General features: G+C 67.4%; 55 protein-coding genes (2 of these 55 running past the window's edge). 11 read left to right on the plus strand and 44 right to left on the minus strand.

Features of this window, described 5'->3' with window-relative positions; all coding sequences use genetic code 11:
- From DTS01S_RS09685 to DTS01S_RS09750, 14 genes are all read right to left on the minus strand, one after another.
- A protein-coding gene (locus DTS01S_RS09685) for an aminotransferase class I/II-fold pyridoxal phosphate-dependent enzyme (protein WP_061287655.1) crosses the window boundary here: on the minus strand, positions 1 to 309 show its 5' portion. 735 nt of this gene lie to the left of the window's left edge; only the first 309 of its 1044 coding nucleotides appear in the window; it begins with the start codon at positions 307 to 309; its stop codon lies beyond the left edge, outside the window.
- Positions 306 to 1400, minus strand: a complete 1095-nt coding sequence (cbiB, locus tag DTS01S_RS09690; RefSeq protein ID WP_061287656.1) for an adenosylcobinamide-phosphate synthase CbiB — start codon at positions 1398 to 1400, stop codon at positions 306 to 308. Before cbiB ends, DTS01S_RS09685 begins: the two co-directional genes overlap by 4 nt.
- Complete coding sequence (bluB, locus tag DTS01S_RS09695; protein WP_061287657.1) at positions 1397 to 2104, minus strand: 5,6-dimethylbenzimidazole synthase; 708 nt, start codon at positions 2102 to 2104, stop codon at positions 1397 to 1399. Before bluB ends, cbiB begins: the two co-directional genes overlap by 4 nt.
- A 39-nt stretch (positions 2105 to 2143) precedes the next feature.
- Positions 2144 to 2713: a cob(I)yrinic acid a,c-diamide adenosyltransferase gene (cobO, locus tag DTS01S_RS09700; RefSeq protein ID WP_013803210.1), complete on the minus strand. Its 570-nt coding sequence runs from the start codon at positions 2711 to 2713 to the stop codon at positions 2144 to 2146.
- 63 nt (positions 2714 to 2776) lie between these two features.
- Positions 2777 to 3442: an aspartate/glutamate racemase family protein gene (locus DTS01S_RS09705; protein ID WP_061287658.1), complete on the minus strand. Its 666-nt coding sequence runs from the start codon at positions 3440 to 3442 to the stop codon at positions 2777 to 2779.
- 29 nt (positions 3443 to 3471) lie between these two features.
- A complete protein-coding gene (locus DTS01S_RS09710; RefSeq protein WP_016453067.1) occupies positions 3472 to 3909 on the minus strand; it encodes a TA system VapC family ribonuclease toxin in 438 nt (145 codons plus the stop codon).
- Entirely contained in the window at positions 3906 to 4151 is a 246-nt protein-coding gene (locus tag DTS01S_RS09715; protein ID WP_016453068.1) for a DUF6364 family protein, read from the minus strand. Before DTS01S_RS09715 ends, DTS01S_RS09710 begins: the two co-directional genes overlap by 4 nt.
- 225 nt (positions 4152 to 4376) lie before the next feature.
- Positions 4377 to 5168: a phytanoyl-CoA dioxygenase family protein gene (locus tag DTS01S_RS09720; RefSeq protein ID WP_017406301.1), complete on the minus strand. Its 792-nt coding sequence runs from the start codon at positions 5166 to 5168 to the stop codon at positions 4377 to 4379.
- An 84-nt stretch (positions 5169 to 5252) separates the two neighbouring features.
- The gene (locus DTS01S_RS09725) at positions 5253 to 5702 is read right to left on the minus strand and encodes an aminoglycoside phosphotransferase family protein (protein WP_370671611.1); all 450 of its coding nucleotides are present in this window, start codon (positions 5700 to 5702) and stop codon (positions 5253 to 5255) included.
- Entirely contained in the window at positions 5703 to 6500 is a 798-nt protein-coding gene (locus tag DTS01S_RS09730; protein ID WP_061287659.1) for an ABC transporter ATP-binding protein, read from the minus strand.
- Complete coding sequence (locus tag DTS01S_RS09735) at positions 6497 to 7480, minus strand: FecCD family ABC transporter permease (protein ID WP_017407400.1); 984 nt, start codon at positions 7478 to 7480, stop codon at positions 6497 to 6499. Before DTS01S_RS09735 ends, DTS01S_RS09730 begins: the two co-directional genes overlap by 4 nt.
- 41 nt (positions 7481 to 7521) lie before the next feature.
- A complete protein-coding gene (locus tag DTS01S_RS09740) occupies positions 7522 to 8400 on the minus strand; it encodes an ABC transporter substrate-binding protein (protein WP_026062894.1) in 879 nt (292 codons plus the stop codon).
- On the minus strand, positions 8397 to 8990 hold the full coding sequence (locus tag DTS01S_RS09745) for a bifunctional adenosylcobinamide kinase/adenosylcobinamide-phosphate guanylyltransferase (protein ID WP_017407402.1): 594 nt from the start codon (positions 8988 to 8990) through the stop codon (positions 8397 to 8399). Before DTS01S_RS09745 ends, DTS01S_RS09740 begins: the two co-directional genes overlap by 4 nt.
- On the minus strand, positions 8990 to 10387 hold the full coding sequence (locus DTS01S_RS09750; RefSeq protein WP_017407403.1) for a cobyrinate a,c-diamide synthase: 1398 nt from the start codon (positions 10385 to 10387) through the stop codon (positions 8990 to 8992). Before DTS01S_RS09750 ends, DTS01S_RS09745 begins: the two co-directional genes overlap by 1 nt.
- Before the next feature lie 255 nt (positions 10388 to 10642).
- Between DTS01S_RS09750 and DTS01S_RS09755 the strand changes: the two genes are divergently transcribed.
- The 3 genes from DTS01S_RS09755 (at position 10643) to DTS01S_RS09765 (ending at position 12496) form a co-directional block, all read left to right on the plus strand.
- On the plus strand, positions 10643 to 10852 hold the full coding sequence (locus DTS01S_RS09755) for a hypothetical protein (RefSeq protein ID WP_012204637.1): 210 nt from the start codon (positions 10643 to 10645) through the stop codon (positions 10850 to 10852).
- A 32-nt stretch (positions 10853 to 10884) separates the two neighbouring features.
- Positions 10885 to 11286, plus strand: coding sequence for a cell division protein ZapA (locus tag DTS01S_RS09760; protein ID WP_016445211.1), 402 nt, complete (start codon positions 10885 to 10887; stop codon positions 11284 to 11286).
- 391 nt (positions 11287 to 11677) lie between these two features.
- Positions 11678 to 12496: a sulfite exporter TauE/SafE family protein gene (locus DTS01S_RS09765; RefSeq protein ID WP_016445210.1), complete on the plus strand. Its 819-nt coding sequence runs from the start codon at positions 11678 to 11680 to the stop codon at positions 12494 to 12496.
- Here DTS01S_RS09765 and DTS01S_RS09770 read toward each other — a convergent pair.
- The 4 genes from DTS01S_RS09770 to hemN all read right to left on the minus strand — a co-directional run bounded on the left by DTS01S_RS09770 (position 12460) and on the right by hemN (position 18480).
- Positions 12460 to 14946 carry a bifunctional diguanylate cyclase/phosphodiesterase gene (locus tag DTS01S_RS09770; protein ID WP_016445209.1) on the minus strand — a complete coding sequence of 829 codons (2487 nt, stop codon included), beginning with the start codon at positions 14944 to 14946 and terminating at the stop codon, positions 12460 to 12462. The two genes, DTS01S_RS09765 and DTS01S_RS09770, sit on opposite strands and share 37 nt — an antisense overlap.
- Positions 14943 to 16193, minus strand: coding sequence for an HD-GYP domain-containing protein (locus DTS01S_RS09775; protein WP_061287660.1), 1251 nt, complete (start codon positions 16191 to 16193; stop codon positions 14943 to 14945). The genes DTS01S_RS09770 and DTS01S_RS09775 overlap by 4 nt, the downstream gene beginning before the upstream one ends.
- A 173-nt stretch (positions 16194 to 16366) precedes the next feature.
- Positions 16367 to 17092, minus strand: a complete 726-nt coding sequence (locus DTS01S_RS09780; RefSeq protein ID WP_017406349.1) for a sulfite exporter TauE/SafE family protein — start codon at positions 17090 to 17092, stop codon at positions 16367 to 16369.
- Positions 17093 to 17097: 5 nt separating this feature from the next.
- A complete protein-coding gene (gene hemN, locus DTS01S_RS09785) occupies positions 17098 to 18480 on the minus strand; it encodes an oxygen-independent coproporphyrinogen III oxidase (protein WP_016445206.1) in 1383 nt (460 codons plus the stop codon).
- Between the two features lie 161 nt (positions 18481 to 18641).
- On the opposite strand from hemN, the gene fnr reads away from it, so the two are divergent.
- On the plus strand, positions 18642 to 19361 hold the full coding sequence (gene fnr / locus DTS01S_RS09790; protein WP_016445205.1) for a fumarate/nitrate reduction transcriptional regulator Fnr: 720 nt from the start codon (positions 18642 to 18644) through the stop codon (positions 19359 to 19361).
- Positions 19362 to 19442: 81 nt separating this feature from the next.
- Here the strand turns inward: fnr and DTS01S_RS09795 are convergent, their stop codons facing one another.
- The 9 genes from DTS01S_RS09795 to DTS01S_RS09835 form a co-directional block, all read right to left on the minus strand.
- Complete coding sequence (locus tag DTS01S_RS09795; RefSeq protein ID WP_017405745.1) at positions 19443 to 19730, minus strand: hypothetical protein; 288 nt, start codon at positions 19728 to 19730, stop codon at positions 19443 to 19445.
- Between the two features lie 182 nt (positions 19731 to 19912).
- Positions 19913 to 20227 (minus strand): FixH family protein, encoded by a 315-nt coding sequence (locus DTS01S_RS09800; RefSeq protein WP_046987267.1) that lies wholly within the window; start codon positions 20225 to 20227, stop codon positions 19913 to 19915.
- Positions 20228 to 20284: 57 nt separating this feature from the next.
- Entirely contained in the window at positions 20285 to 21739 is a 1455-nt protein-coding gene (gene ccoG / locus DTS01S_RS09805; RefSeq protein WP_016445202.1) for a cytochrome c oxidase accessory protein CcoG, read from the minus strand.
- Between the two features lie 77 nt (positions 21740 to 21816).
- On the minus strand, positions 21817 to 22734 hold the full coding sequence (gene ccoP, locus DTS01S_RS09810; protein ID WP_016445201.1) for a cytochrome-c oxidase, cbb3-type subunit III: 918 nt from the start codon (positions 22732 to 22734) through the stop codon (positions 21817 to 21819).
- A gap of 27 nt (positions 22735 to 22761) precedes the next feature.
- On the minus strand, positions 22762 to 22899 hold the full coding sequence (locus tag DTS01S_RS09815) for a cbb3-type cytochrome oxidase subunit 3 (protein WP_016445200.1): 138 nt from the start codon (positions 22897 to 22899) through the stop codon (positions 22762 to 22764).
- A gap of 11 nt (positions 22900 to 22910) precedes the next feature.
- Positions 22911 to 23543 (minus strand): cytochrome-c oxidase, cbb3-type subunit II, encoded by a 633-nt coding sequence (gene ccoO, locus DTS01S_RS09820; RefSeq protein ID WP_016445199.1) that lies wholly within the window; start codon positions 23541 to 23543, stop codon positions 22911 to 22913.
- A 19-nt stretch (positions 23544 to 23562) separates the two neighbouring features.
- The gene (ccoN, locus tag DTS01S_RS09825) at positions 23563 to 24999 is read right to left on the minus strand and encodes a cytochrome-c oxidase, cbb3-type subunit I (protein WP_061287661.1); all 1437 of its coding nucleotides are present in this window, start codon (positions 24997 to 24999) and stop codon (positions 23563 to 23565) included.
- 63 nt (positions 25000 to 25062) lie between these two features.
- Positions 25063 to 25200: a cbb3-type cytochrome oxidase assembly protein CcoS gene (gene ccoS / locus DTS01S_RS09830; RefSeq protein WP_013803228.1), complete on the minus strand. Its 138-nt coding sequence runs from the start codon at positions 25198 to 25200 to the stop codon at positions 25063 to 25065.
- Between the two features lie 2 nt (positions 25201 to 25202).
- Positions 25203 to 27638, minus strand: coding sequence for a heavy metal translocating P-type ATPase (locus DTS01S_RS09835; RefSeq protein WP_061287662.1), 2436 nt, complete (start codon positions 27636 to 27638; stop codon positions 25203 to 25205).
- 116 nt (positions 27639 to 27754) lie between these two features.
- Here DTS01S_RS09835 and DTS01S_RS09840 point away from each other — a divergent pair, with 116 nt between their 5' ends.
- A complete protein-coding gene (locus DTS01S_RS09840; RefSeq protein ID WP_016445196.1) occupies positions 27755 to 28198 on the plus strand; it encodes a universal stress protein in 444 nt (147 codons plus the stop codon).
- A 108-nt stretch (positions 28199 to 28306) separates the two neighbouring features.
- Here DTS01S_RS09840 and DTS01S_RS09845 read toward each other — a convergent pair whose 3' ends face one another.
- The 4 genes from DTS01S_RS09845 to DTS01S_RS09860 all read right to left on the minus strand — a co-directional run bounded on the left by DTS01S_RS09845 (position 28307) and on the right by DTS01S_RS09860 (position 33009).
- Positions 28307 to 29860, minus strand: coding sequence for a malonate--CoA ligase (locus DTS01S_RS09845; RefSeq protein ID WP_061287663.1), 1554 nt, complete (start codon positions 29858 to 29860; stop codon positions 28307 to 28309).
- A 43-nt stretch (positions 29861 to 29903) separates the two neighbouring features.
- Positions 29904 to 31091 (minus strand): CaiB/BaiF CoA transferase family protein, encoded by a 1188-nt coding sequence (locus DTS01S_RS09850; RefSeq protein ID WP_061287683.1) that lies wholly within the window; start codon positions 31089 to 31091, stop codon positions 29904 to 29906.
- Positions 31092 to 31108: 17 nt separating this feature from the next.
- Positions 31109 to 32077 carry a Bug family tripartite tricarboxylate transporter substrate binding protein gene (locus DTS01S_RS09855; RefSeq protein WP_016453082.1) on the minus strand — a complete coding sequence of 323 codons (969 nt, stop codon included), beginning with the start codon at positions 32075 to 32077 and terminating at the stop codon, positions 31109 to 31111.
- Between the two features lie 182 nt (positions 32078 to 32259).
- Positions 32260 to 33009: an enoyl-CoA hydratase/isomerase family protein gene (locus DTS01S_RS09860; RefSeq protein ID WP_017405751.1), complete on the minus strand. Its 750-nt coding sequence runs from the start codon at positions 33007 to 33009 to the stop codon at positions 32260 to 32262.
- Positions 33010 to 33048: 39 nt separating this feature from the next.
- Between DTS01S_RS09860 and DTS01S_RS09865 the strand changes: the two genes are divergently transcribed.
- Positions 33049 to 33765, plus strand: a complete 717-nt coding sequence (locus DTS01S_RS09865) for a GntR family transcriptional regulator (RefSeq protein WP_026062479.1) — start codon at positions 33049 to 33051, stop codon at positions 33763 to 33765.
- Positions 33766 to 33777: 12 nt separating this feature from the next.
- Here DTS01S_RS09865 and DTS01S_RS09870 read toward each other — a convergent pair whose 3' ends face one another.
- The 9 genes from DTS01S_RS09870 to DTS01S_RS09910 all read right to left on the minus strand — a co-directional run bounded on the left by DTS01S_RS09870 (position 33778) and on the right by DTS01S_RS09910 (position 45731).
- A complete protein-coding gene (locus tag DTS01S_RS09870; protein ID WP_017405753.1) occupies positions 33778 to 34932 on the minus strand; it encodes an esterase-like activity of phytase family protein in 1155 nt (384 codons plus the stop codon).
- Between the two features lie 116 nt (positions 34933 to 35048).
- Positions 35049 to 36047 (minus strand): Bug family tripartite tricarboxylate transporter substrate binding protein, encoded by a 999-nt coding sequence (locus DTS01S_RS09875; protein WP_026062480.1) that lies wholly within the window; start codon positions 36045 to 36047, stop codon positions 35049 to 35051.
- Between the two features lie 96 nt (positions 36048 to 36143).
- On the minus strand, positions 36144 to 37589 hold the full coding sequence (locus tag DTS01S_RS09880) for a malonyl-CoA decarboxylase (protein WP_061287664.1): 1446 nt from the start codon (positions 37587 to 37589) through the stop codon (positions 36144 to 36146).
- A 209-nt stretch (positions 37590 to 37798) separates the two neighbouring features.
- On the minus strand, positions 37799 to 38644 hold the full coding sequence (gene lgt, locus DTS01S_RS09885; protein ID WP_223275185.1) for a prolipoprotein diacylglyceryl transferase: 846 nt from the start codon (positions 38642 to 38644) through the stop codon (positions 37799 to 37801).
- Positions 38645 to 38705: 61 nt separating this feature from the next.
- Positions 38706 to 39170, minus strand: coding sequence for a MarR family winged helix-turn-helix transcriptional regulator (locus tag DTS01S_RS09890; RefSeq protein WP_017405757.1), 465 nt, complete (start codon positions 39168 to 39170; stop codon positions 38706 to 38708).
- 109 nt (positions 39171 to 39279) lie between these two features.
- Positions 39280 to 41070, minus strand: a complete 1791-nt coding sequence (locus DTS01S_RS09895; protein WP_017405758.1) for an acyl-CoA dehydrogenase — start codon at positions 41068 to 41070, stop codon at positions 39280 to 39282.
- On the minus strand, positions 41067 to 42437 hold the full coding sequence (locus DTS01S_RS09900) for an MFS transporter (protein ID WP_017405759.1): 1371 nt from the start codon (positions 42435 to 42437) through the stop codon (positions 41067 to 41069). Before DTS01S_RS09900 ends, DTS01S_RS09895 begins: the two co-directional genes overlap by 4 nt.
- A 106-nt stretch (positions 42438 to 42543) precedes the next feature.
- Positions 42544 to 44724, minus strand: coding sequence for an acetate--CoA ligase family protein (locus DTS01S_RS09905; protein ID WP_061287665.1), 2181 nt, complete (start codon positions 44722 to 44724; stop codon positions 42544 to 42546).
- 164 nt (positions 44725 to 44888) lie between these two features.
- Positions 44889 to 45731 carry a p-hydroxycinnamoyl CoA hydratase/lyase gene (locus DTS01S_RS09910; protein ID WP_061287666.1) on the minus strand — a complete coding sequence of 281 codons (843 nt, stop codon included), beginning with the start codon at positions 45729 to 45731 and terminating at the stop codon, positions 44889 to 44891.
- Between the two features lie 265 nt (positions 45732 to 45996).
- Between DTS01S_RS09910 and bfr the strand changes: the two genes are divergently transcribed.
- Positions 45997 to 46473, plus strand: a complete 477-nt coding sequence (gene bfr, locus DTS01S_RS09915) for a bacterioferritin (protein ID WP_016445182.1) — start codon at positions 45997 to 45999, stop codon at positions 46471 to 46473.
- Between the two features lie 338 nt (positions 46474 to 46811).
- On the opposite strand, the gene ilvD is transcribed toward bfr, so the two are convergent.
- Both ilvD and DTS01S_RS09925 read right to left on the minus strand, forming a co-directional pair.
- On the minus strand, positions 46812 to 48671 hold the full coding sequence (ilvD, locus tag DTS01S_RS09920) for a dihydroxy-acid dehydratase (RefSeq protein ID WP_016445181.1): 1860 nt from the start codon (positions 48669 to 48671) through the stop codon (positions 46812 to 46814).
- A 189-nt stretch (positions 48672 to 48860) separates the two neighbouring features.
- Complete coding sequence (locus DTS01S_RS09925) at positions 48861 to 49103, minus strand: TIGR04438 family Trp-rich protein (RefSeq protein ID WP_016445180.1); 243 nt, start codon at positions 49101 to 49103, stop codon at positions 48861 to 48863.
- A gap of 107 nt (positions 49104 to 49210) precedes the next feature.
- Here DTS01S_RS09925 and DTS01S_RS09930 point away from each other — a divergent pair, with 107 nt between their 5' ends.
- On the plus strand, positions 49211 to 49516 hold the full coding sequence (locus DTS01S_RS09930; protein ID WP_016445179.1) for a c-type cytochrome: 306 nt from the start codon (positions 49211 to 49213) through the stop codon (positions 49514 to 49516).
- A 108-nt stretch (positions 49517 to 49624) separates the two neighbouring features.
- Here the strand turns inward: DTS01S_RS09930 and DTS01S_RS09935 are convergent, their stop codons facing one another.
- Both DTS01S_RS09935 and acs read right to left on the minus strand, forming a co-directional pair.
- Positions 49625 to 50107 carry a hypothetical protein gene (locus DTS01S_RS09935; RefSeq protein ID WP_016445178.1) on the minus strand — a complete coding sequence of 161 codons (483 nt, stop codon included), beginning with the start codon at positions 50105 to 50107 and terminating at the stop codon, positions 49625 to 49627.
- A gap of 175 nt (positions 50108 to 50282) precedes the next feature.
- Entirely contained in the window at positions 50283 to 52283 is a 2001-nt protein-coding gene (gene acs, locus DTS01S_RS09940; RefSeq protein WP_016445177.1) for an acetate--CoA ligase, read from the minus strand.
- A gap of 231 nt (positions 52284 to 52514) precedes the next feature.
- Here acs and DTS01S_RS09945 point away from each other — a divergent pair, with 231 nt between their 5' ends.
- From DTS01S_RS09945 to DTS01S_RS09955, 3 genes are all read left to right on the plus strand, one after another.
- Positions 52515 to 53123, plus strand: coding sequence for a TIGR00645 family protein (locus DTS01S_RS09945; protein ID WP_016445176.1), 609 nt, complete (start codon positions 52515 to 52517; stop codon positions 53121 to 53123).
- 234 nt (positions 53124 to 53357) lie between these two features.
- Positions 53358 to 54557 (plus strand): tyrosine-type recombinase/integrase, encoded by a 1200-nt coding sequence (locus DTS01S_RS09950; protein WP_035884635.1) that lies wholly within the window; start codon positions 53358 to 53360, stop codon positions 54555 to 54557.
- Positions 54554 to 55277, plus strand: the 5' portion of a protein-coding gene (locus tag DTS01S_RS09955; protein ID WP_026062901.1) for a PDDEXK nuclease domain-containing protein. 413 nt of this gene lie beyond the right edge of the window; only the first 724 of its 1137 coding nucleotides appear in the window; it begins with the start codon at positions 54554 to 54556; the stop codon falls past the right edge of the window. Before DTS01S_RS09950 ends, DTS01S_RS09955 begins: the two co-directional genes overlap by 4 nt.

A 55277-nucleotide genomic window follows, 5' to 3' on the forward strand; every position in this document is an offset into this window, starting at 1 on the left:
GTCGCCATAGTGGTGTGCCGGCAGGCTGGCGACGGCCGCGCCCTCTCGCACCGCATGCATGGTGATTCGGTGGATGAAGTCGCTGGCACTGGCCGCGATGACGATGCGCTCGGCCTGCACGCCATGAAGGTCCGCCAGCCGTGCGCGCAACGCCGTGTAGTGCGGGTCCGGGTACTGGGCTGCATGTGCCTGGGACAGCGCATCCAGCGCCTGCGGGCAAGGTCCGCAGGCATTGCGGTTGGTGGAGAAATCGTGCGCGGGCACGCCCAGCGCATCCGTGCCGCCGTGGGTGACTGGGATCGGTTTCATGGTGTCTTTCCTGCCATCGCCCATGCAATGACCAGGGCGGCGGCCAGCCCTGCAGCCACCAGCATGGCGACCACGCGGCCCGCATGCGCCACGGCCTGCTGCAGCTCGGCCGCCTGCGGCACGCAGCCTGCGGGGTTGAGCACGTAGACGCCGGGCTTGCCCAGGCGCACACCCAGCAGCCTTGCCATGGCGCCCATGGGCCAGCCGCCGTTGGGCGACGGGGTGATGCGCGCGTCCTGGCGCAGCGCACCCCAGCCCGGACGTCGGCCAGCGGCCAGGCCGGACAAGGCCAGCAGCGAGGCGGTCAGGCGCGCCGGTATCCAGTTGAGCAGGTCATCGGCACGCGCCGTCCATTTGCCGGCCCATTGCCAGTGGCGCCGGTCATCGCCCTGACCGCGCCAGCCCGGATAGCCCCACATGGCATCGGCCGTGTTGGCAAAGCGGTAGAGGGCCGCGCCCGGCAGACCGGCCACGGAAAACCAGAACAGCGGCGCCAGCACGGAGTCGCTGAGGTTCTCGGCCAGGGTTTCGATGGCGCTTTCGCGCACCTGGCCTGCGTCGAGCTGCGCCGTGTCCCGGCTGACCAGCCAGGTCAGGCGCTCGCGGCCTGCAGGCAGGGATTGCTGCAGTGCGGCTTCCACGGCCAGCACCTCGTCGCGCAGCATGCGCCAGGACAGCAAGGGCTTGAGCAGCACCCCCAGCACCAGCGCCCCCAGCCACCAGGGCATGGGCGGCAGCAGCCACTGGATGAACGCGTAGATGGCGAAGAACAGCAGCGCCAGCAGGCACCAGGCGACTGCGCCCAGCGCAAAGCGTGGCCAGTCGCGCACATGTTCTTCGCGTGGGGCAATTCTTCGCCCAACCGCAGCCAGCAGCCGGCCCATGGCGACCACGGGGTGCATCCACACGGGCGGCTCGCCCCAGAGCCGGTCGATCAGCAGGGCCACGGGAACGGCCAGCGCGGCGGCCAGGGCGTGGCGCGCCCAGGGTTCGGCTTGGACCTGGGCCTGCGGCTGCGACAGCGCCTGCCAGCACCACCACAGCGGGCTGAGCGCGGCGCCCAGAAGTTGCCAGGAAGGGCTGTCGCTCATGCCTGCGGTTGTGGGCCGGCGGCGCGCTGGCCCCACAGGTCGTCGTAGAGCATGTCCTGCAGCGGTGCGCGGCTGGCCCACTTTTGCTGCTGCAGCATGGGCTCGGCATAGTAGGCCGACACGGGGCCCAGGCACAGCACGGCCAGCGGCCGGCTGCCCACGGGCATTTGCAGCAGTGCGGCCAGCACCTCGGGATCGAACAGCGAGACCCAGCCCAGCCCCAGCCCCTCGGCACGCGCGGCCAACCACATGTTCTGGATGGCGCAGGCGGCCGAGGCCACATCCATCTCGGGCAGGGTGCGGCGGCCGAAGACATGGGCATCGCGCCCGGGCGGCATGGCCACGACCAGCACCTCGGCCGCATCCAGCACGCCCTGGACCTTGAGCCGCATGAAGTCTTCCTCGCGCTCGCCCAGGGCGCGGGCGGTCTGCAGGCGCTCCTGCTCGATCACGGCATGGATCTCCTGGCGCAACTGCGCATCGCGCACGCGGATGAAACGCCAGGGCTGCATGAAGCCGACGCTGGGCGCATGGTGGGCCGCGCGCAGCAGGCGCAGCAGAACATCGGGCGCGACCTCGCCTCCGCAGAAATGGCGCATGTCGCGCCGCTCATGGATCGCGCGGTAGACGGCTGCCCGATCGGCCTCGGCAAAGGGTTGGGCGGGAATGGTCTCTGGCGCCCGGGAATGCGTTTCGCTGCTCATGCCGCCATTGTCCGCCGCAGGCCGGGCCTGCGGGCGGCATCAGTCCTCAATACCACGCTGGGCGGGAATGCCGGCCTGGAAGGCGTGCTTGACCAGTTCCATGCGCGTGACGGTATCGGCCACGGCAATGATTTCCTCGGGGCAGCGGCGGCCCGTGAGCATGACGTGCACATGGCGCGGGCGGTCGGCCAGGGCCTGCAGCACGGGCTCCAGCGGCAGCCAGCCGTAGATCAGCGGATAGGTGATTTCGTCGAGCACGACCAGGAAGTGATCGCCCGAGAGAATGGCCGTGCGGGCGCGCTCCCAGCCTTCGCGTGCGATCTGGGCAGAGCGTTCATGGTCCTGGCTCTTCCAGCTGAAGCCGTCGCCCAGTCCCTCGATGGGCATGCCCAGCTGCTCGAACATGCGGTGCTCGCCAAAGCGCGCGGTGGGCACCTTCATGAACTGGAAGATCTTGACGGACTTGCCCCGGCCATGCGCGCGCAGGGCCAGGCCGAAGGCCGCCGTGCTCTTGCCCTTGCCGTCGCCGGTGTTCACCAGCACCAGGCCACGGCGTTCGCCTTCGGGCTTTTCATAGGGCTTTTCCGTCGGGGCCTGTTCGATCTGCATGGGTCTGTCATCCTCAAAAGTTGCACGCGCTGCGGCGGGCATGCGCCGCAGCGGAGCGCCACTTTAACCGAGGCGGGCGCCCAGCCGGCGCTGCAGGGCACGCACGGCGCTGTCCACCGTGGTGAGCACGGGCAGGCCCGTGGCGGCCTCGCAGGCGGCGCGGGCACGCGCCATGCTGAACTGGGCCAGCGCAATGCGCGTGCAGCCACGCGCAGCCAGGGCCCTGGCCTGCTCGACCACCAGGCGGTCATGCGTGGCGGTGTCGCCGCGGTTGAGCGCGTCCATGGCGCCATCGGCCAGGGCAGGCACCAATTCGATGCTGGCCGGGAACTCCGGCGGCATGGACTGCAGCGTGGGCGCGAAGCTGGAGATCAAACCCAAAGCACCCTGCTGGCCCTGCACGGCCTGCACCGCCTCTTCGATCATGGCCTCGTTGGGCTTGAGCACAGGCAGCGGCGCATGGCGCGCGGCCACGGCCTCGATGCAGGGGCCGAAGGCCGAGCAGGTGAACAAGATCCCCTGCGCGCCCGTGTCCACGGCGTACTGCGCCAGGCGCTGGAAGCGCTCGTGCATGGCGGCGTCCAGCCCGCGCCCGTTGCGCGCCAGGTCGGCCGAGAGGCTGTCGTCCAGCAGGTTCATGCGTACCGCCTCGGGCCAGTCGCGCGCAAAGGCTTCGTTGATGGGAGCGACGGAATGGCTGAGGGCGTGGATGAGGGCGATGCGGGTCATGGATTGGGGGAATCTGAAAAGGAAAGGAATTATTGGGGCGCCAGCCGGGTGAACTGGGAGCGCGGCAGCAGGCGCTTGAAATCGGCATCGAAGCTGACCACATGCTCGCCCTGGTGGATGGCGGCAGCGGCCAGCCAAGCGTCCGGTACGTCATTGGCGGAAAGCGCCTTGTCGGCGCACAGTTGCCTTAACGCCGGCCATTCGGCACCCAGCACGGCCTGCTCGACGCCGGGCGATGCCAGCAATGCGTCAACGAAGCGCAAAGCCTCGACCATAGGAGTCGGGTTGACGAAGATCTTCGGATGCGTGACCAGGCGCAGAAAGTTCGCCACCACCATGGGCTGCAATTTCAGCAGCACGCCCTGGCTGGCATCGGCCATGGCCTGCTCCAGCCAGTCGCGGGCCACCGAATGATGGGGGTGGTCGCTGCGCGATGCCGCAACCAGCAGGTTGACATCGGGCGTCATGGTTGATCCTGCTGACCGGCGGCATCCAGCAGCGCGCGGTTGCTCAGTGCGTCCAGCCCCGGTGCCAGTCCGCCCTTGCCGTGGTAGACGGGAAGGCGCACGCGCCGGGCAGGCGCCTGGGCCTTGCGCAAGCGCAATTGCAGGCCCTCCTCGATCAGGCGCGTCAGGCTGGTGTGCTGCTGTGCCGCATAGGTCTTTGCTTCGGTCAGCAATGCATCGTTGAGGTCAAGCGTGGTCTTCATGACGGCCCCCAGAGCAGGAATTTCGTACAGATTTCTCGCACAGATCCTTTGCAAAGATCTTTCGTACAGATTTCTGTATGTTAGAAAAATTCCGCTGGCAGGACAACCAGGCCGGCCTGCGCCCTTCAGATGCCCTTGGACGAGGGATGAGCGAAGGATGGGCGAAGGCATCATGCCCCTCACCACGCGGTCCACGATGGCCTTGGCCTCGTCCCCGATACGCCTTCAGCGATTCAGGTGTTCCCTGCAGCCTTTCGCGCCGATGACGATGCCGGTCAGAGATTCTTCGGCGTGTGTCATGGGCTCTGCACCCAGAGTGCCAATCTGCAGGATGACGTTGCGCCGCATTCCAGAGCCGGTATTCATGCCTCCGCCATGAAGCACCTTCGGGTGGATCGCCACGATCTGGCCCGGGTCACACTGCACGGTGACGGTGTCGGCCGGATCGGGAGTGGGCCAGGTGCCACTCACCTTCTGCTGCTGCGCCTCCTTGTCGGAGATGCGATGAGTGCCCGCATCAAAGCAGGTGGCACCGCTCTCCACCGACATGCCATCCAGGCAGATCATCAGACGAACAAAGCTGGAATCCCTGGTGCAGAAATACCCATTGGGATAATCGCGGTGCCAGGAGATTGACCGTCCGAATCCGGGATTCTTGATGGTCACGTTCATGAAATGGACCACTGCCTCGTCCACGCCAAGAAGCGTCGTTGCCGCCGAGACAAGCGCGGCATCGTGAAGTGTCTCTGCGAAGACTTCATCAAAGCGGGCGGGATCTCCAACAATGAAGATCGAGTTTCCGGTAAGGGCACCATCCAAGCCGGCGCGCTTGCTGGCCGACAGATCTTTCTCGTACACCAACAGCTCGTCCAGCGCCGGATCCAGTGTCCTGGCCTGCGCATGGCGCTGGATGGCTTCAACAGATGCCACCAAGCTGTCGAGAAGGCCCTTCTCCATGGGTCTTGGCCAGATGACAAATCCCTGCTGTTCAAACATCCCCAGTGCATCGGCAAGCATCGAAAAATTCCTCCACCCTCTTTTTCTGTGAAGCGCCATTTCACCCTGTTGGGGCAGAAAAAGAGATGTATCGCAGTCTGAAAATCAGCATGCCAAGGCCGAAGCCGCCATTTGCGCCACAGCCATTGCAGCGCCAGGATCATCACCGTCTTCCATGCTCCAGACGGCAGACAGCCCCGACCAGGCCTGCACCCATTGCAACAGGCGCCTGTGCTCAATGCCCGAGACTTCGGCAATGGTGGCCATGCGGTGCGCAAAGCGCCCCGGCGCCAGTGCGCTGGCGGGGTCGGGACTGCTCAGGATGTTGGCGTAGTCGAAGCCGCGCTCGCCGTGCAGGCCCTTGGGGTCGATGGCCAGCCAGCCCAGGGGGCCGAAGTCCAGCACATTGCCGTGGTGAAGGTCGCCATGCAGCACGGCCACGTCGCGCGCACGGGCAGCAGCACGCCGCGCGGCGTGGACAGGGGCTGGCCATCGATGGTCAGAGCCCAGCGGCTCAGATACGGCGCATGGAGAGACATTTTTTCCGACAGGCAATCAGGGAGCTGCGGCTTGCCCCCGCAGCCGTGGCAGGGCCAGCCACTGCCCGTCGATGGCGCGGATGCGCAGCCGGTGCTCGAACACGGCCTCCAGCGCCGCATGCGTGGCCGCGTCGGCGCAGGCCCCCTGGTGCACCACTTGCCCCTTGTCGAGAATGACCAGGTCCTGGGCCTGCAAGGCCATCGATATCTCATGCAGCACGCTGACCACGGTGCGGCCCTGGGCGACCAGGGCTTGCACGCATTCGAGCCAGTCGGCCTGGTGCGGCGGGTCGAGGTTGGCCAGGGGTTCGTCCATCAGCAGCACACGGGCCTGCACGGCCAGGGCGCGCGCCAGCAGCACGCGCTGGCGCTCCCCGCCCGAGAGACTGCCCACGCTGCGCATGCGCCAGTCCCAGCCCTGGGTCTGGCGCAGCGCCTGCTCCACGGCGGCATGGTCTGCCTGGCTGGGCGCCGCCAGCCAGCCCTGGTGCGGCAGGCGGCCCAGCATGACCACGTCCTGGACCCGCATGTCGCCGGCCACGGGCTGGTTCTGCCCCAGCCAGGCCAGCGAGCAGGCCCGTTCGCGCGCACTCCATTGCCGCAGCGGGCGACCCAGGAGCTCCACCTCGCCTTGCACGCCAGCGCCGGATTCCATGCCTGCCAGGGCGCGCAGCAGCGTGGATTTGCCTGCGCCATTGGGGCCGACGATGGCGCTCCAGCGGCCGGCAGGCAGGGCCAGGCTCAGGCCGCCCAGGACCTGTCGATCGCCCAGGCGAACCTTCAGGGCGCGCGCTTGCAGGGCGGGGGCCGTCATGCGCCCTCCCCGCCGCGCAGGGCGTGGCGGCGGTGCATGAGCCACAGCAGGTAGCTGCCGCCCAGCAAGGCCGTGAGCGCGCCCACGGGCAGCTCCTGCGGGGCGATGAGCCAGCGCGCCAGCAGGTCGGCGGCCAGCAGCAGCACGGCGCCCATGCCGGCGCTGAGCACCAGCAGCCAGCGGTGCATGGACCGCACCATGGAGCGCACCAGATGCGGCGCGGCCAGGCCGACGAAGGCGATGAGCCCGGTCTGCGCCACGGCCGTACCCGTGGCCAGCGCCAGCAGCAAGATGAGCACCATGCGCAGCGGCGCCAGCGGCAGGCCCAGGCTGTGGGCCGTGGCCTCGCCCAGGGACAGGCCGTCGAGCACGCGGCCCAGGCACCAGGCGCCCAGGGCGGTGGCCAGCAGCACGGCCAGCATCAGCGTGCAGGCGCCCCAGCCGATGAAGGAGGTGCTGCCCAGCATGAAGGCCTGCATGGCCTGCATGATGTCCGGGTTCATCAGCAGCACCAGCGATGCGGCCGCGCCCAGCACCACCCCCACCACCACACCGGCCAGCAGCAGGCGCATGGTGTTGTGCACGCCCTGGGCCAGCACCAGGGTCAGCAGCACGGCCAGGGCCGCGCCCGCAAAGGCCGCGCCCGTGACGCCCAGGCGCGCCAGGCCCGCGAGTGCAAAGGGCGAGGCGCCCAGCGCCGCCATGCTCAATGCAACGCCCAGCGAGGCGCCCGAGGCGCTGCCCAGCAGATAGGGATCGGCCAGCGGGTTGCGGAACACGCCCTGGGCAATGGCCCCGGCCAGCCCCAGCAGGCCGCCGGCCAGCCAGGCGCCCGCCGTGCGCGGCAGCCGGATCTCGGTGACGATCTGCCAGGACAGCGGATCGCTGCGCGCCGCCCACACGCTTTCCCAGCCCGTGCTGCCCACGCCCGCACCCAGCAGCATGAGCAGGGCACTCACGGCCAGCAGGGCCAGCGCCATCCAAGGCGCCGCCAGGCCGCTGTGGTGCCTGCGGGCCTGCCTCACCGTGCGGCCCCGTTCAGGCAGCGCGCCATCAGCGCGGCGCCCTCGGCCATGCGCGGGCCGGCGCGCACCAGCACGTCCAGCTCGGCCGGCGCAAAGCGGCAGACGCGCCCGGCCTGCATGGCGCGCATGCGGCCCCAGCCCGGATAGGGCTCGCCCGATGTGCCCAGGCTGCGGTCGCCGCCCAGGATGAAGTCCGGGTCGGCGCGCACCACGAATTCAGGGTTGATGCGCGGGAACGGCCCCAGCTGCGCACCCACGATGTTGCGCATGCCCAGGCGTGCCAGGGTCTCGCCGATGAACGAGGACTCGCCTGCGGCAAAGGGGCCACGGTTGACCTCGAAATACACGGTCTGCCCGCGCAGCGCGGGGGCCATGCTGCGCTCCACCTCCTGCATGCGCGCCTCGATGGCGGCCCAGACCCGGTCGGCACCCTGCTCGGGCGGCAGGTCCAGCAACTGGCCCACGGTGCGCAGCACGGCCTGCGCATCGGCATGGGTGCGCGGCTCCAGCGCCACGACCTTGAGGCCCAATGCCTGCAGCCGCGCCACCGAGCGCGAGGCCATGGACACCAGCACCAGATCGGGCTTGAGCGCGACGATGGCCTCGATGTTGGGATCGATTCCGCCGCCCATCACGGGCAGGGTCTTCACATGGGCCGGCCAGTTCGAATAGCGGTCCACGCCGACCAGACGCTGGCAGCCGCCCAGCGCGCACACGCTTTCGGTCAGCGAGGGCAGCAGGCTGACGATGCGCTGCGGCGGCTGTGGCAGCTCCACCGGAACGCCCCGCCCGTCCGTGACCCGGATGGCAGCCTGCGCCGCAGACAGCGCCAGTGCCAACGCCAGGCCCCACAGGGCGGGACGCCATGGCCTCACGGCTGCGGGCCCTTGAGCGCCAGCGGCAGGCCGGCGCACATCAGCGTGACGGTTTCGCAGCTTTGCGCCGCGCGCTGGTTGAGCACGCCCAGCGCATCGACGAAGGCCCTCACCTGCGACCCCAGCGGGATCACGCCCAGGCCGATCTCGTTGCCGACCAGGATCACCGGGCCGGGCGCGCCCTCCAAGGCGTCAAGAAAGGCCGCGCATTGGCCCGACCATCCACGCGCCAGTTCCTCGGAAGGCTGGGCCGGCATCATCCAGTTGGTCAGCCACAGCGTCAGGCAGTCCACCACCAGCAGGCGCTGCGGCGTGCTGTGCCGCGCAAGCATGGCGGCCAGGTCCAGCGGCTCCTCAAGCGTGGCCATGCCGGGCACGCGCTCGGCGCGGTCGCGCCGGTGGCGGGCGATGCGCTCGCGCATTTCGTCGTCCCAGGGCTGGCCGGTGGCGATCAGCGCGGCCTCGCGGTCCGGTGCGCCATCGAGCCAGGCGCGCGCCAGCAATTCGGCGCGGCGCGACTTGCCGCTTTTCTGGCCGCCCACAATGAGCTGGCTGCGGGGAAGCGAAACGGTGGAGATGGGCTCGGTCATCACGCGGTCCCCGGATGAATGTCGGCGCCCAGCAGCGCGGCCACGGCACGCGGCTGCGAGGCAAACCAGGCATGGAAATAGCTGGCATGCACGCTGCCGTGGCGGTACAGCGCCTCGCCCCGGTCGGGATGGGCGTCCTGTCCCGGACGGCTGCTGCGCCCGGCCTCGGTCATGGAAGTCTCCAGCCGGCTGTAGTGAAAGGTGTGGCCGCGCAGCAGGCCCCAGGGCGTGGGCAGCTGCAGCATGCCCAGTCCGGCCAGGCGCGGCTGCATGCAGGCATGGCCGGGCAACAGGCCCCAGAGGTCCGTGGTCCGGCCCGCGGTGTCGGTCAGTCGCTCGCACAGCGCCAGCATACCGCCGCACTCGGCCCAGACCGGGCGGCCGGCAGCCACGTGGCCGGCGATGTCGCCGCGCAGCGCGGCATTGGCGGCCAGAGCATCCAGGTGCAGCTCGGGATAGCCCCCGGGCAGCCACAGCGCATCGCAATCCGGCAGGCGCTCGCCGGCCAGCGGCGAGAAAAACGCCAGCCGCGCACCCATGGCACGCAGGCAGTCGAGGTTGGCCGCATAGATGAAGCTGAAGGCCGCGTCGCGCGCCACGGCCACGGTGCGGCCCGCCAGCCAGGGCTGCACCTGCTCGGTGCGTTCGGCAGGCAGCTCAAAATCCACGGACCAGTCCTGCCAGCTGGCGCCCTGCCCCGGCCCGGCCTGCCAGGGCAACTGGCCCAGCGGCGTAGCCTGCAGCGCGTCGGCGGCCACGTCCAGGCGCACCAGCGCATCGTCCAGTTCATGTGCGGCGACCAGGCCCAGGTGTCTTTCGGGCAGCAGCGAGGCGGCGCCCTTGCCCTGCACGCGCGCCAGCGCGCCCAGCCACAGCGAGGGATCGCGCAGGCCGGCACGCAGCAGATCGGCATGGTGGGCGCTGCCCACCCGGTTGGCCAGCAGGCCGGCCCAGCGCAGGCCCGGCCGATAGTGCTGCAGGCCATGGGCCAGCGCGCCAAAGGTGCCGGCCATGCCCGAGGCGTCGATGACGGCCAGTACCGCCAGGCCCAGCCGCTCGGCCACATCGGCCGCGCAGGGCGTGCCGTCGAACAGCCCCATGACGCCTTCCACCAGGATGAGATCGGCCTCGCAGGCGGCTGCGTGCAGGCGTGCACGCATGTCGGACTCGCCCGTCATCCACAGGTCTACGCTGTGCACGGGCGCGCCGCTGGCCAGTTCATGCCAGTGCGGATCCAGGAAGTCGGGGCCGCACTTGAACACGCGCACGCGCCGGCCCTGGCGCGCATGCAGCCGCGCCAGCGCAGCCGTCAGCGTGGTCTTGCCCTGGCCCGAAGCCGTGGAAGTGATCAGCAGCGCCGGGCAGCGTGCCCCGCCCTGGCCAAGGTCAATGTTCATGTGTTCGCTCCGCGCGGCGCATTGTAGTGCGCGCCCGCACCGCGGCCGCAACCAATGCTTACGCAATACATCCCGCCGAAGCAGACGAGTCCTACAGATGGCGCTACGATTTTGTGAGACAGTCTGGCGCTCGCTCTCCAATACCCGAGCAAGGCGCTGACGTCAAGCCGTGTACGCCTGCCTGTTACCAGGTTTCCTCGGATACTTCCACGGAATGTGCTCACTTCGTTCGCACGTCCTACAATCTCAGCGTCTATGACCTCCCAGACTTCCCTCGACCACATTGCAGAGCGCGTGGAGCGCCTGCTGGTTCGCCACGAGGAACTGCAACGCACCAATGCGCTGCTCGCCGAGCAGGTGGCGGCCCTGACCCAGGAGCGTGATTCGCTGCGCTCGCGGCTCAACGCCGCCCGGGCCCGCGTCGATGCCCTGATCGAGCGCCTGCCCTCCAACCAGGGGGCCTGACCCCTTCGCAACCGCCGACGCCCCGAACGCCCATGAAGCAGATCGAAGTGCAAATCCTGCAGCAAAGCTATGTGCTGACCTGCCCCGATGGCCAGGAAGAGCGTCTGCTCGAAGCCGTGCGCCGTGTGGACACGGCCATGACCCGCATCCGCGACAGCGGCAAGGTCCGCTCCCGCGAGCGCGTGGCCGTGCTGTCCGCGCTGAACATGGCCTTCGACGTGCTGGACCGCGAAGCCCAGGAAAGCGCCATGGCCACGGCCCAGGCCGAGATGCAGTCCCTGCATGACGAGGCCGCTTCCCAGCACAACGCCCCATCCCAGCCGCCCGAGCCCAGCCCCGAGGAACTGGCCGAGCGTGCGCGCCAGCAGGCCCTTGCCGAGCAACTGGTGCTGCGCCTGGACCAGGCCCTGGAGGGCGATGCGCGGCTGATCTGAGCCTGGGCCGCCGCTGCCTTTCCTTGCCCCGCACGACAGCCTCTTCGGAGGCTGTTTTCATTGCATCGCCCATGTCAATGAAAAGCCCATGCCGTTCAAAGAACTTGATCGCGGGCCTGATCAACGGCCTTAGAATGGAGGCGTCTGCAAACCCGCCGGGCTTTATAGTTCCTTGGACCAATGCTCTATGAGCCCGGGCTTGGTACATTGCCATTCGAGCGTGATCGTCTCGCGTCAGATGAACCCAACGTCTGGCTGCCCTTGCCCCCCTGAACCCCGGTTCAGGATGACGGCCCGGTGGTCTTTGCAGACACCTGATTCCAACCCGGCGCACCTCCACGGTGCGCCGGGTTTTTTGTTGCCCGCCCCTCCACTACCGATCTGCCGCCGCATGCCTGATCTGCTGTTTCTCGAACTGGCCCTGCTGGGCCTGTGCTCCGGTTTCCTGGCCGGCCTGCTGGGAGTGGGCGGCGGCATGGTGCTTGTGCCGTTTCTGACCTACTTTCTCGACAAGCGCGGGGTCGGCCCGGACCTGTCCGTGAAGATGGCGATCGCCACGGCCATGGCCACCATCGTGTTCACCTCGATCTCCAGCCTGCGCGCCCACCACGGTCGCGGCGCCGTGCGCTGGGACATCGTGCGCAGCCTGGCGCCGGGCATCATCACGGGCGGGCTGCTGGCCAGCCTGGGAGTCTTCGCACTGCTGCGTGGCAAGTACCTGGCGCTGTTCTTTGGCGTGTTCATCGGCTACATGGCGCTGCGCATGCTGCGCAGCAACAGCCAGCCCACGGCCACGCGCGCCCTGCCGGGGCCGCTGGGGCTGTACGGTGCCGGCACGGGCCTGGGCTTCATCTCGGGGCTGGTGGGTGCGGGCGGGGCCTTCATCAGCGTGCCCTTCATGATGCGCTGCTCGGTGCCCATGCACATGGCCGTGGGCACCAGCGCGGCGCTGGGCTTTCCGATTGCCGTGGTGAATGCGGCAGGCCTGATCTTCACAGGCGCCGGTGATGCGGGACGCCCCGAATATTCGCTGGGCTACCTGTGGCTGCCGGCCCTGCTGGCACTGGCCTGCTGCAGCGTGCTGACCGCGCCGCTAGGCGCGCGGGCCGCGCACCGGCTGCCCGTGGCCCAGCTCAAGCGGATCTTCGCCACGCTGCTGTTCGGCCTGGCGGCCTACATGCTCTGGAAGGGCTTGAGCGCAGGCAGCTGAGCGCTTGCCACCTGGGCCATTCTCTGCCGGTAGGCGATGGCGCCGATGCCGGCGCGCTGGGCTTGCAGGCATTCGCCGAATTGCTCGCGCGGCAGGCCCGGCGCGCACAGAAAGCCCTGGAAGTAGTGGCCCTGCATGCGGTGGATGGCCGTCAGCTGCTCGTGCGTTTCCACGCCCTCGGCCACGATCTCCACGCCCAGCGCCAGACCCAGGCTGATGATGGCGCCGACGATGGCCTGGTCGCCCTCGTCGCTGGGCAGGCCGCGCACGAAGCTCTGGTCGATCTTGATCTTGGAGATGGGCAGCTTCTTCAGATAGGCCAGGTTGGAGTAGCCGGTGCCGAAGTCGTCGATGACCATGCCCACGCCCAGATCGGCGATCTGGCATACGCGCAGCGCCATGTCCTGTGCATCCTGCAGCAGGATGCTTTCGGTCAGCTCCAGCTCCAGCAGATGGGGTTCCAGGCCGTAGCGGCGCAGCAGCTCGGTCACGCGCTCGACAAAGCCCGACTGGCGAAATTCCAGCGCCGAGACATTGACCGACACCTTGATCGGCATGCCCTGCTTCTGCCAGCGCGCAGCCTCCTGCACCGCCTGCTCCATGACCCAGGCGCCCAGCGTGACGATGTAGCCCGACTCCTCGGCCAGCGGAATGAAGACACCGGGCGAGACCACGCCGAATTCGGGGTCGGTCCAGCGCAGCAGCGCCTCGGCCGCGACGATGCGGTCGCTGTCGATGTGCACCTGGGGCTGGAAGTACACGGCCATGCGGCCATGCTCCAGCGCCTGGCGCATGGCATGCTCCAGCTTCATGCGCGACAGCAGGCCCGCGCTCATTTGCGGCTGGTAGAAGCTGAAATGGCCCCGGCCCCGCTCCTTGACGCGGTACATGGCCGTGTCGGCCTGGCGGATCAGCTCGTCCAGCGTGAGGCCGTCGGCCGGGTACTGGGCCACGCCGATGCTGCACTGCACGGAAAAACCCAGGCCGTCGAGCAGGAAGGGCCGCTCCATCTCCTGCAGGATGCGCCTGGCCACCGCGGCAGCCAGCTCGGCGTTGCAGCCGTGCAGGTAGAGCACGAACTCGTCGCCGCCCAGGCGGCACAGGATGTCTACCGGCCGCATGCAGTCGCTCAGGCGCTGTGCGACCAGCTTGAGCACTCGGTCGCCGAACTGGTGGCCCAGCGAGTCGTTGATGATCTTGAAGCGGTCCAGGTCGATGAACAGGATGCTGAACACCGTGCCGCCTGCGCGTGCGGCCTCGATGGCCGCATCCACGCGCTCCGTGAGATTGAGCCGGTTGGGCAGGCCGGTGAGCGCGTCGCTGTAGGCCAGCTGTTCGATGCGCTGCTGTGCCACGCGCTGCTGGGTGAGGTCGCGCATGAAGCCGATGCTCTGCACCACGTCGCCCTGCGCATTGCGCAGCGGCACCCAGGACAGGCGCACGGCGCAGCGCGCACCGCCGGCCTGGCGCAGCCAAAGGTCGCCCTCCCAGAAGCCGCCTTGATGCCACTGTATGCGGGCCAGGTCGCCCAGCGTGTCGGATGGGTCTTCGGTGGCTTCGAACAGCGATTCCACCGTGCGGCCCTGCACGGGCATGCCGCCCAGCAAGCGTTCGCAGGCCGGGTTGGTGCGTGCCACGTCCATGTGGTCATCGGCGATGAAGATGCCGTCCAGGCTGGACTCGAAGACCCGCGCAGCCAGTTCCAGGCCCGCCTGGGTCTGGGCCTCGGCCGTGATGTCGCGGAAGGAGAAAATGCGCCCCATGGGCAGGCCCCGGCGCAGCTGGGGCACGGCGCGGCGCTCCAGAATGCGGCCGTCGCGCAGGTCCAGTACGTCGGACGCTTCCATCAGGGGCTGGGCCGACAGCAGCTTCAACTGCTGCGCGTAGGACTCGGCATCGCGCACCTGGCCGGCCAGGTGATCGAGGATGGCCGCGTCGTTGCGGCGCACCAGCAACGCCTCGGGAATGCCCCAGAGCGTGGCGAATCGGTGGTTGAAGGCGCGGATACGGCCATCGGGATCGCACACCAGGATGGCGTCGGCCGCCGACTCCAGCGTGGCGCGCAACTCGCCCAGCAGGCTTTCGAATTCGGCCTCGTGCAGCGCCTGCTCGCGCCGGTCCAGCATGCTGACCAGGAGCACCTCGCCGTCGAGCGCGCGCACGCGCATCTCCACGGGCGCCAGCTGGCCGTCGGCACGGCGCACCTCGGAAATGAACTGGGCGCCGGCCTGCCAGTTGAAGGGGTCGCTCCAGAACGCCTGCTGCTGCGGCGTGGCGGCCAGCACCTGCACGGGCAGTCCCACGGCGGCATCGGTCTCATAGCCGGTGACGGATTCGCTGGCGGCGTTGGCGCGCAGCACCTTCAGGCTGCGGGCATCGATCAGCCACAGCGCCTCCTGCAGTGCATCGAGCAGGCGGGGCCAGGCGCGGTTGAGCGCTTGCTTGTTCAAGACGCCACCTTCGGCGGATCCAATTCCACCGCCCGTTCAAAGTAATAGCAGACACGCCGGCGCGGCGACAGATAGTCCAGCGCGTCGCGCGGCAACTGCGCAGGAGCCACGCCCCGGCGTATGCCCAGCGCGGGAAACAGCTCCAGCGCCAGCACGGGCGCCTGGGCGGCCGGCACGCTGGCGTCATGGACCATCACCGAAGGCTTGAGCGGCCGTGATGCATTGACGGACATGACCATGGCATGGCGCCCATCGGTCAGCTCCACCACCGAGCCCGGCGGGAACACGCCCATCATGCGGATGAAGCCATTGAGCACGGGCGCGGCGAACTTGTCGCGCAGCCGGCTGAACAGCATGGACAGCGCCTCGTGCGGCGTGTGCGGCGTCTGCGCATCGCCGGGATTGCACAGGCGGTCATAGGTGTTGACCAGGGCCAGGATCTGGCCCGTGAGCTCCATGTCCTCGGCCACCAGGCTCAGCGGGAATCCCGTGCCGTCGGCCCATTCATGGTGCTGTGCGATGGCGGTGGTGACCTGGGCCGACAGGCCCATGCGCATGGCGATGGCCACCGATTCACCCACATGGCGCTCGTAGCGGTCGCGCAGCGCGTCGGGCACGGAAGACTCCAGGGCCAGGCCGTGCATGCCTTCGGCGCCGGCCACCGGCTTGCCGGCATCGTGCAGCAGCGCCGCCAGGCCCAGGTCGCGCAGCAGCGCAGCCTCCAGGCCCAGGGCCCGGCCCAGCAGCAGGCCGAGCACGGTCACGTTGACGGCATGCACGCTCTGGTTGCTGCCAACGCCATCGGACAGGAGGTGAATCGCCACGTCCTGCGGGCCGGCCAGTTCGGCCAGGCAGCCGTCGACCAGGGCTTCGGTGGGCATTCGCGCCTGCTCGGGCGCGCTGGCAAGGGTGGTTTCGATGGCCACATAGCCACGCTCCACCTTCTGAAAGCGCGCATTGCAGTCCTCCAGCCGGCCGCGCCAGTTGGGCACAGACAGCAGCAGCGGCGCTGCCGGTGCAGGTTCCTCGGCGGGTTCGGCTGCGGCGGCCGCCACAGCGGGCAGCGGCTGCGGCTGCGGCGGCGGAGTGCGCACCTCGGCCGGCCAGGCGTCGCTTTTGTGCGGAACGCAGCGCACCGCCTCCAGGCCCAGGGATTTCAGGGTCTGGATCTGTGCGCTGGAGGTGATCTTGAAGCTGCTGACCGGAAAGGGATGGTTCAGCCATCCAACATCGAGCTGGACAAACATGCCCGGACGGAGGTCTCGGATATCGATGAGGACGGAATGGTTCACGCGCGGCAACGGCCCCGAGGCTGAAGGAATCGGCAAATGTAAGCCGATGATTCGGGCATTATCTCCAGTTCTGAGGGCCTTGCAGGCAATCCGCGACCCTCAGGACCAAGTCTGTCCCCCGCTGTTGTTCATCGGCACCAGAGACTGGGCTTGTAGATCAGGTCCATCCACAGCGCCCACACGGCCACGCCCACCAGCATCAGGCCGGCCAGCCGCGTGCCCCATTCGGCACGCAGGCCGTTCAGGCGCTGGCGGCCCAGCCGCCACAGCCAGGGGCCGGCCACCAGCCACAGCCCGCTGCCCACGCCAAAGGCCGCCATGGCCGATGCGCCCTGCAAGGGGCCACCGCTGAGCGCGGCGACCAGCACGGCCGAATACAGCAGTCCGCAGGGCATGAGCGCCCAGGCATAGCCCGCCGCCAGCGTGCCGCCAGGGGCGGACACCCAGGGCTGCACGCGCCGCCAGGCGGCGCGGCCCGCAGACTCCAGCCAGGCGGGCTGGCGGGCCTGCACCATCATGGCCAGGCCCCAGGCCATCACGGCGACATGGGTCAGCGTCCAGAACGGCTGCAGCGCCGTGGTCTGGCTGGTGAGCCAGGACAGGCTTTCCATGGCCAGCGCCGAGGCGGCGCCCAGGCTGGCATAGCCGGCCAGCCGCCCGCCATGGAACAGCGCCGTGCGCAGCCACAGCCGGCTTTGCAGTCCATGGACGGCGACCACCTGCCCACCACCCTGTACCGTGCCCTGCCCCGCCCCGCCCGTGACCACGCCGCAGGGCGCGGCGCACATGGCAAGGCAATGGGGCCCGCCGACGAGCCCCATGATCAAAGCGGTCCAGAGCAGCGACAACAGCATGGGGCCTAGATGATCCTCGAAAACCGCGCCCGGTTCTTGTCGGCCTGCAGATATCGGTCAAACAGCATGGCCACGCCACGCACGAAGTACCAGCCCATGGGCGTGACCTGGAATCCCTCGTCGCTGATCTGCACCAGCCCCTTGGCCTGCAGGTCCTGAAGCGCCGCCAGCTCGGGGGCGAAGTACTCGCGAAAGCCCAGCAGCCAGGCCTGCTCCATGGGCTCGAACAGCACGGCGCCCTGGCACATGATGGCCATGATGACGGCGCGCCGCACCAGATCATCGCGCGACAGTGCCAGGCCGCGCACCACGGGCAGGTGGCCGGCGTCGATGGCGTCGTAGTACTCCTCCAGCGTCTTGGCGTTCTGGCTGTAGCTGGCCCCCACCTTGCCGATGGCCGACACGCCCAGCGCAATCAGGTCGCAGTCGGGCTGGGTGCTGTAGCCCTGGAAGTTGCGATGCAGCCGGCCCTGGCGCTTGGCCACGGCCAGCGCGTCCTCGGGCAAGGCGAAGTGGTCCATGCCGACGTAGACATAGCCGCCGTCCATGAAGGCCGCGATGGAGCGCGAGAGCATGGCCAGCTTGTCGGCGCCCTGGGGCAGGTCCTCGGCCGCGATGCGCCGCTGCGGCTTGAAGCGCTCGGGCAGGTGGGCATAGGCATAGAGCGCGATGCGGTCGGGCCGCAGCGCATTGACCTGGGCCAGCGTGCGCTCGAAGGACTCGGGCGTCTGCTTGGGCAGGCCGTAGATCAGGTCCACGTTGATGGAGGCAAAGCCCAGCTGCCGTGCCGCTGCCACCAGCGCGAACACCTGCTCGGCCGGCTGCACGCGGTGCACGGCGATCTGCACCTGTTCGTCGAAATCCTGCACGCCGAAGCTCAGGCGGTTGAAGCCCAGCTCCTTGAGCACGGCCAGGCGTTCGACGCTGACGGTGCGCGGATCGACCTCGATGGAGTATTCGCCGCCCGGCTCCAGCTTGAAATGCTCGCGCAGCAGGGCCATCAGCGTGCGCAGCTCATCGTCCGAGAAGAAGGTGGGCGTGCCGCCGCCCAGGTGCAGCTGGCTGACGGCCTGGCCCTTGCCGCAATGGGCCGTGTGCAAGGCCATCTCGCGCGCCAGGTAGTCCAGGTAGACGGCCGCGCGATCGTGGTGGCGCGTCACGATCTTGTTGCAGGCGCAGTAGTAGCACAGCGACTCGCAGAACGGCACATGCACATACAGCGACAAAGGCATGGCCCGCGCTGCGGTACTCGATTTGCGGTGCTCAAGTGCCAGGATATAGTCTTCAGCACCGAAAGCCTCCACGAAACGATCGGCCGTGGGGAACGAGGTGTATCGGGGCCCCGGTACGTCGAAGCGACGCAGCAGCTCTGGGGTGACAGCGGTCATGGGTTTTTTCCTCTAATGTCGTCCACTGTGCCGCAGCCCATTGGCCGCGTCCTTGACTCATATCAAGAGTTGTTCGCGGCAGTGCTGCGACAATTTGATCCAACTCATCGCCATCCACGAGGTCACCGCCGGCGCACTGCTGCGCCGCTGATGTTTACTCCATGAACCTTCAGACCATCAAAGCATCCTGTTCCAATTGCAACCTGCGCGAGCTGTGCATGCCCATGGGCCTGGATGCCGAGCAGATGCAGCGCATCGACGACATCGTGGCCACGCGCCGCAAGGTCAAGCGCGGCGGCCTGCTGTTTCGCAACGGTGAGTCCTTCACCTCGCTGTACGCCATCCGCACGGGCTTCTTCAAGACCTGCGTGGCCACCGAGGACGGGCGCGACCAGGTCACGGGCTTTCAGATGGCCGGCGAGATCATCGGCCTGGATGGCATCGTCAACGACCACCACACCTGCGATGCGGTCGCGCTGGAAGACGCCGAGGTCTGCGTCATGCCCTTCGACAAGCTGGAGGACCTGTCGCGCGAGGTCACGGCCCTGCAAAACCATGTGCACAAGGTCATGAGCCGCGAGATCGTGCGCGAGCATGGCGTGATGCTGCTGCTGGGCAGCATGCGTGCCGAGGAGCGCCTGGCCGCCTTCGTGCTCAACCTGGTGCAGCGCCTGCACGCCCGGGGCTTTTCCAAGTCGGAACTGGTGCTGCGCATGACGCGCGAGGAAATCGGCAGCTACCTGGGCCTGAAGCTGGAGACGGTGAGCCGCACCTTCTCGAAGTTTGCCGAAGAAAACATCATCGAGGTGCGCCAGCGCCATCTGCGCATCCTGGACACGGACGCGCTCAAGCGCATCGTCAACAGCCAGCAGTGCCAGTGAGGCCGCAAGGCCCCGCCCCCCGGCAATGAACAGGGCCCGCTGTCGCGGGCCTTGTTCATTGCCATTGCAGTGCACGCAGGTTCAATCGCGCCCCAGGCCCTGCACGGCCAGATTTGGGTCCGGCTCGGAGACCACGCCGTCGTTGAGATCGTGCGTGGAGCGTCCCAGCATGGTGGTCATGAGGCTGGACAGCATGGTCACGCCCCAGAAGGCGAAGAAGGCCAGCGTGTAGATTCCCTGCCGCGACCAGCCCAGGTCTCCGAGCCAGTGCAGCTCCAGCGGGTCCACGAAGGCGAATACCAGCATCTCCATCACGGCGGCGGCCAGAAAGGCCGGCCAGGCAATCCACATCCAGCGTTGGGCCAACATCAGCGATCTCCTTGAGCTGTCGAGGGGTGGCTTTCATTGTGCGCGCCGCCCTCGCACCGTGCCAAGCCCTGCGCACCCTGCACTGCCTGTAGGAAACCCTTGGCCCTCGCGCATGCTGGAGATGCCATCCACCATGCAAAAAAGGCCGCGACTGCGGCCTTGTGCACGGCATTTTCCTGCGTTCAGCGGTCCGTGGGATGGTCCTGCGCGGGCGTGGCCGCGTGGTTGCGGCCGGTGACCGCGGGCGCCAGGCTCTTGGGCACTTCGCGCACGCCATCGGCACGCTCGTTGATGGTGATGCCATTGCGGTAATAGTCAGGATCGATCACGGGATCGGCGCCATTGATCGCAATGATGGCCGTGACCACGCCGGCCACCACGACGGCGGCCGGGCCGGCCACCACGAGCCAGACATGGGCGAACTTCCACCAGGGCTTGCCGGCGTCCGGATGCGAAGGGGCCGTGGCGGGCGCGGAGACTGCGGGACTGGAAGACATGGATAACCTCTTTCTTTCAAACAGCCGGCGCAGCCTGGGCGGCGCCGGCCAGACATATCACCGGGGCACCAGGAAGACGGCCTTTTCGGACGCGCGTCCCGCGCCTGAATGCACGGCATCGATATCGAAGAATACGGTGTGCGAGCCCGGCTCGGCGGAACCGTAGGGAATCTGCAGCCGCGCCGCAATGCCGCGCGTCTCGGCCGGGCCGACCTCGACCTCCTGCTCGGACGCCAGCTCCAGCCCGTCGAGGCCATGGGCGCTGATGCGGTAGCGCTGGGCCTGCTCGGTGGCATTCATGATCTGCAGGCGGTAGACATTTTCCAGCTTGCCGCCCGCGACGATGCGCGACAGCGACGCCCGGTCGCGTATCACGTCGACCTTGACCGACTGGCGCAACGCCAGGCTCACGATCATGGCCATGCTCAGGCCGATCAGCACGGCCGAGTAGACCAGCACGCGCGGACGGAAGATGCGGCGCAGCACCTGGGCCCGCCGCCACAGGCCGGCCATGGCGTTCTGCGTGGTCAGCCGGATGAGGCCGCGCGGATACTCCATCTTGTCCATGATGGAATTGCAGGCGTCTATGCACAGACCGCAGCCTATGCATTCGTACTGCAGGCCGTTGCGGATGTCGATGCCCACGGGGCAGACCTGCACGCACATCTTGCAGTCGATGCAGTCGCCCAGGCCCTGGGCCTTGTAGTCCACCTTCTTGGTGCGCGGCGCGCGCGGCTCGCCCCGGCCCGTGTCGTAGCTGACGATCATGGTGTCGCGGTCGAACATGGCGCTCTGAAAGCGCGCATAGGGGCACATGTACTTGCAGACCTGCTCGCGCATGTAGCCGGCGTTGCCATAGGTGGCGAAGCCGTAGAACAGCACCCAGAAGACCTGCCAGCTGCCCTGCAGCGCCAGCAGCTCGCCGCCCAGCTCGCGGATGGGCACGAAGTAGCCCACGAAGGTGAAGCCGGTCCACAGGGCAATGGCAATCCACAGCAACTGCTTGAGCGACTTCTTCCAGAGCTTTTCAAAGGTCCAGCCGTTCTTGTCCAGGCGCATGCGCGCGCTGCGGTCGCCCTCGACCTTGCGCTCCACCCACATGAAGATTTCGGTGTAGACCGTCTGCGGGCAGGAAAAGCCGCACCACAGGCGACCGGCCACGGCCGTGAACAGGAACAGCGCCAGCGCCGAGATGATCAGCAGGCCCGCCAGGTAGATGAAATCCTGCGGGTACAGCACCAGCCCGAACAGGTAAAAGCGCCGCGCACCCAGGTCGAACAGCACCATCTGGCGCTGCCCCCATTCCAGCCAGGGCAGGCCATAGAAAACCAGTTGGGTGAGAAACACCAGAGCCCATCGCCAGCGTGCGAAGACACCGCTGATGGAGCGCGGGTAGACCTTCTTCTCGGACTCGAACATCGACACCAGCTGGCCCGGGTCCGGGTCGGCAGGCGTGATCGGAATGACTTTGCGGGGAGGCTTCCCGGCATCATCCCCGTTCTCGGGCTTCATGGTGGGTTCCTTGGTTTTTTGGAATATCTGAAAACTCAAAAGGCAAAAAGGCGGCGCCGCAGCGCCGCCCCCTGTCCTTATTGACGGACTGCGCCGTCTTTGTGCGACATGCCCCAGACATAGGAGGCAAGCACCGCGATCTGCGCCTCGGTCAGCTTGTCCTTCTGGGCAGGCATCTCGTTGTGCTTGCCGTTGTTGATCATGGCCGTGATGGCGGCCTCGCCCCAGCCGTGCAGCCAGATGTCATCGGTCAGGTTGGGCGCGCCCAGGGCCTGGTTGCCCTTGCCGTCCATGCCATGGCAGGCGGCGCAGGCCGTGAACTTGGACTTGCCCAGCGAAGCCTTGAGCGAGTCGTGCGGGCTGCCCGACAGGCTCAGCACATAGTGCGAGAGGTTGCGCACATCGTCGGGCGTGCCGACGGCAGCGGCCATGGGCGGCATGATGCCGATGCGGCCCGCCGTGATGGTTTCCCTGATCTTGTCGGGCGTGCCGCCATGCAGCCAGTCGCCATCGGTCAGGTTGGGGAAGCTCTTGCCGCCGCGTGCATCCGAGCCGTGGCACTGCGCGCAGTTGTTCATGAACAGGCGCTCGCCGATGGCCATTGCCTGGGGGTCCTTGGCCATGTCTTCGGTGCTCATGCTCGTGAACTTGGCGTACAGCGGCTCCAGGTCCGCGCGGGCCTTGGCCATCTCGTTTTCATAGGCGCCCAGCTGCGTCCAGCCCAGCTTGCCCGCGAACGAGCCCAGGCCCGGATAGGCCGCCAGGTAGGCGAAGCCGAACACCGAGGTGATGATGAACAGCCACATCCACCACTTGGGCATGGGGTTGTTCAGCTCGCGCAGGTCCTCGTCCCAGACGTGGCCCGTGGTGTTGTCGGCCGAGGGGACCACCTTCTTGCGTGCGGTGAGATACAGCAGCAGCAGGCAGCCGATGATGCCGCCCAGCGTGATAGCCGTGACATAGATCGACCAGAAGTTGTTTACGAAATCGCTCATGGGAAGTTCTCGTTCTGGTGGAGGGACTCAGTCTTGCTCGAACGGCAGCTGGGCGGCCTCTTCGAAACGGGCCTGGTTGCGGCGGGCGAACGCCCACCACCAGATACCGATGAAGCAGGCCAGAGAGGCCAGCGTGGCCACGATGCGCATGGTGGTGATGTCCATGTCGCTCTCCTTTACTTGACCGAACGGCCCAGCACCTGCAGGTAGGCGATGACGGCGTCCATTTCCGTCTTGCCCTTGACCTGCTCGGCGGCGCCGCTGATTTCCTCGTCGCTGTAGGGCACGCCCACCTTGCGCAGCGCGCTCATGTGCTGGGCGACCACGGTGTCATCCACCTTGTTCTTCTCCAGCCAGGAGTAGGCAGGCATGTTGGACTCGGGCACCACGTCGCGCGGGTTGTTCAGGTGGATGCGGTGCCATTCGTCGCTGTACTTGCCGCCCACGCGGTGCAGGTCGGGACCCGTGCGCTTGGAACCCCACTGGAAGGGGTGGTCGTAGACGAACTCGCCAGCCACCGAGTAGTGGCCGTAGCGCATGGTCTCGGCGCGGAAGGGGCGGATCATCTGCGAGTGGCAGTTGTAGCAGCCCTCGCGCAGATAGACGTCGCGGCCCATCAGCTGCAGCGGCGTGTAGGGCTTGAGGCCCGCTACCGCTTCCGTGGTCGACTTCTGGAAGAACAGCGGAACGATTTCCACCAGGCCGCCGACGGCGACCACCAGCAGGGTCAGCACGATCAGCAGGAAATTGTTGGTTTCCACCTTCTCGTGGGAAAAGCTCTTGGGAGCGCTATGGTTGTGATCGGACATGAGTAATGCTCCTAGACGCTCAGGCGTGGGCCACGACGGCAGGCACGGCCACCTTCACGGAACGGCCGGAGATCGCGGTCTTCCAGGTGTTCCACAGCATGACCAGCATGCCGCCCAGGTACAGCAGGCCACCGGCCACGCGGATCACGTAGAACGGATAGCTGGCCTTGACGCTTTCGACAAAGGTATAGGTCAGCGTGCCATCGGGATTGACGGCGCGCCACATCAGGCCCTGCATCACACCGGCGATCCACATCGCGGCGATGTACAGCACGATGCCGATGGTGGCCATCCAGAAGTGCAGCTCGATGGCGCCCACCGAGTACATCTTGGTCTTGCCGAACAGGCGCGGGATCAGGTAGTACAGCGAGCCCATGGTGATCAGGCCCACCCATCCGAGGGCGCCCGAGTGAACGTGGCCCACGGTCCAGTCCGTGTAGTGCGACAGCGCGTTGACGGTCTTGATGGACATCATCGGACCCTCGAACGTGGACATGCCGTAGAACGACAGCGACACGATCAGGAAGCGCAGGATGGGATCGTCGCGCAGCTTGTGCCATGCGCCCGACAGCGTCATCACGCCGTTGATCATGCCGCCCCAGCTGGGAGCCAGCAGGATCAGCGAGAACACCATGCCCACGGACTGCGTCCAGTCGGGCAGCGCGGTGTAGTGCAGGTGGTGAGGACCCGCCCACATGTAGGTGAAGATCAGCGCCCAGAAGTGGACGATGGACAGGCGGTAGCTGTAGACCGGACGGCCAGCCTGCTTGGGAATGAAGTAATACATCATGCCCAGGAAGCCTGCGGTCAGGAAGAAGCCCACGGCGTTATGGCCGTACCACCACTGCACCATGGCGTCCTGCACGCCGGCGTAGGCCGAGTAGCTCTTCATCCAGCCGGCCGGAATGGCCGCGCTGTTGACGATGTGCAGCAGCGCCACGGCGATGATGAAGGCGCCGAAGAACCAGTTGGCCACATAGATGTGACGGACCTTGCGGATGCCGATGGTTCCGAAGAACACGATGGCATACGAGACCCAGGTCACGGCGATCAGCAGGTCGATCGGCCACTCCAGCTCGGCGTACTCCTTGCCCTGGGTGTAGCCCAGCGGCAGGCTGATCGCGGCGGCGAGAATGACGATCTGCCAGCCCCAGAAGGTCAGGCTGGCCAGCTTGGGCATGAACAGCCGCGTCTGGCAGGTGCGCTGCACCACGTAGTAGCTGGTTGCGAACAGCGCCGATCCGCCAAAGGCAAAGATCACGGCGTTCGTGTGCAGCGGACGCAGGCGTCCGTAGCTCAGCCATGGAATGCCGAAGTTGAGTTCCGGCCAGGCCAGCTGCGAGGCGATCAACACCCCGACAGCCATGCCCACCACTCCCCAGACGACGGCCATGATAGAGAACTGCCTTACGACGGTATCGTCGTAATAGACAGCGTTGTTATTTGAACTATCCATCGTGCACCCCTTAGATTGCTATCAAAGTGTTACTTTCTTCGCTGTCGGGCGTGTTGACCCACGTCAATCGTCCCGAAGAATGCGTTCGCCCTCTTGTTCCACGCTCTCGAATTGCCCTCGATAGACGGCCCACCACAGGGCCGCGAGGATGGCGAGCACAAGCACCACCGACAGCGGGATCAGTAAATAGAGAATGTCCATAGTCAGAACCTCCCCACCGTTGCGGTGGAGCCCGTCGGCATGGTGACGGACGCTGCGGGCGCAGCAGGCGTGCCCGTGTGATTCGTCAAGGCCAGTGGAAGGCTGCGCGCAAGGCGCGCGGCGTTGAGCACCACCAGCAGCGAACTCAGTGCCATTCCCAGGCCGGCCACCCAGGCAGGCATGAAGCCCGCCAGGGCCAGTGGAATCGACACCGCGTTGTAAGCGGCAGCCCAGGCCATGTTCTGGCGCACCACCTGCAGTGTGCGGCGCGACAACAGACATGCCTGGAGCACCAGTTCCAGGCTGTCGCCCAGAACAACGAAATCTGCGCGCGATTGTGCCAGCGGCACTGCTCTACCAAAAGCAAAAGAGACATGCGCTCCAGCTAAAACTGGGCCGTCGTTGAGGCCGTCGCCCACCATGGCCACATGGTGGCCGGCTGCCTGCGCCTGCTGCAGCCGCTCCAGCTTGTCCTGCGGGCTGCAGCCGCCGTGGGCCTGGGTGATGCCCACGCGCGCCGCCATGGCGCGTGCGGCGTCCTCGCGGTCGCCGGACAGCAGCATCACGGCGATGCCCTGCTTCCCGAGCGCCTGCACGACGGCGGCGGCCTCGGGCCGCACGTCCTCGCTGAGTACAAAGCGCGCCAGCGTATGCCAGCCCTGTTCGGTCTGCTCGGCCAGCAACACGCCCTGCACGGGCTGCTCGCCCGCCACGCCCGCATGCAGGGCCGATCCCAGGCGCAGATGGCGGCGTCCTCCCGGGCCCTGCACCCAGGCGTCCAGGCCCAGGCCTGCCACTTCCTGCATGGTGTCCAGCTTCCAGTGCGTCGCGGCATGGGCGCCAGCCTGCGCGATGGCGCGCGAGGCCGGGTGCATGGACTGGCGCGCCAGCAGCGCCGCCAGCGCCAGCACCTCGTCGGCATCCTCGCCGCGCGCAGACTCGAACGAGGACAGCGCCAGGCCGTCGCGTGTGAGCGTGCCGGTCTTGTCGAACACCAGGGTGTCCACGGCGGCCAGCGCTTCCAGGCCCTGCAGGTTGCGCACCAGCACGCCGCTGCGCGCCAGCGTGCCGGCGGCCGTGAGCATGGCCACGGGCGTGGCCAGCGACAGCGCGCAGGGGCAGGTGACGATGAGCACGGCCACGGCCACCATCATGGCCTTGCCGGGATCGGTGGGCCACCACCAGATGGCAGCGCCCAGCGCGGCCAGCAGCACCACGACCAGGAAGGGCCGCGCCACCTTGTCGGCCAGCTGGGCCAGGCGCGGCTTTTGCAGCGAGGCGCTTTCCATGAGACCCACGATCTGGGCAAAGCGCGTGTCGGCCCCCACGCCGTCCACGCGCACATCGACCACGGCGTCCAGGTTGTAGCTGCCGGCCGTGACGCTGTCGCCCTCGGCACGCAGCACGGGCGTGGACTCGCCCGTGAGCAGGGCCTCGTCGGCATGGGTGCGGCCGCGCACGATGGTGCCGTCGGCCGGGAAGGCCTCGCCGCTGAGCACGCGCACCAGGTCGCCGGCACGCAGGCGGCGCGTGGCCACGCGCTCGAAATGGCCGGCCGCGTTCTCGCGCAGCACGGCATCGGGCAGGCGATTCATCACGGCTTCCAGCGCGCCGGCCGTGCGGTCGCGCAGCCGCAGCTCCAGCCAGCGGCCGGACAGCAGGAAGAAGACGAACATGGTCAGCGAGTCGTAGAAGACTTCCTCGCCGAAGGGCCCCGAAGGATCGAAGGTGCCCAGCGAGCTGATCACGAAGGTGATCAGCATGCCCAGCGCCACGGGCAGATCCATGCTCACGCGGCGCTGGCGTATGTCGCGCAGCGCGCTGGAGAAAAAGGGTCCGCAGCAAAACAGCACCACGGGCAGCGAGATGACCCAGGAGGCCCAGCGCAGCAGCGTCTCCATCTCCTGCGACAGGTCGCCGGGGCGGGCCACGTAGGCGGGCCACGCATACATCATCACCTGCATCATGCAAAAGCCGGCCACCAGCCAGCGCCACAGTGCACGGCGGCTTTCGGCCTGGCGGCGCTCGCGCGCAAAGGCATCGCGCGCAGGAAGCGCCTGGTAGCCGGCGCGCCGCACGGCCTCCATCCACTGGGACGGAAGCACCTGCTCGTGGCGCCAGGTGACTCGCGCGCGGCGCGTGGCTGCGCTGACTTCGGCCTTCTCCACCCCGGGCACGGCCCGCAGCGCATCCTCGATGGTCAGCGCGCATGCGGCACAGTGCATGCCCTCCAGAACGACGTGCGAATCCCAAGCAGGGAAATCGGTGGGTTCTTTGGAAGGGTCGGCGGGAGTTGCGGGGCCTGCGGGCCGTCCGAACGAACTCCACTCCTGCGGATCATCCAGCAGTCGGGCCGTGGCCTGCTGCGAGGGCGAGAGACCTGAATCAGGCGCCGCCACCGCCGCCTCGCTGGATGGGGCTGCAATGGTGTGGGGCATGGTTCTTAGCGTAATCGGGGGGCATGATAAGCGTATTGACATTAATCAACCGTTAACTCATGGTTGGGTCTATGCTGACTTCGTCCCACCCATCAGCACACACGAAAGGAGCACGCATGTACAACCGCATCCTGATCGCCACCGACGGTTCCGAGCTTTCCGACAAGGCCGTGGACAGCGGCCTGGGCCTTGCCGCCTTGTGCGGCGCCAGCGTGATCGTCGTCAAGGTGGTCCAGCACTACCCGCGCAGCTACTTCGAAGGCGGCGAAACCGTGGATCTCAAGCAGATCGAACGCATCGAAGGCCAGTGGACGGCCAACGCGCAGACCGTGCTGGATGCCATCCACGCCAAGGGCCAGGCGCTCAAGGTCCACGTGACCACGGAGATCGTCAAGTCCGACCTGGTGGCCGAAAGCGTGATCGACGTGGCCAAGCGCCGCGACTGCGACCTCATCGTCATGGCCTCGCACGGCCGCAAGGGCCTGCAGCGCCTGCTGCTGGGCAGCGAGACGCAGCACGTGCTCACGCACACCCACATTCCCGTGCTGGTACTGCGCTGAAGGGTAGCGGCAGCTTCGGCTTTCGCTGCACAAAAAAAGGCATCGGCGGCGCCGATGCCTTTTGCTTTTTCAATCAGGCCAGGGCGCGACCCGCGCCTTGGCGACCACTCAGGCGAACAACTGCTTGTGCTGGTCGCGCAGGAGATTCTTCTGCACCTTGCCCATGGTGTTGCGCGGCAGCTCCTGCACCACGAAGCAGCGCTTGGGAATCTTGAAATTGGCCAGCTGGCCCTTGAGCGCATCGACCACCGCCTGGGGCTCGAGCGAAGCGCCAGGACGCGGCACCACCACCACCACGCCCACCTCGCCGAAGTCGGGGTGCGGCACGCCGACCAGGGCGCTTTCGGCCACGCCGGGCAGCTCATTGATGAAGCCTTCGATCTCGGCCGGATAGACGTTGTAGCCGCCCGAGATGATCAGGTCCTTGCTGCGGCCCACGATGCTCACATAGCCCCGCTCGTCGAGCTTGCCCACGTCGCCCGTGCGGAACCAGCCATCGGCCGTGAACTCCTCGGCCGTCTTCTCGGGCATGCGCCAGTAGCCCTTGAACACGTTGGGGCCGCGCACCTGGATGTTGCCGATCTCGCCCACGGCCACCGGCTGGCCTGCGTCGTCCACGATGCGCACGCCCACGCCGGGCAGCGCAAAGCCCACGGTGCCGGCGCGGCGCTCGGACTGGCCGCCGTTGCGGTCATCGGCACGGTAGGGGTTGGAGGTCAGCATGATGGTCTCGCTCATGCCGTAGCGCTCCAGGATGACGTGGCCGGTGCGCTCCTGCCAGTCGCGGTGCGTCTCCACCAGCATGGGTGCCGAGCCCGAGATGAACAGCCGCATGTGGGCCGCCGCCTCGCGCGTGAGCCGCGCATCGGCCAGCATGCGCACGTAGAGCGTGGGCACGCCCATGAAGACGGTGGCATCACGCATGCGCGAGATCACCGTGCCGGGTTCGAACCTGGCCAGCCAGATCATGGGACTGCCGTTGAGCAGCGCGCCATGGATGGCCACGAACAGGCCGTGCACATGGAAGATGGGCAGCGCGTGGATGAGCACGTCGCCGTCCTGCCAGCCCCAGTAGTCCTTGAGCGTCTCGGCGTTGGACAGCATGTTGCCGTGCGTGAGCATCGCCCCCTTGCTGCGGCCCGTGGTGCCGCTGGTGTAGAGGATGGCGGCCAGGTCGTCCTCGCCGCGCTCCACCACCTCTTGCTCGTCGCCATGGTGGGCGGCGCGCTCCAGCAGCGTGCCGCTGCGGTCGTCGCCCAGGGTGTAGACATGGGCCACGCCCGAGGTGAAGGCGATCTTGGACACCCAGCCGAAATTGGCCGGCGTGCAGACCACGACGGCGGGCTCGGCATTGCCCACGAAGTACTCGATCTCGGCGGCCTGGTAGGCGGTGTTCAGCGGCAGAAAGACATGGCCGCTGCGCAGCGTGGCCAGGTAGAGCATCAGCGCTTCCACCGATTTGTCCACTTGCACGGCGATGCGGCTGGCGGGCGGCAGCTGCAGCGACTGCAGCAGGTTGGCCATGCGCGCGCTGCCACGGTCCAGGTCGGCCCAGCTGTAGAACAGGCTGGCGCCGTCAGCGCCTATGGCCTCTACGGCCCACTTTTGCAGATCCTGGGGAAAGGCGGCGCGCAAGGCAGCGAACAGATTGCGGTTGGTCATGGCTGTGAAGAAGAAGGAAGAATCCGCTGGGGACCGGGAAATCTCAGGCACGTTCATGGATTGGCGAAGGCGGCGCCACGGACAGCTCGCGCAGGATGCGCTCGCGGTCCGCGTCCAGCGCGGGCGGCTGCCTGCGCACCAGGGGCTGGCCGAGCGAGGACTGCAAGGGATTGCCCGCCACGCGCAGCGTCTGGCCGCTGGGGGTCTGCACCTGGGCCAGCATGCCGCGCTCGCGCACCTGGGGGTGCTCGACGATGTCGGCCACGCTGTTGTACTCCCCCGCCGGGATGCCATTATCAGTGAGCAACCCCAGCCAATGCGCCCTGGGACTGTCCCGCAGGCGCGCCTGCAGCGCGGCCTTGAGCTCGGCCTGGTGCTCGCAGCGCAGGGCATTGCCGGCAAAGCGCGCGTCCTCGGCCAGTTCGGGCAATTGCAGCAGGCCGCAGAGCTTGCGAAACAGCGCATCGCTGCCCACGGCGATGACGAACCAGCCGTCCTGCGCCGCGAACACATCGAAGGGCGCCATGGAGGGATGCCGCGTGCCGATAGGCCCCGGCACGCTGCCCAGCGCGCCCAGGCGGGCCACGGGGTTCTCCAGCAAGGCCACCTGGCAGTCGAGCATGGAGACATCGACGCGCTCGCCCTGCCCCGTGCGCGAGCGGCGCATCAAGGCCGCCTGTGTGCCGATGACCGCGTACAGGCCCGCGCCCAGGTCGCCGATGGACACGCCCACGCGGCAGGGCCCGGCGTCCGGGTGGCCGGTCACGCTCATCATGCCGCTCATGGCCTGCACCACCATGTCGTAGGCGGGAAAGCCGCTGTAGGGCCCCGTCTGGCCAAAGCCAGAGACCGAGGTCATCACCAGCCGGGGATGGCGTGCATGCAGGGTCTCCCAGCCATAGCCGAGCTTGTCCATGGTGCCGGGGCGAAAGTTCTCGACCAGCACATCGGCGCCTTGCAGCAGGCGCTCGAAGACCTCGCGGTCCTGGGGCTGCTTGAGGTCCAGCGCAATCGACTCCTTGTTGCGATTGACCGAGAGGAAATAGGCCGAGCCCCCGTCCACGAACGGTCCGATGCCGCGCGCATCGTCGCCCGTGCCGGGCTGCTCCACCTTGATCACGCGCGCGCCCAGGTCGGCCAGCATCTGCGTGCACATGGGGCCGGCCAGCACGCGCGTGAGGTCGATGACGGTAAGGCCTTCCAGCGGCAGGCCCGTAGCTTGTTCATTCATGGTTTGCTCATTCATATTCACTGCAATCCGGCGCCGGAACGCTGGGTCAGGGCCTTGGACTCCTGCCCTTCCTTCAGGGCCCAGGCACGGAATTCCTCTAGGGATGCCGAGGGCGCGGCCAGATTGCCCTGCTTGGCCAGCCTGGCCTTCACATCGGGGTCTTCCAGCGCCTTGGTGCTGGCATCGAACAGCTTCTTCGCCACGTCCTCGGGCAGACCCGCCGGGGCGAACAGGCCGAACCAGAACGTGTAGTCAAAGCCCGGCACGCCGGACTCCTTCATGCCCGGCAGATCGGGGAACAGCGGCGAGCGTTCGGCCGTGCTCACGGCCAGCATGCGCAGCTTGCCCGCCTGGGCCAGCGGCAGCACCGAGGGCGGCGTGCCGAAGGTCAGGTCCACATCGCCAGCGGCCACGGCCTGTATCGATGGCGCCCCGCCCTTGAACGGCACATGCAGCATGCGCAGGCCGCCGCTGGCACCCGCAAACGACAGCGTGGCCAGGTGCGTGATCACGCCTGCGCCCGAGGAGGAATAGCTGAGCTTGTCGGGCTGGCTGCGCGCCAGCGCCACCAGATCGCCCACGCTCTGGCCCGGAAAATCCTTGCGCACGGCCAGCAGCATGGGGGCCGAACTCCAGCGCGTGATGCCCGTGAAATTGCGCGCGCCCTCATAGCGAGCGCTCTTGTAGAGCAGCTGGTCCGAGCCATAGATGTTGGCGCTGCCCAGCAGCAGCGTGTAGCCGTCGGGCGCTGCACGCGCCACATGCTCGGAAGCCAGCGTGGTGCCGGCGCCCGGGCGGTTGTCCACCAGCAGGGGCTGGCCCAGGATCTTGCCGACCTTGTCGGCCACGATGCGCGCCACCGCGTCGGCACCGCCGCCGGGCGGAAATCCCACGACCAGCGTGACGGGCCGGGCGGGATAGGACTGGGCCATCGCGCCACCGGCCAATCCGGCCAGCAGCAACGACAGTGCAAAACGCTTGAACATGGCTTGTCTCCTGTTTATTGATACCCCCTGAGTCGCTGCGCGCCTTCCCCCAAAGGGGGACGACACCCTCGGTGCGGGAGCGGTCCTTCCTCGGTGTCCCCGAGTTGGGCCGCGCCGGTTCCGTGGGCTGTGGGCGGTAGGCAGCACCACGGGCAATCTGCGTGTATGCGGGAGGATGCGGTTCAGCGCCCCTTGAACTCCGGGCTGCGTTTCTCGCGCCAGGCCCGGCCGCCTTCCTGCAGGTCTTCGGAGGCGATGCTGCGCTGCACCTCGCGCGTGATCTCGGCCACGTCATGGCGGCCGCGCGCAATCAGGTTCAGGTGCTTTTTCATGCCGAACAAAGGGATGGGCGCCATGGCGGCCAGCGTGCCGGTGAGCTGGGCCACGGCCGCGTCGAAGGCGGCGGGTTCGGCCAGATGGGTGAGGAATCCGCAGGCCTTCATCTCCGGGGCCTGGATGCGCTCGCAGGTCAGGAACAGCCGCTTGGCCGTGTCCAGGCCCAGGCGCGAGACATAGCGCTCCAGCCCGCCCGCGTAGAAATGCAGGCCCAGGCGCGCGGCCGGCATGAACATTTCGGCCGCCGTGCTGCCCACGCGAAAGTCGCAGGCCAGGGCCATGTCGGTGGCACCGCCGTAGACGCCGCCGTGGATGGCGGCCACGGTCACGGCGCGGCATTGCTCGATGGCGTCCACCATCTCGCCGAAGCTGCTGCCCTCGGTCTGGCTGCCTTGGATCTCTGATATATCATAGCCACTGCAAAAGTACTTGCCCTCGCTGCGCAGCACCACCACGCGCACATCGTCGCGGCGGTTGATAAGCTCCACATGCGCGACCAGCGTGCCCAGGTCTTCGGGGGCCAGCTTGTTGGCCGCTTCGGGGCGCTGCAGCGTGATGGTGGCCAGGTGATCCTGGATGTCGAGTCTGGGTGTCATATGTATCAGTCAATCAATCAGATATATTTGAATTAGAAAATGCTTCCAGCCAAGCAGCCATTGGAGAAAACCCCGGCCACGTCCAGCCTGCAGGAGCGTATACGGCAATCGCTGGAAGACGAGCTGCGCTCAGGCGCCATGCAGCCCGGCGACGCCATCGACGAACCGGCCCTGTGCGAGCGCTTCGGCGCCTCGCGCACGCCCGTGCGCGAGGCGCTGCTGCTGCTGGTGGCCAAGGGGCTGGTGGAGATCGTTCCGCGCTCGGGCATCTATGTGCGGCGCCTGGATGCGCGCGAGCTGGTGGCCATGATGGAAGGCCTGGCCGAGCTGGAAGGCGTGCTGGCCCGGCTGGCCGCCACGCGCATCCATGCGCAGCTGCGCGAGCGGCTGCAGGCGGCGCTGGCGCACACCGCCGCCTGCGCCCAGGCGCAGGATGCCCAAGGCTATGTGCAGGCCAACATGCAGCTGCACGAACTGATATACGAGGCCAGCGGCAACGACTTCATCGTGGAACAGACCCGGCTGCTGCGGCTGCGCATCACGCCCTACCGGGGCCGGATGTTCGAGAAGCCGGGCCGGCTGGCGCGCTCGCAGCAGGAGCACGTGGCCGTGGTGTCTGCGATCTGCGCGGGCCAGGCGGAGCTGGCCGCCGAGGCCATGCGCCAGCACATCTGCGCAGGCGGCAGCGCCTTCACCGACATGGTGCTGGGCGCGCCCGCAAGCGCAGGCTATGAACGCCCGCGCAAGCCGAGATAGCCCGAAGAGGGCTCAGGGCCGCACTTCGAAGGCCAGGAACTGCGTGACCTGGTTGTCCGCGAAGTTGTTGTCGGCCACCAGCACCAGGGTGCGGTTGCCGTTGGCCAGGCGCGGGCCCCAGGAGATGCCTTCGATGTTGTCCAGCTTGACGCCCTGGTAGGTCACGGGCATCTCCAGCAGCAGCTCGCGCTTCATGGGCTTGTAGCTGGCGCCGACCAGGCTCTTGAAGCTGCGCACATCGGTGGTGTCCGGCTCGATGGTGGCGCGCGTCAGGCGGATGGTGTTGCCTACGCCGTCGGCAAAGGCGCGCTCGATGGCGATGAACTCGTGGTTGGAGACTGCCAGCAGCTCGGGCAGGCCGTTGTCCGGCGGAAAGCTGCCGCTGGCGGCCTTGTCCAGCGGAATCTTCGGCAGCTGGTAGACGTACTGCGCGCCGGACTTGCCCGTGGCCGGATCGAGCTTGAGGACGCGGACCACGCTGCCCGCCGCCAGCGTGGTGAGGGGGCCGTCTTCCACCAGCGCATCCTCGTTGGCCGTGAACACGCTGCCGTCGGGCGTGACGGCCAGGGCCTCGAACAGCTTGTTGTTGCGCCCTCCGCTGGTGGTGTTGTCCACGTAGTTGAAGGCCGCAGGCGTCTCGAAGTCGCGCACGAAGCTGCCGTCCACCCTGATCTCGCGCACAAAGGGCTGGAACAGGCTGGAGGGGTCGGTGCTGAAGTTGCCCTCGCTGGACACGTAGAGGTTGCCGTTGGGTGCCACGCGGATGCCTTCGGGGTCCACGGTGCGGCGTGTGCTGGGCAGCGGCTGGCCGTCGCGGCCCTTGAGCGTGACCATCTTGCGGATGGTCACGGCCTGGATGGCCTTGTCATCGAACTGAATGCCCAGGTTGTAGAAGCGCGGCGTGCCACGCTCGCCGCCGCGCTCATCGGAGATGGCCCAGTAGCTGCCATCGGGCGCGCGGTCCAGGCCGGAGATGCCGCCGAACTCCACGCCGTCGAACAGTGTCTTGGTCTTGATGCTGTAGTCGCCGATCAGCCGCAGCGAGCCGATGGTCTCGGGGCCGTCGTCGCTGCCGCCGCAGCCTGCCAGGCCCGTGGCCGTGCCGAAAGCCAGGACCAGCGCGAGCAGCATGGATGCGGGCGAGCGGACCTTGTCTGCCTTGTTCATATTCCCTCCCAGGATGGATCTCAGAAGGGATGGACCGTAGCCAAGGCCCGTGACAGGGTGGTGACATGCACGCGCATGCCGCCGCCCTGCCCCTGCCCTGACCGGCCCCTCGTCCGCTACTCCAGCTTGGCGCCCGAGGCCTTGACCACCTGGGCCCAGCGCGCGATCTCGCCATGCACCATGGCCGCGAACTGCTGCTGGTTCATGCCGCCGTAGTCGGCGCCGTTGCGCGCCCAGATGGACTTGATCTCTTCGGCCGAGCCTATGCGCTGCACCTGGTCGATGACCTGGGCCTGCACCGCCTGCGGCGTGCCCTTGGGCGCCCACAGGCCGTACCAGGTCGTGACCGTGTAGTCGGGCAGGCCGGACTCGGCCGCGCAGGGCACGTCCGGGAAGGCGGGGTTGCGCTTGTCGCCCGAGACCATCAGCGCACGGATGCGTCCGCTCTTGATGTGCTGGGCCGAGGAGCCCAGGCCGTCGAACATCATGTCCACATTGCCGGCGATCAGGTCCTGCAGCGCCGGGCCTGCGCCCCGATAGGGAATGTGGGTGATGAAGGTATTGGTCTGCAGCTTGAACAGCTCTCCGGCCAGATGGTGCGATGTGCCCGCGCCCGCCGATGCGTAGTTGAGCTTGCCCGGCCGCTTGCGCAGGTCGGCCAGCAGCTCCTGCACGGTCTTGCCCGGCACGTTGCGCGGGTTGACCACCAGCACCTGGGGCACGCTGGCCAGCAGGGCCAGCGCGACGAAGTCGCGCTCCAGGTCATAGTCCAGGCGCGGGTACATGGACGGCGCAATCACATGGTGGGTGCCGCCCATGAAGAAGTTGTAGCCGTCCGGCGCCAGCTTGGCCGCGTAGCTGGCGCCCAGGGTGCCGCCTGCGCCGCCGCGGTTGTCGATCACCAGGGTCTTGCCCGCGCTCTTGGCGAACTGGGCCGAGAACGGGCGGGCAAAGGCATCGGTGCCCCCGCCGGCCGGAAACGGCACGACCAGGTTCACGGGTTTGGACGGCCAGTCCGTCGCGGCGCGGGCTGCCATGGGCAGGGCCAGCGCGGCCATCGAGGCCCCGGCCGCGCGCAACACCGCGCGCCGCCCCGTGGGGTGGGAAGCTTGCATGACTTGTCTCCTTGTCGCCTCTTTGAGGCTGTCTTCGTTGTCAGGCGCAGCAATCCCTGTGCAAGAAAAGGGGCACGGCCTGCGCCGCGCCCCTTTTCATTTGCACAGGGCTTCGATGTCCGAGGACACCGGTATGCGGCCCTGCGCCAGCAGGCCGCGATGCTTGTCCAGGCGCTTGAGGTCGTAGAGATAGTTGACCATCAGGCCCAGCGACTGCTTGAGCCCCTTGGCCGACAGGTCGGCCGCCCAGTTGAGCCGCTCCACGCGCGCGCCGTTGCCCAGGTGAAAGCGCGCCACCGGGTCCAGCGGCCGGCCCTTGGCCGTCTCGCGCCCAAGATAGTGGGCAGCGCAGAACAGCAGGGCGCGGCGCACGGGCGCGTCGGGCTTGAGATCCTGCGGCGCATCCAGCGCCGCCAGCAGGTGCTCGGCGCCCATGCCGCCCGCCTTGAGCTCGAAGGCCTTGCGCTGGCGCTCGTCCATCTTCTCCAGGATGGCGTCGCCGTGCTTGGCGATCCAGGCGCGCAGGCCCGGAATGGGCGACAGCGTGGCGAAATGGCGCAGCCGGGGGAATTCGCCCGTCAGCGTCTCCACCACATGCTTGATCAGCGAGTCGCCGAAGCTCACGCCACGCAGGCCGGTCTGGGTGTTGCTGATGGAGTAGAAGATGGCCGTGGTGGCGCGGCCCAGGTCGGAGGCTGCGGCGGTCTCGTCCAGCAGTGGGGCAATGCTGTCGGACATCTTGTCCACCAGCGCCACCTCCACGAAGATCAGCGGCACGGTGGGCATGCGGGGGTGAAAGAAGCCGTAGCAGCGGCGGTCGCTGTCCAGGCGGTTCTTGAGATCGGCCCAGCTGCGGATGTCGTGCACGGCCTCGTACTGGATGAGCTTTTCGATCAGCGAGGCCGGCGAGTCCCAGCTCAGGCGGCGCAGCTCCAGCAGGGCCACGTCGAACCAGGTGGAAAACAGATGCTCCAGCTCGGCATCCAGCGCGGAAAAGCGCTGCTGCTCCGCCTTGGGCAGTGCCAGCAGTTCGGCACGCAGGTCCACCAGAAAGCCCATGCCGCCCTGGGGCTGTGCAAACCGCTGCAGCAGCCGCGTGCGCGGCGACATCAGCGCGCGGCGCAGATCCATCTCGGCATGGCCGCGCTCGGCGTCGCTGGTGGCCGTGTCATAGCGCTTGCGTGCGGTCATCAAGGCGTCGGTGTCGGGGCCGAACTGCTCGACGATCAGCGCCCAGAAATCCTGGCGCGCCGGCAGTTCGGCCTTGGCATACCAGTCCATCAACTGCTGCGCGTGGCGGCCGCCCTCGACATCGCTGAGCGCTGCGTCGGCGGCCGCCTGCAGGTCTTCCATGAGCTTGCGCAACTCGCGCGGGGACAGCACTTCCTGGCCTCGGCGCAGGGTGGCCTGCAGGCGCTGGGCCGTGCCGCGCAGCGCGGGAGCCTTGGCTGCATCGCCTTCGGCCTTTTTTGCAGGCGCAGCGGCCTCGGTGCTGCGAAAGCGGGACACATTGCGGGCAATCCAGTCGGTAGCCAGACCCATTCAGACACTCCTCCATATCAAGCGGTCACGGGACTGTCATGCCGCCAACGGGCCAATGACAATCCCTTGCTGCTCACATTATGGGAGTCTGTACGCCAGCGCGTGTACGCCGATGTCGCGTTCTTGTCTTCGGGCAATCCCCAGCACGCGCGCGCCACGCCAAAAAGAAAGCGGGCCCAGGGCCCGCTTCGCATTGTGTCCAGCCAGGTTCAGGCCGGCTTGCCCGCATGGGCCGGATAGGCCGGACGCCCCGCCGCCCAGAGCCACATGGCAATGCCGCCGATCACCATGGGCACGCACAGCCACTGGCCCATGCTCATTCCCAGCGACAGCAGGCCCAGGAAGTCGTCAGGCTCGCGGAAGTACTCGGCAATGAAGCGGAAGGCACCATAGCCGGTCAGGAAGACCGCCGCCACCTGGCCCGGCTTGTGCTCCTTGCGTGCATACAGCCACAGCAGCACGAACAGCAGCAGGCCTTCGAGCAGGAACTGGTAGACCTGCGAAGGATGGCGCGGCAGCATGGAGCCGCTTTGCGGGAAGACCATGGCCCAGGGCAGCTCGGGGCTGGCAAAGCGGCCCCACAGTTCGCCATTGATGAAGTTGCCGACACGGCCCGCCGCCAGGCCCGTGGGCACGCAGGGCGCGACGAAGTCGGCCACCTCCAGCCACGAGCGTGCGCGCGAGCGCGCGAACCAGACCATGGAGCCGATGACGCCGATCAGCCCGCCATGAAAGCTCATGCCGCCCTGCCAGACGTAGAAGATCTCCAGCGGATGGCTGAGGTAGTAGCCGGGCTTGTAGAACAGGCAGTAGCCGAGCCGCCCGCCGACGACCACGCCGAGCACGCCCAGGAAAAGAATGTCTTCCACGTCCTTGCGCGTCCAGGCGCGGTCGCCCTGCATGCGCACGAAGGGCGGGTGGCGCAGCCTGCGCGTGCCCAGCCAGAGGAAGAGGCCGAAGGCGGCCAGATAGGTCAGGCCGTACCAGTGCACGGCGAGGGGCCCGATCTGCAGGGCCACGGGATCGATCTGCGGGTACATCAGCATGGTCGGCATTGTGCCGCAGCGCCGCATGGCCGGCGCCGGCCAGGGGTTGGAAAGATGGCGTCCCGCCCGCTCAGCCTTGCGGGCCTTCCTGGATGACCGTGAGCTTGTCCAGGGCAGACAGCAGATGGCGCTGCTCGGTGGCGGTGAGCAATTGCTCCAGTTCGTCTTCCAGCTGCACCACCACGCCTTCGGCCCGCGCCTGCAGTGCGCTGCCGTCGTCCGTCAGGTGCAGCTGCTGCAGCCGGCGGTCGCGCGGATCGGGCTGGCGCCCGATGAGGCCGCGCTGCACCAGGCGCTCGACCACGGGCACCAGGTTGGAGGGCGAGATGTCCAGCGCCTCGCCCAGCTGGCGCAGGTAGATGCCCGGGTTGGCGTGGATGAGCACCAGGATGGAGAACTCGCTGGGCTTGAGGTCCAGTTCGGCCACGCGCCGCGCAAACAGCTTGTGGATGTGGATTTCCGCGCGCGTGAGGCGGTAGCCCAGAAAGCGCTGCAGGCGCGACTGGTCGACGGCGGGTTCGAAGGAGCTGTCCATGGACACGGATCCGGAAGAGGAAGAAGGCGCAACGAAGCAAGGCCGCACCGGCGCCTGCGGTTCTGCAGGGCCGGTGCGGCGTTCCATCATAAAAGCCCCGGCAGCCCGCTCAAGCCACGGCGGCTGGCAGCGGCGTACGGGCAGCGGCCTCGGTACGGCGCAGCCAGTGCTCCGCGTCCAGCAGGCCATGCGCAAGGAACCAGGCCGCGCTGTCCGCCTTGGAGCGGCGCAGCGCCGGATCGGCCAGCGGCAGGCTGACGCGCGCCGCGCGCGCCCAGGCAAAGGCCATGCACAGCGTGCCGACCAGTCGCAAGTAGTCCTCGGCACAACGCGCCAGCAATTGCCTGTCGCCGGCAGCGCCGGTACACAGCTCGCCCGTCAGCGCTTGCATGCGCTCGGCCCAGCTGCGCAGCGCGCCTGCAAAGCCGGTCTCCATGCCCGCGGCGTCGCAGGCATCGGCCTCTTCACGCAGCACCTTCAGCAGGGGCGCCAGCGCGGCACCGCCGCTGGAGGCCACCTTGCGCTGCAGCAGGTCCAGCGCCTGGATCTGGTTCGTGCCTTCGTAGATCATGGCGATGCGGGCATCGCGCAGCGTCTGCTCGATACGGTACTCGTGCACATAGCCGTAGCCGCCGAAGACCTGCAGCGCCTCGCTGGCCAGCGCAAAGCCCCGCTCGGTGAAGAAGGACTTGACCACGGGCGTGAGCAGCGAGGCCAGCGCATGGGACTGGGCGCGCTCCTCGGCATCCGGCGCCTGTTCGGCCAGGTCCAGCTGGTGCGCCACCCAGCCTGCAATGGCGCGCATGCCTTCGGTCCAGACGCGCAGGTCGGCCAGCATGCGCTGCACGGCTGGCTGCAGGGCGATGGGGTCGGCGGGGCCCTGCGCATCGGCAGGCCGGGGCTGGGCGCGCATCTGGCGTCGCTCGGCCGCATAGGCGCGCGCCAGCTGCCAGGCCATCTCGGCATGGCCCAGGCCCTGCAGGCCCACGTGCAGGCGGGCCGAGTTCATCATCACGAACATGGCAGCCAGGCCCTGGTGGGGCTGGCCCACCAGCCAGGCCTGCGCGCCCTCGAAGCGCATGGCGCAGGTGGCGCTGCCCTTGATGCCCATCTTCTTTTCGATGCCATCGCAGTGGATGGCGTTGGGCAGAAAGCTGCCGTCGTCCCGGGGAATGCCGCGCGGCGCCAGGAACAGCGACAGGCCGCGCGTTCCCTCAGGCGCATCGGGCAGGCGCGCCAGCACCAGGTGGACGATGTTCTCGCTCATGTCCTGGTCGCCGCCCGAGATGAAGATCTTGCTGCCGTCCAGGCTATAGCTGCCATCGCCGCGGGGCCGGGCCTGGCTGCGCAGCAGGCCCAGGTCGGAGCCGGCCTGGGGCTCGGTCAGGCACATGGTGGCCAGCCAGCGGCCGCTGACGATGTGCGGCAGGTAGGTGGCGCGCAGGTGCTCGTCGCCATGCGCGTGCAGGCAGGCATAGGCACCGTGCAGGATGCCCGGATACATGGTCCAGCCATGGTTGGCCGAGGCCAGCATTTCGTGCAGCGCGGCGTCCAGCAGCTGGGGCAGGCCCTGGCCGCCAGCGTCGGGGGCGCAGGCCAGTGCGGGCCAGCCTGCCTCCACGAAGGCTGCATAGGCGGCGGGAAAGCCGTCGGGCGTGCGCACCCTGCCCTGCTCCAGGCGGCAGCCTTGCAGGTCGGCCGGGCCGTTGAGCGGGGCCAGCACGTCGGCGCAAAAGCGCCCGGCCGCCTCGACCACCATGTCGGCCGTCTCCTGGTCCAGGGCTTCGTGGGCCGGCATGCGGCGCCAGTCGCCCTCGGCGCCCAGCCAGTGCTGCTGGACGAAGCGGATGTCCTGCAGCGGCGGCTGGTAGTGCGAGCAATGTGATGCCTGCGCGCTCATGCCCGGCCCTCCGTGGCCGCGACCAGGCGGCGGTAGGGACCGATGGCGCTGGCCAGGCACAGCACGGACAGCAGCGCGGCCAGTGCGGACACCAGGCCCAGCGACAGGCCCACGAGCTTTTCGTCATGGAAGACGAAGTCCGTGAAAAAGGCCACGAGGAAGGGACCGAGGCCCAGCCCGATCAGGTTGATCAGCAGCAGGTAGATGGAAGTCACCTGGCCGCGCAGCTGGTTGGGCGTGACCGCCTGCAGGATCGGCGGCGCCAGCGCCACCGGCATGCCCAGAAAGAAGGTGGTGGCCGCCACGGCCACCAGGGCCACCGTGGGCGTGGGCGCAAAGGCCAGCACCAGGCCGGTGATGACGAGCACGCCGGTGGCCACCAGCGAGATGACGATCGACCCCACCTGCTTGCCGCGCGCCGTGAGGTAGTCGGCCAGGAAGCCGCTGAGCAGCATGCCGCCAATGCCGAAGGTCAGGATGATGACGCCGTAGGCCGGGCCGATCTCGCCAGGCGTCCAGCCCCACTGGCGGATGAAGGTGGCCGGCAGCCAGGCCGTGACGCCGAAGGTGATCATGGCCGTGATGCCCGGCGCCAGCAGCAGCGGCAGGAAGGCGCGCTTGTTGCGCAACACATGGGACAGGTCGGGCGCCGGTCCCGCGGGCGCGGCCACTTTGGCGGACGCGGCCCGGGCCTGCAGGCCACGGCGCAGCGGCTCGCGCACGGTGTACATCAGCGCCACCAGCGGAATGCCGGGCAGGGCCACGAAGATGAAGGCCGCCTGCCAGGGCTTGAAGCTGCCCAGCAGCGGGAACACCACCTCGCCGGCCTGGCTGGTGGCCTGGATGACCAGGCCGCCCACGATGAAGGCCGTGGCCGAGCCGATGTACACGCCCGAGGTGTAGATGCTCATGGCGCGTGCGCGGCGCTCGGGCGGGAAATAGTCGGCCAGCATGGAATAGGCCGCCGGCGACAGTGCCGCCTCGCCCACGCCCACGAACATGCGCGCCACGAACAGCGAGACGAAGCCCGTGACATAGCCGCCCGCCGCCGTGGCCACCACCCAGATCGCCATGCCGATGACGATGAGGTTGCGGCGGTTCCAGCGGTCGGCCAGGCGCCCCAGGAAGATGCCGACGAAGGTGTAGAAGATGGCGAAGGCAAAGCCGTGGACGATGCTGAAGACCCAGTCCGACAGCTGCAGATCTTTCTTGATGGGCTGCACCAGCAGGCCCAGGATCTGGCGGTCCACGAAGGACAGGGTGTAGGCCAGCAGAAGGATGATGGTGACGTAGTAGGCATAGCCGAGTCCGTTCGACTCGGCCGGCGCGGGCGTGGACACGCGGCCCGGCGGGTAAGGCAGGCTCATGGAGACCTCCTGTGGAGGAAGGGAAAGCGGAAAAAAGAAAGCGGGAAAGCGAGTCAGGGCTGCGCATGAAAAGGGCCGGCGCGCCGCGCCAGCCCTTGCGCGGGCATCAGCCGGCGCTGTGCTCGACCAGCATCAGCGCATCGAGCGCCACCACGCCCTGCCCTTCGGGCAGCACGATGACCGGGTTGAGGTCGATCTCGCGGATGGCCGGCGTGCCGCGCAGCACCTGGCCCAGGCGCACGATGAGTTCGGCCAGCGCCTGGCGGTCCAGCGCCGGGGCGCCACGGTAGCCGTGCAGCAGCGGCGCGCCCTGCAGCCGGTCCAGCTCGCGCAGCACCTCGCTGGTGGACAGGTCGGCGTCCAGCAGGCGCGCGTCGCGCATGATCTCGGCCGTCACGCCGCCCAGGCCCGCCAGGATCACGGGACCCCACTGCGGATCGTTGCGCGCGCCGATGATCATCTCCAGGCCACGCCGGCCCATGGCCTCGACCAGCACGCCGTCCAGCGCAATGGCGCTGTCATAGGCGGCCACATTCGCATGCAGCCGGCCCCAGGCCTCGCCCATGGCCTGCGCATCGGCAATGTTCAGGATCACGCCGCCTGCATCGCTCTTGTGGCTGAGGTCGGCCGACTGCGCCTTGAGCGCCACGGGCCAGCCGATCTCCGCCGCAATCGCCACGGCCTGCTCGGCCGAGGTGGCCAGGCGGCCCTTCGCAAACGGCACGCCGACCTGGGCCAGCACGGCCTTGGATTCGTACTCGGGCACCACCGTGCGGCCTGCGGGCAGGGCCAGCGCGACGGGCTGGGCATCGGTGCACTCGAAACTGCGCTGGCTGAAGGCGGTCAGGCGCTGCACGGCGCGCAGGGCACGCTCGGTGCTGGGGAAATACGGCACGCCCAGCGCACGCATCTCGGCGATGAACTCGGCAGGCACGGCCGCGCCCTCGTCCAGGCCCGCCACGATGACGGGCTTGGCCGGCCGCAGCTCGCGCACGGCGCGCAGCACGGGCGGCATCTTGATGCCGCAGGTCACCGGGTCGCCCTGGATCAGGCCGACGATGATGGTGGAAAAGCGCGCATCGCCAAACAGCGCATCCAGCGTGCGGAAATACAGGTCCGGCTCGACCAGGCCCTGGGCCGTGAGGTCCAGCGGGTTGCTCACGCCCACGAAATCGGGCAGCGCAGCCCGCAGCGCGGGCGAGTCGTCGTCGCCGATGGCGGGCAGTGCCAGGCCCAGCTCCTCGGCCCAGTCCAGCGTCAACGCCTTGAAGGCGCCAGACTCGCCCAGCACGGCAACTCCAGCTGCAGCTGCTGCACCGGCTGCACCAGCTGCACCAGCCGATGGCAGCACCGGGCAGCGGATGGCGATCTCGGCGATGTCGCCCAGCTCCTCCAGTGTCTCGGCAAACACAGCGCCTGCGCGTTCCAGCTTGGTGCGCATCAGCGCATAGTCGCCGGCCATGGCGCCGGTGTGCGTGGCGGCCGAGGCGCGCGCCGCGCTGCTCTTGCCCGGATGCAGCAGCACCACCGACTTGCCCAGGCTGCGCGCACGGGCCACGGCGGCCAGAATGCGCCCGGGCTGGCGGAACTGCTCGACGATCATGGCGACCACGCGCGTGGAAGGCTGCTCCAGCAGGAAGTCCACATAGTCCTCGGCATGGCTGGCGGCCTCGTTGCCCGTGGAGATGGCGTGCGACAGCGGCAGCGCGCGGCTGGCCAGCGTGGTGCACAGCACGGTCATCATGGCGCCGCTTTGCGAGACCACGCCAATGGCGGGCCGCGCGGCATCGACCTGCTGCGCGTCGATATTCACTTCGACAAAGGTCAGCGGCACGCGCTGCAGGTAGTTGATGCAGCCCAGGCAGTTGGGACCCTCCACCACCATGCCGGCCTCGGCGGCAATGCGTGCGATCTCGCGCTGCTCGGCCATGCCGCGCTCGCCTGCCTCGGCAAAGCCGGCCGAGAAGATCACCACCGCGCCCACGCGCCGCGCCGCCAGCGCGCGCACCGTGTCCAGCACAAAGGGCTGGGGGATGGCCAGCACGGCCACGTCAACGCCCTCGGGCAGCTGGTCCACCGAAGCCAGGCAGGCCCGGCCGGCGATCTCGCTGCGCTTGGGATTGATCAGGTGGATGTCGCCAGCGAAGCCGTTGCGCTCCAGATTGCCCAGCACCGATGCGCCCAGCGCCCCCGGCGTGGCCGAGGCGCCGACGATGGCGATGGAACGCGGCCTCAGCAGCCTGCCGATGTCGGGCCGCACGGCGGCCGCCATCTCTGTCGTTGTCATTCTTGTCTCCAATGATTAAAGCTGGGAGGCCTACCGCGCGTGGTGGACGCTGCCCAAGCGAGGGACCCCGAGGAAGGGCCTAAGCCGGCCGCGCCGCCCCGCACTGAGGGTGTCGTCCCCCTCCCTCGCGAAGCGAGTTAGAGAGGGGGAAGGCGCGAAGCGCCTCAGGGGGTGACTTGCTTGCTCAAGTCGTAGGTTCCGAGACCTGGCTTGTAGGTCTTGTCGTCCAGGAACTGGCGCATGCCTTCCTTGCGGCCTTCGTTGTCGAAGCTGTTGGCGGCTTCCTGGGCACGCACCAGATAGTCCTCGGCGTTGTCGTAGCTCATGTCGCGCACGCGGCGGATGGCGTCCTTGGTGGCCTTCAGGGCGATGGGGTTCTTCTGCAGCAGGGCCTCGGCCACTTCGGTGACGCGGGCCTGCAGGCGGTCGGCCGGCAGGGATTCGTTGACCAGGCCCCACTCGGCCGCCGTGCGGCCGTCGATGTTCTCGCCGAGCATGGCGTGGTACATGGCGCGGCGAAAGGACAGCAGCTCCACCGCCACCTTGGAGGCGCCGCCGCCGGGCAGGATGCCCCAGTTGATTTCGGACAGGCCGAACTTGGCGTCATCCGAGGCAAAGGCCAGGTCGCAGGCGAACAGCGGGCCGTAGCCGCCGCCGAAGCACCAGCCGTTGACCATGGCGATGGTCGGCTTCTGGAACCAGCGCAGGCGGCGCCACCAGCCATAGCTCTCGCGCTGGGCCTTGCGGGTGCCGGCCAAGCCCGTGGCCTCGGTCTCGCGGAAGTATTCCTTCAGGTCCATGCCGGCAGTCCAGGCCGTGCCCTCACCGGCCAGAACGACCACGCCCACGTCGTCACGGAACTCCAGGTCGTCGAGCACGCGCATCATCTGGCGGTTGAGCTGGGGGCTCATGGCATTGCGCTTTTCGGGGCGGTTGAATTTCACCCAGGCCACGCGGCCTGTGACGGTGCAGGACACGGTCTGTTCTTCGGTACGTTCGGTGCTCATTGCGCTTCCTTGTGCAAAAGGGAAATGGGAGGTTGGACACCGATGCTTCGGATCCATAATCGTTATGATAAATAACTATTATTCGACATAGCAATACAGCGTTTACCCTAGGCCCCGCCTCCACCCAGACCGGTGGCGATGCGAATGCTTCTGCGTCGCGCATGCATGCAATGCGCGGCCCGCGGGGAATTGCGGCAGGCGTTTTGGCCGATCCGGGGGTTCACGCGATACTTGCGGTGTTCAACACAGTCAGGAGAAGAAGAACATGCAAGGCCAGCCAGAAGTCATCGAATGCCTCATAGAGCTGCTGCGCGGCGAACTTTCCGCACGCGACCAGTACTTCATCCACTCGCGCCAGTACGAGGACCAGGGCCTGCTGCGCCTGTTCGAGCGCATCGGCCATGAGATGGAAGAGGAAACCCAGCACGCCGACGCCATCCTGCGCCGCATCCTGTTCCTGGGCGGCCGCCCCGACATGCGCCCGCATGAGTTCACGCCCGGCGAGACCGTCGAAGAGATGCTGCGCAAGGACCTGGCCACCGAATACCGCGTGCGCGACAGCCTGCGCTCGGCCATGGCCCTGTGCGAGCGCCACGGCGACTACAACAGTCGCGACCTGCTGCTGGCCCAGCTGCGCGACACCGAAGAAGACCACGCCTACTGGCTGGAGAAGCAACTGGGCCTGATCGAGAAGATCGGCCTGCCCAACTACCTGCAAAGCAAGATGGGCGAACCGGCCTGAATGAAGCTCCCCCTGAGGCGCTTCGCGCCTTCCCCCTCTCTCGCTTCGCAGGAGGGGGACGACAGCCTCGCGGCGAGGCGGCCCTTGCTCGCTGTCCCTTGTTTTGGCCGCGCCAGTTTTTCAGGCACTTCCCATAAATGAGAGTGGGCTGTTTGCTCCACGATGAAAGCCCGAACCGGCAGCCACGATGAAACGGCAAGCCGGTCGCCCCACGATGAAACAAGAGCCCTCAAGGGCCTGAGAGAAGAGAAAAGAAAAAGGGATGGAAAGCCGCAAGGCCTTCCATCCCTTTTCATTTCCATCGGGTGCGCACCGCCGGGCGGCGGTGCAGCCCGGTGTCAGTCGTCCAGCAGCGACAGGTCGCGCACGGCGCCCTTGTCGGCCGACATCACCAGCTTGGCATAGGCCTTGAGCGCGGCCGAGACCTTGCGCGGGCGCGGCTGGGCGGGCTTCCAGCCCTTGGCATCCTGCTCGGCGCGGCGGCGGGCCAGTTCCTCGTCGGAGACCAGCACGTTGATGCTGCGGTTGGGAATGTCGATGCGGATGCGGTCGCCGTTCTTCACCAGACCGATGGCGCCGCCAGCGGCAGCTTCGGGAGAGCAGTGGCCGATGGACAGGCCCGAGGTGCCGCCCGAGAAGCGCCCGTCCGTCAGCAGCGCGCAGGCCTTGCCCAGGCCCTTGGACTTGATGTAGCTGGTCGGGTACAGCATTTCCTGCATGCCGGGGCCGCCCTTGGGGCCTTCGTAGCGCACGATGACGATGTCACCGGCCTTGACCTTGTCGTCCAGGATGTTCTGCACGGCCTCGTCCTGCGACTCGGTCACGTGGGCCGTGCCCTCGAACACATGGATGCTTTCGTCCACGCCGGCCGACTTGACCACGCAGCCGTCCAGGGCGATGTTGCCCGTCAGCACGGCCAGGCCGCCCTCCTTGGAGAAGGCGTGCTCGTAGGACCGGATGCAGCCTTCTGCACGGTCCAGGTCCAGGCTGGGCCAGCGCGTGTTCTGGCTGAAGGCCACCTGGGTGGGGATGCCGGCCGGTCCTGCCAGGTAGAAGTGCCGCACGGCTTCGTCCTGGGTGGTGGTGATGTCCCACTGCGCCAGGCCTTCGCCCAGGGTCTTGGCGTGCACGGTGGGCACGTCGGTGTGCAGCTTTCCGGCGCGAGCCAGCTCGCCCAGGATGGCGAAGATGCCGCCGGCGCGGTGCACATCCTCGATGTGGTACTTCTGCGTGTTGGGCGCGACCTTGCACAGCTGGGGCACCTGGCGCGAGAGGCGGTCGATGTCGGCCATGGTGAAGTCGATCTCGGCTTCACGGGCAATGGCCAGCAGGTGCAGGATGGTGTTGGTGGAGCCGCCCATGGCGATGTCCAGCGTCATCGCGTTCTCGAAGGCCTTGAAGCCCACCGAGCGCGGCAGCACGGATGCGTCTTCCTGCTCGTAGTACTCGCGGGCCAGCTCGACGATGCGGCGGCCGGCGCGCTTGAACAGTTCCTCGCGGTCGGCATGCGTGGCCAGCACCGTGCCGTTGCCGGGCAGGGACAGGCCCAGGGCTTCGGTCAGGCAGTTCATGGAGTTGGCGGTGAACATGCCCGAGCAGGAACCGCAGGTGGGGCAGGCCGAGCGCTCGACCTGGGCGACCTGCTCGTCGGTGTAGTTGGAGTCGGCCGCGATCACCATGGCATCGACCAGGTCCAGCTTCTTGAACTCCAGCGTGTGCGTGGTGGGATTGGCCAGCTTGGTCTTGCCCGCTTCCATGGGGCCGCCCGAGACGAAGATCACGGGAATGTTCAGCCGCATGGCGGCCATCAGCATGCCGGGGGTGATCTTGTCGCAGTTGGAGATGCACACCAGCGCGTCGGCGCAGTGGGCGTTGACCATGTACTCCACCGAGTCCGCGATGATGTCGCGGCTGGGCAGCGAGTACAGCATGCCGTCGTGGCCCATGGCGATGCCGTCGTCCACGGCGATGGTGTTGAATTCCTTGGCCACGCCGCCTGCGGCCTCGATCTCGCGCGCCACCAGCTGGCCCAGGTCCTTGAGGTGGACGTGGCCGGGCACGAACTGCGTGAAGGAATTGGCGATGGCGATGATGGGCTTGTCGAAGTCGCCATCCTTCATGCCGGTGGCACGCCACAGGGCGCGCGCACCAGCCATGTTGCGGCCGCCGGTGGAAGTCTTGGAACGGTATGCGGGCATGGGCAATCCAGTTGTCTGTCGTCTCGGTCCGTCCCTGGTCCTGTGGGGAAGGCCAGGGTCTGGGCGAAGATTATGGCGCAGCACCCGCCGCACCGCTGGGGCGCAGGAATGCCCCGGCCGGCGTGGACCGCCCCTTTGCAGACCCCAGGCATCGCCTGCGGCGAAGCCTGCTGCGCAATTCAGATCCGATCAGCGGCGCGAACGCGTGCCCGTGCCCATGGCTTCCTTGTTCTTTTCGATGCGCTTCAGGCGCCGCTGCTCGATCTTGTCGGCCGCGCGCCGCTTGGTGTAGCCCGACATGTCCGCCCAGGCCCACCAGGCCGCCGTCAAGCCATAGGCGCCCAGGATGACGTACCACGACCAGGTGGCGACAGGTTCGATATCGGCCAGCTTGAGCAGGGTGAGCAGGACCGCAATTCCCAACAGATACATCACTTCTCCTTCGCCACAAAGCGCTTCACACGAGGTAACGCATCACGCATGCGCGCCCACTACAATGGTTCGCATAATTATTCCCGACAACACCCCAGGAACTCATGATGAAGCAGACATTGATTGCATTTGCCCTGACCGTCGCCGCCGTGGCCCCCGCCATGGCCGACCAGGCACTTGCCACCTCCAAGAACTGCATGGCATGCCACGCAGTGGACAAGAAGCTGGTGGGCCCCTCCTACAAGGATGTGGCCGCCAAGTACGCCGGCCAGAAGGACGCCGTGGACAAGCTGGCAGGCAAGATCATGAAGGGCGGCAGCGGCGTCTGGGGCCCGGTTCCCATGCCCGCCAACCCCCAGGTCAACGAAGCCGATGCCAAGAAGCTGGCCGCCTGGGTGATGTCGCTGAAGTAGGCTCCGCCTTTCCTTCGGGGCCCCGCCTCAGGGCCCGCAAAAAAAAACCGCGCAACGCAAGTCGCGCGGTTTTTTCATGGTCCGCCGGTGAATCCGGGCCCGGCCCCCTTACCTGTAGTCCGCAGCGCCCGTGCCGGGCTGCTGGTGCAGGCGTACCTGCTGCTCCAGCTGCCCCACATAGGCGGCCGTGCTGTTGTCCGACTCCTGGGCGCGCTGCACCAGATGGGCCTCCAGCGCATCCAGCCGCGCCATCAGCACCTCCTTGTCACGCGCATGCAGGTCTTCCAGCACGGTGCGCAGCTCGGTGAAGCGCGAGGCCTCGGCCTTGTCGGCCAGGTCGCGCTGGGCCTGCATTTCCTTGGCGTGTCGGCGCGCCTCCATCAGCACCGAGCCCTGCAGCCACAGCACATAGGCGACGAAGAACACGCCCAGCAGGCAGGTCAGCGCCAGCATCAGCACGCCCAGCGGCGCCTGGACATCGGTGACGCCCAGCGACACGACGGATGGCGCGGCCAGCGTGTTCCAGTTGAATGCCGCCAGCAACGCGATCAGGGCCACGGTGATCAGCAGCGACAAGGTTCTCAGATTCATGGTGAAAGGCCTCCCTCGGCAGTGGTGAAAGCAACAGCTTCGGTTGTACCGCAACCATCATGCCTGAGCTGTCGGCCCACACAAAATAGGACTGCAAGACAGGGCGCCGCCCGCAGTCCGGCCAAGAAAAAACCGGAGCCAGGGCTCCGATTCTTCATGGCGGTCGTGTCGGACCTCAGTTCGTCTCGGCCAGCTGGTCGAGGATGGCCGGGTTCTCCAGCGTGCTCGTGTCCTGGGTGATGGCCTCGCCCTTGGCAATCGAGCGCAGCAGGCGGCGCATGATCTTGCCGCTGCGCGTCTTGGGCAGGTTGTCGCCGAAGCGGATGTCCTTGGGCTTGGCGATGGGGCCGATTTCCTTGGCCACCCAGTCGCGCAGCTCCTTGGCGATCTGCTTGGCTTCCTCGCCCGTGGGGCGTGCCCGCTTCAGCACCACGAAGGCGCAGATGGCCTCGCCGGTCAGATCGTCGGGGCGGCCCACGACGGCGGCCTCGGCCACCAGATCCGTCTTGGCGACCAGGGCCGATTCGATCTCCATCGTGCCCATGCGGTGGCCGGAGACATTGAGCACGTCGTCGATGCGGCCGGTGATGCGGAAGTAGCCCCGGTCCTCGCTGCGCACGGCGCCGTCGCCTGCCAGATAGGTCTGCCCGCCGAGTTCGGCCGGGAAATAGCTCTTCTTGAAGCGCTCGGGGTCGCCCCAGATGGTGCGGATCATGCTGGGCCAGGGCTTGGTGACCACCAGCAGGCCGCCTGCGCCGTTGGGCAGTTCGTGGCCGGTCTCGTCGACGATGGCGGCCATGATGCCCGGCAGCGGCAGCGTGCACGAACCCGGCACCAGCGGCGTGGCACCCGGCATGGGGGCGATCACGTGGCCCCCGTTTTCGGTCTGCCAGAAGGTGTCCACGATGGGGCAGCGCTCGCCGCCCACATGCTTGTGGTACCACATCCAAGCCTCGGGATTGATGGGCTCGCCCACGCTGCCCAGCAGGCGCAGGCTGGACAGGTTCCAGTTCTTCGGATGCACGGCGGCATCGCTGTCGGCGGCCTTGATCAGCGAGCGGATGGCCGTGGGAGCCGTGTAGAAGATGGTGCAGCCGTGGCGCTCGATCATCTGCCAGAAGCGGCCCGCATTGGGGAAGGTGGGCACGCCCTCGAACACGATCTGCGTGGCGCCAGCGGCCAGCGGGCCGTAGGCCACGTAGGTGTGGCCCGTGATCCAGCCGATGTCGGCCGTGCACCAGAACACGTCGCTGGGCTTGAGGTCGAAGGTCCACTCCATGGTCTGCTTGGCCCACAGCACGTAGCCGCCCGTGCAGTGCTGCACGCCCTTGGGCTTGCCGGTGGAGCCGCTGGTGTAGAGGATGAACAGCGGGTGCTCGGAATCCACGGCCACGGGCGCGCACTCCGTGCTCTGGCCGGCCAGGATCTCGCCGAAGGTCTTGTCGCGGCCCGCCGTCATGGCACAGGCCGTGGCCGTGCGCTCGTAGACGAAGACATGGCGCACGGCCTCGCAGCCGCCCAGCGCCAGCGCGTCGTCCACGATGGCCTTGAGCGGCAGTTCCTTGCCGCCGCGCATCTGGTAGTTGGCGGTGATCACCGCCACGGCGCCCACGTCGACGATGCGTTCCTGCACCGCCTTGGCCGAGAAGCCGCCGAACACCACGCTGTGCGTGGCGCCGATGCGCGCGCAGGCCTGCATGGCCACCACGCCCTCGATGGTCATGGGCATGTAGATCAGGACACGGTCACCCTTTTGCACGCCCTGGGCCTTGAGCGCGTTGGCGAACTGCGAGACGCGCTCCAGCAGCTCGCGGTAGCTGACCTTGGTGACCTCGCCGCCATCGGCCTCGAAGATGATGGCCGTCTTGTGCTCGACGGCCGTGCCCATGTGCTTGTCCAGGCAGTTGGCGCTGGCATTGAGTTCGCCATCGGCAAACCAGCGGAAGAAGGGGGGATTGCTGTCGTCCAGCACCTGGGTGAAGGGCTTGGACCAGACCACGTTCTCGCGCGCCAGGCGGGCCCAGAAGCCCTGGTAGTCGTTCTCTGCCTCGGCGCACAGCGCCTTGTACTGCTCCATGCCGGAGATGCGGGCCTTGGCGGCAAAGTCTGCCGGCGGCGGGAAGACCCGGTTCTCCACCAGTACCGATTCAATGGGGGATGCTGTTGCGGTGCTCATGCTTGCTTGTCTCCTGGGCTGGCCAAATAAAAATTGTGGTGTGACTGTCGGGGGCCGGTCTTACATGCCACTGACTGAAACACCCTTGGGCGCGTCTACCTGGGGATTCCCCGCAGTTCCTGGCTGTCACCGGCAATGGCCTGTTTCGCCGCTAAAATCGCGCGCCCGTTTTCCACGGCCATTGTCCCCTCCCATCCACGCCCCCACGCAAGACAAGCGCGACCGACCACCATGGCCCGCCAGCAAAACTCCAACCGAGCCCCCGGCTCCCCCCTGCGTCCCCTGCCCTCCCTGATCTTCGCCAGCCGCTGGCTGCAGCTGCCGCTGTACCTGGGCCTGATCGCCGCCCAGGGCGTCTATGTCTGGCACTTCCTGCTGGAGCTGTGGCACCTGATCGAGGCCGCCTTCGGCAACCAGGAAGCGCTGCAGGCGCTGATCACCAGCATCGGCTACAAGCACGATGCGCCCATCGGCGCGCTCAACGAAACCATCATCATGCTGGTGGTGCTGGCGCTGATCGACGTGGTGATGATCTCCAACCTGCTGATCATGGTCATCGTGGGCGGCTACGAAACCTTCGTCAGCCGCCTGGGCCTGGACAGCCACCCGGACCAGCCCGAGTGGCTGGGCCATGTGAACGCCTCCATCCTCAAGGTGAAGCTAGCCCTGTCCATCATCGGCATCAGCTCCATCCACCTGCTCAAGACCTTCATCAACGCAGGCAGCTACGACGTCAAGGTGCTGATGTGGCAGACCATCATCCACGTCACCTTCCTGGCCAGCGCCCTGGCCATCGCCTACACCGACAAGCTGATCAACAGCACGGCCGGCAACCACTGAGCCGGCGGCATCCCACACCGAAGCCCCGCAGCGCCAGCCGCTGCGGGGCTTTTTTCATTTCACCATGACTCCAGCACCGAACTTCGCTGGACTACGCCGAAGCCCGATACAGCAGGTTTATCAATAACTTAGGCGAGTTCAACATATGCCGGTGCTTTCCGAAACCTGACCTGGCTTCCCCTCTGCTGGCCCCTACAAGGCTCCTGGGAATCGGGTCTTTTCCGAGGAGTCATCATGGCGAAAATCAAGCTCACCAAGTCCGCAGTCGATGCGGCACAACCCCAAGCGCAGGCCATCGAACTCCGGGACACGCTGGTGCCCGGCTTCCTGTGCAAGGTTACACCAGCGGGCCGCAAGGTGTTCATGCTCCAGTACCGCACGAACGCTGGCGAGCGACGCAAGCCCGCCCTGGGCTTGTATGGGGAACTGACGGTCGAACAGGCCCGCTCGCTGGCCCAAGAATGGCTGGCCGAGGTTCGCCGAGGCGGCGACCCCAGCGCGGCCAAGGCCGCCGCCCGTTCAGCCCCCACGGTCAAGGAGCTGTGCACCAAGTTCATGGAGGACTACTCCAAGCAGCGCAACAAGCCCAGCACCCAGCGCGGGTATCAGGCCGTCATCGACCGCTGCATCGTTCCGATGCTGGGCCGTTTGAAGGTGCAGGACGTGAAGCGGCCGGACGTGGCCACAGCGATGAAGAAGATGGCCCACAAGCCCGCCGAGGCCAACCGTGCTTTCAGCGTGATGCGCAAGATGTTCAACCTGGCCGAGGTGTGGGGCCACCGGCCGGACGGCACCAACCCCTGCCGCCACGTCCCGATGTACCCCAACGGCAAGGCCACCCACCTCATCAGCGACGAGGACATGGGCAAGCTGTTTCGGCGACTGGAGCACATCGAGGCCGAGGGCCTGGAGAACTACGTCATCCCGCTGGCGATCCGCCTGCAATTCGAGTTCGCCGGCCGCCGCTCCGAAATCGTGACGCTCCAATGGGATTGGGTGGACCTGGACAACCGCCGTGTGATCTGGCCCGACAGCAAGACCGGCGGCATGTCCAAGCCCATGAGCGAGGTAGCCTATCGGCTGCTCGCGACGGCGCCGCGGCCGGAAGGCATTCCCTACGTGCTCCCGTCCCCGAGCCATCCGGGCAAGCATCTGACCACGGGCGAGTATTACAACGGCTGGAGCCGCGCCCTCAAGGCGGCGGGCGCCACGCACGTCGGCACGCACGGTATCCGCCACCGCTCGGCGACCGACATTGCCAACTCGGGCATCCCGGTCAAGGTCGGCATGGCGCTGACGGCGCACAAGACCGTGGCGATGTTCATGCGCTACGTCCATACCGAGGATGATCCCGTGCGAAAGGCCGCCGAACTGGTGGCGAACCGGCGCAAGACGATTACTGAGGCGCAACGTCCCGCAGAGGTAGCAGCATGACCAGGAAGACGCATGCGGCGGTGCTAGCCGCACCCGCTGCTTTGCCTGCCGGCTACGCCGGCATCCACAGCGGCATCGTGGATCTGCTTGACGCTGCGCGCCAGGCGGCGGCGCGCAGCGTCAATGCACTGATGACGGCGAGCTATTGGGAGATTGGTCGCCGCATCGTGGAGGCTGAGCAACAGGGCAAGCGGCGTGCGGGTTATGGTGAGCAGTTGATGGAGCGACTGTCCAGCGACCTCACACGGCAGTTCGGCCGCGGGTTCAGTCGCCAGAACCTGCAGCAGATGCGATCGTTCTTTCTGACCCGGCCAATTCGCCAGACAGTGTCTGGCAAATCTTCCCCGAAGCCCATGCGGCCGTGGCGGCTTGACGAGCTGGCACAGGTCTTCACGCTGCCTTGGTCGGCCTACGTGCGGCTGCTGTCGGTCAAGGACGAGCATGCGCGCCAGTTCTATGAAGCTGAGGCCCTGCGCGGCGGATGGAGCGTGCGCCAATTGGATCGGCAGATCGGCAGCCAGTTCTACGAGCGCACGGCGCTGTCGAAAAACAAGGCGGCGATGCTGGCCAAGGGCGCGGTGGCCAAGCCCGAGGATTCCGTCGCGCCCGGCGATGCCATCAAAGACCCGTATGTGCTGGAGTTCCTCGACCTCAAGGACGAGTATTCGGAATCCGATCTGGAAGACGCCTTGATCCGGCGGCTGGAAGACTTCCTGCTGG

Source organism: Delftia tsuruhatensis NBRC 16741 (assembly GCF_001571325.1).
Lineage (GTDB): Bacteria > Pseudomonadota > Gammaproteobacteria > Burkholderiales > Burkholderiaceae_C > Comamonas > Comamonas tsuruhatensis.

Coding starts and splice junctions, on each gene's coding strand:
- cbiB (WP_061287656.1), bottom strand. CDS start 1,400: ATGAGCGACAGCCCTTCCTGGCAACTTCTGGGCGCCGCGCTCAGCCCG.
- bluB (WP_061287657.1), bottom strand. CDS start 2,104: ATGAGCAGCGAAACGCATTCCCGGGCGCCAGAGACCATTCCCGCCCAA.
- cobO (WP_013803210.1), bottom strand. CDS start 2,713: ATGCAGATCGAACAGGCCCCGACGGAAAAGCCCTATGAAAAGCCCGAA.
- DTS01S_RS09705 (WP_061287658.1), bottom strand. CDS start 3,442: ATGACCCGCATCGCCCTCATCCACGCCCTCAGCCATTCCGTCGCTCCC.
- DTS01S_RS09710 (WP_016453067.1), bottom strand. CDS start 3,909: ATGACGCCCGATGTCAACCTGCTGGTTGCGGCATCGCGCAGCGACCAC.
- DTS01S_RS09715 (WP_016453068.1), bottom strand. CDS start 4,151: ATGAAGACCACGCTTGACCTCAACGATGCATTGCTGACCGAAGCAAAG.
- DTS01S_RS09720 (WP_017406301.1), bottom strand. CDS start 5,168: ATGCTTGCCGATGCACTGGGGATGTTTGAACAGCAGGGATTTGTCATC.
- DTS01S_RS09730 (WP_061287659.1), bottom strand. CDS start 6,500: ATGACGGCCCCCGCCCTGCAAGCGCGCGCCCTGAAGGTTCGCCTGGGC.
- DTS01S_RS09735 (WP_017407400.1), bottom strand. CDS start 7,480: ATGGCGCTGGCCCTGCTGGCCGTGAGTGCCCTGCTCATGCTGCTGGGT.
- DTS01S_RS09745 (WP_017407402.1), bottom strand. CDS start 8,990: ATGACCGAGCCCATCTCCACCGTTTCGCTTCCCCGCAGCCAGCTCATT.
- DTS01S_RS09750 (WP_017407403.1), bottom strand. CDS start 10,387: ATGAACATTGACCTTGGCCAGGGCGGGGCACGCTGCCCGGCGCTGCTG.
- DTS01S_RS09755 (WP_012204637.1), top strand. CDS start 10,643: ATGACCTCCCAGACTTCCCTCGACCACATTGCAGAGCGCGTGGAGCGC.
- DTS01S_RS09760 (WP_016445211.1), top strand. CDS start 10,885: ATGAAGCAGATCGAAGTGCAAATCCTGCAGCAAAGCTATGTGCTGACC.
- DTS01S_RS09765 (WP_016445210.1), top strand. CDS start 11,678: ATGCCTGATCTGCTGTTTCTCGAACTGGCCCTGCTGGGCCTGTGCTCC.
- DTS01S_RS09775 (WP_061287660.1), bottom strand. CDS start 16,193: ATGTTTGTCCAGCTCGATGTTGGATGGCTGAACCATCCCTTTCCGGTC.
- DTS01S_RS09780 (WP_017406349.1), bottom strand. CDS start 17,092: ATGCTGTTGTCGCTGCTCTGGACCGCTTTGATCATGGGGCTCGTCGGC.
- hemN (WP_016445206.1), bottom strand. CDS start 18,480: ATGACCGCTGTCACCCCAGAGCTGCTGCGTCGCTTCGACGTACCGGGG.
- fnr (WP_016445205.1), top strand. CDS start 18,642: ATGAACCTTCAGACCATCAAAGCATCCTGTTCCAATTGCAACCTGCGC.
- DTS01S_RS09795 (WP_017405745.1), bottom strand. CDS start 19,730: ATGTTGGCCCAACGCTGGATGTGGATTGCCTGGCCGGCCTTTCTGGCC.
- DTS01S_RS09800 (WP_046987267.1), bottom strand. CDS start 20,227: ATGTCTTCCAGTCCCGCAGTCTCCGCGCCCGCCACGGCCCCTTCGCAT.
- ccoG (WP_016445202.1), bottom strand. CDS start 21,739: ATGAAGCCCGAGAACGGGGATGATGCCGGGAAGCCTCCCCGCAAAGTC.
- ccoP (WP_016445201.1), bottom strand. CDS start 22,734: ATGAGCGATTTCGTAAACAACTTCTGGTCGATCTATGTCACGGCTATC.
- DTS01S_RS09815 (WP_016445200.1), bottom strand. CDS start 22,899: ATGGACATCACCACCATGCGCATCGTGGCCACGCTGGCCTCTCTGGCC.
- ccoO (WP_016445199.1), bottom strand. CDS start 23,543: ATGTCCGATCACAACCATAGCGCTCCCAAGAGCTTTTCCCACGAGAAG.
- ccoN (WP_061287661.1), bottom strand. CDS start 24,999: ATGGATAGTTCAAATAACAACGCTGTCTATTACGACGATACCGTCGTA.
- ccoS (WP_013803228.1), bottom strand. CDS start 25,200: ATGGACATTCTCTATTTACTGATCCCGCTGTCGGTGGTGCTTGTGCTC.
- DTS01S_RS09835 (WP_061287662.1), bottom strand. CDS start 27,638: ATGCCCCACACCATTGCAGCCCCATCCAGCGAGGCGGCGGTGGCGGCG.
- DTS01S_RS09840 (WP_016445196.1), top strand. CDS start 27,755: ATGTACAACCGCATCCTGATCGCCACCGACGGTTCCGAGCTTTCCGAC.
- DTS01S_RS09845 (WP_061287663.1), bottom strand. CDS start 29,860: ATGACCAACCGCAATCTGTTCGCTGCCTTGCGCGCCGCCTTTCCCCAG.
- DTS01S_RS09850 (WP_061287683.1), bottom strand. CDS start 31,091: ATGAATGAACAAGCTACGGGCCTGCCGCTGGAAGGCCTTACCGTCATC.
- DTS01S_RS09855 (WP_016453082.1), bottom strand. CDS start 32,077: ATGTTCAAGCGTTTTGCACTGTCGTTGCTGCTGGCCGGATTGGCCGGT.
- DTS01S_RS09860 (WP_017405751.1), bottom strand. CDS start 33,009: ATGACACCCAGACTCGACATCCAGGATCACCTGGCCACCATCACGCTG.
- DTS01S_RS09865 (WP_026062479.1), top strand. CDS start 33,049: ATGCTTCCAGCCAAGCAGCCATTGGAGAAAACCCCGGCCACGTCCAGC.
- DTS01S_RS09870 (WP_017405753.1), bottom strand. CDS start 34,932: ATGAACAAGGCAGACAAGGTCCGCTCGCCCGCATCCATGCTGCTCGCG.
- DTS01S_RS09875 (WP_026062480.1), bottom strand. CDS start 36,047: ATGCAAGCTTCCCACCCCACGGGGCGGCGCGCGGTGTTGCGCGCGGCC.
- DTS01S_RS09880 (WP_061287664.1), bottom strand. CDS start 37,589: ATGGGTCTGGCTACCGACTGGATTGCCCGCAATGTGTCCCGCTTTCGC.
- lgt (WP_223275185.1), bottom strand. CDS start 38,644: ATGCCGACCATGCTGATGTACCCGCAGATCGATCCCGTGGCCCTGCAG.
- DTS01S_RS09890 (WP_017405757.1), bottom strand. CDS start 39,170: ATGGACAGCTCCTTCGAACCCGCCGTCGACCAGTCGCGCCTGCAGCGC.
- DTS01S_RS09895 (WP_017405758.1), bottom strand. CDS start 41,070: ATGAGCGCGCAGGCATCACATTGCTCGCACTACCAGCCGCCGCTGCAG.
- DTS01S_RS09900 (WP_017405759.1), bottom strand. CDS start 42,437: ATGAGCCTGCCTTACCCGCCGGGCCGCGTGTCCACGCCCGCGCCGGCC.
- DTS01S_RS09905 (WP_061287665.1), bottom strand. CDS start 44,724: ATGACAACGACAGAGATGGCGGCCGCCGTGCGGCCCGACATCGGCAGG.
- DTS01S_RS09910 (WP_061287666.1), bottom strand. CDS start 45,731: ATGAGCACCGAACGTACCGAAGAACAGACCGTGTCCTGCACCGTCACA.
- bfr (WP_016445182.1), top strand. CDS start 45,997: ATGCAAGGCCAGCCAGAAGTCATCGAATGCCTCATAGAGCTGCTGCGC.
- ilvD (WP_016445181.1), bottom strand. CDS start 48,671: ATGCCCGCATACCGTTCCAAGACTTCCACCGGCGGCCGCAACATGGCT.
- DTS01S_RS09925 (WP_016445180.1), bottom strand. CDS start 49,103: ATGTATCTGTTGGGAATTGCGGTCCTGCTCACCCTGCTCAAGCTGGCC.
- DTS01S_RS09930 (WP_016445179.1), top strand. CDS start 49,211: ATGAAGCAGACATTGATTGCATTTGCCCTGACCGTCGCCGCCGTGGCC.
- DTS01S_RS09935 (WP_016445178.1), bottom strand. CDS start 50,107: ATGAATCTGAGAACCTTGTCGCTGCTGATCACCGTGGCCCTGATCGCG.
- acs (WP_016445177.1), bottom strand. CDS start 52,283: ATGAGCACCGCAACAGCATCCCCCATTGAATCGGTACTGGTGGAGAAC.
- DTS01S_RS09945 (WP_016445176.1), top strand. CDS start 52,515: ATGGCCCGCCAGCAAAACTCCAACCGAGCCCCCGGCTCCCCCCTGCGT.
- DTS01S_RS09950 (WP_035884635.1), top strand. CDS start 53,358: ATGGCGAAAATCAAGCTCACCAAGTCCGCAGTCGATGCGGCACAACCC.